Source organism: Plantactinospora sp. CNZ320, from assembly GCF_002846275.1.
This window is the reverse complement of sequence record NZ_PJMP01000001.1, coordinates 6,724,682-6,782,352: the sequence shown is the minus strand read 5'-3', so window position 1 is coordinate 6,782,352 and position 57,671 is coordinate 6,724,682. Positions and strand designations below refer to the sequence as shown.

At 70.5% G+C, this 57,671-nt stretch carries 44 protein-coding genes and 3 pseudogenes (1 of these 47 cut by a window edge); 18 read left to right on the top strand and 29 right to left on the bottom strand.

Translation table 11 applies throughout. The features are described 5' to 3' along the window. The 9 genes from CLT71_RS30350 to CLT71_RS30310 form a co-directional block, all read right to left on the bottom strand. Positions 1-459: the 5' end (the start) of a cytochrome P450 gene (locus tag CLT71_RS30350; RefSeq protein WP_199187774.1), read on the bottom strand. 897 nt of this gene lie to the left of the window's left edge; the window shows 459 of its 1,356 coding nt (coding positions 1-459); its start codon is at positions 457-459; its stop codon lies beyond the left edge, outside the window. Then, entirely contained in the window at positions 450-1,001 is a 552-nt protein-coding gene (locus CLT71_RS30345) for a flavin reductase family protein (protein ID WP_101370106.1), read from the bottom strand. The genes CLT71_RS30350 and CLT71_RS30345 overlap by 10 nt, the downstream gene beginning before the upstream one ends. Continuing rightward, positions 998-1,441 carry an acyl-CoA thioesterase gene (locus CLT71_RS30340; RefSeq protein WP_101370105.1) on the bottom strand — a complete coding sequence of 148 codons (444 nt, stop codon included), beginning with the start codon at positions 1,439-1,441 and terminating at the stop codon, positions 998-1,000. The genes CLT71_RS30345 and CLT71_RS30340 overlap by 4 nt, the downstream gene beginning before the upstream one ends. 3 nt (positions 1,442-1,444) lie before the next feature. Beyond that, a complete protein-coding gene (locus CLT71_RS30335) occupies positions 1,445-7,216 on the bottom strand; it encodes a type I polyketide synthase (RefSeq protein ID WP_101370104.1) in 5,772 nt (1,923 codons plus the stop codon). Continuing rightward, positions 7,213-8,229 carry an RnfABCDGE type electron transport complex subunit D gene (locus CLT71_RS30330; protein WP_101370103.1) on the bottom strand — a complete coding sequence of 339 codons (1,017 nt, stop codon included), beginning with the start codon at positions 8,227-8,229 and terminating at the stop codon, positions 7,213-7,215. Before CLT71_RS30330 ends, CLT71_RS30335 begins: the two co-directional genes overlap by 4 nt. A 7-nt stretch (positions 8,230-8,236) precedes the next feature. Then, positions 8,237-10,294, bottom strand: coding sequence for a CRTAC1 family protein (locus CLT71_RS30325; protein WP_101370102.1), 2,058 nt, complete (start codon positions 10,292-10,294; stop codon positions 8,237-8,239). Positions 10,295-10,297: 3 nt separating this feature from the next. Continuing rightward, complete coding sequence (locus CLT71_RS30320) at positions 10,298-11,272, bottom strand: DUF1702 family protein (protein WP_101370101.1); 975 nt, start codon at positions 11,270-11,272, stop codon at positions 10,298-10,300. 200 nt (positions 11,273-11,472) lie between these two features. Next, a complete protein-coding gene (locus CLT71_RS30315; RefSeq protein WP_101370100.1) occupies positions 11,473-12,537 on the bottom strand; it encodes a carboxymuconolactone decarboxylase family protein in 1,065 nt (354 codons plus the stop codon). Positions 12,538-12,587: 50 nt separating this feature from the next. After that, the gene (locus tag CLT71_RS30310; protein WP_199187773.1) at positions 12,588-13,580 is read right to left on the bottom strand and encodes a hypothetical protein; all 993 of its coding nucleotides are present in this window, start codon (positions 13,578-13,580) and stop codon (positions 12,588-12,590) included. A gap of 176 nt (positions 13,581-13,756) precedes the next feature. Between CLT71_RS30310 and CLT71_RS30305 the strand changes: the two genes are divergently transcribed. Together CLT71_RS30305 and CLT71_RS30300 are read left to right on the top strand one after the other, a co-directional pair. Then, positions 13,757-14,344 (top strand): hypothetical protein, encoded by a 588-nt coding sequence (locus tag CLT71_RS30305; protein ID WP_101370098.1) that lies wholly within the window; start codon positions 13,757-13,759, stop codon positions 14,342-14,344. A 6-nt stretch (positions 14,345-14,350) separates the two neighbouring features. After that, positions 14,351-14,881 carry a copper resistance protein CopC gene (locus CLT71_RS30300; RefSeq protein ID WP_101370097.1) on the top strand — a complete coding sequence of 177 codons (531 nt, stop codon included), beginning with the start codon at positions 14,351-14,353 and terminating at the stop codon, positions 14,879-14,881. A gap of 55 nt (positions 14,882-14,936) precedes the next feature. Here CLT71_RS30300 and CLT71_RS30295 read toward each other — a convergent pair whose 3' ends face one another. Beyond that, positions 14,937-15,929, bottom strand: coding sequence for a DUF1702 family protein (locus tag CLT71_RS30295; RefSeq protein ID WP_101370096.1), 993 nt, complete (start codon positions 15,927-15,929; stop codon positions 14,937-14,939). Positions 15,930-16,261: 332 nt separating this feature from the next. On the opposite strand from CLT71_RS30295, the gene CLT71_RS30290 reads away from it, so the two are divergent. The 6 genes and pseudogenes from CLT71_RS30290 (at position 16,262) to CLT71_RS30270 (ending at position 21,605) form a co-directional block, all read left to right on the top strand. Beyond that, a complete protein-coding gene (locus CLT71_RS30290; protein ID WP_101370095.1) occupies positions 16,262-16,831 on the top strand; it encodes a DUF5987 family protein in 570 nt (189 codons plus the stop codon). After that, on the top strand, positions 16,828-18,468 hold the full coding sequence (locus CLT71_RS30285) for a GMC family oxidoreductase (protein ID WP_101370094.1): 1,641 nt from the start codon (positions 16,828-16,830) through the stop codon (positions 18,466-18,468). Before CLT71_RS30290 ends, CLT71_RS30285 begins: the two co-directional genes overlap by 4 nt. 14 nt (positions 18,469-18,482) lie before the next feature. Continuing rightward, entirely contained in the window at positions 18,483-19,571 is a 1,089-nt protein-coding gene (locus tag CLT71_RS30280) for a carboxymuconolactone decarboxylase family protein (RefSeq protein ID WP_101370093.1), read from the top strand. Positions 19,572-19,930: 359 nt separating this feature from the next. Beyond that, positions 19,931-20,680: pseudogene (locus CLT71_RS30275) on the top strand (helix-turn-helix domain-containing protein); the annotation flags it as partial. Between the two features lie 199 nt (positions 20,681-20,879). Further along, positions 20,880-21,026, top strand: a pseudogene (locus CLT71_RS38320) (MerR family transcriptional regulator); the annotation flags it as partial. Positions 21,027-21,128: 102 nt separating this feature from the next. Beyond that, positions 21,129-21,605, top strand: coding sequence for a hypothetical protein (locus CLT71_RS30270; RefSeq protein ID WP_486483763.1), 477 nt, complete (start codon positions 21,129-21,131; stop codon positions 21,603-21,605). Here CLT71_RS30270 and CLT71_RS30265 read toward each other — a convergent pair. The 8 genes from CLT71_RS30265 to CLT71_RS37610 form a co-directional block, all read right to left on the bottom strand. Then, entirely contained in the window at positions 21,581-22,381 is an 801-nt protein-coding gene (locus tag CLT71_RS30265) for a TIGR03084 family metal-binding protein (RefSeq protein ID WP_101370091.1), read from the bottom strand. The two genes, CLT71_RS30270 and CLT71_RS30265, sit on opposite strands and share 25 nt — an antisense overlap. A 21-nt stretch (positions 22,382-22,402) precedes the next feature. Beyond that, positions 22,403-22,828 (bottom strand): SgcJ/EcaC family oxidoreductase, encoded by a 426-nt coding sequence (locus CLT71_RS30260; protein WP_101370090.1) that lies wholly within the window; start codon positions 22,826-22,828, stop codon positions 22,403-22,405. A 296-nt stretch (positions 22,829-23,124) separates the two neighbouring features. Further along, on the bottom strand, positions 23,125-23,574 hold the full coding sequence (locus CLT71_RS30255) for an SCP2 sterol-binding domain-containing protein (RefSeq protein WP_101370089.1): 450 nt from the start codon (positions 23,572-23,574) through the stop codon (positions 23,125-23,127). Positions 23,575-23,893: 319 nt separating this feature from the next. After that, entirely contained in the window at positions 23,894-24,859 is a 966-nt protein-coding gene (locus tag CLT71_RS30250; protein ID WP_101370088.1) for a nitroreductase family protein, read from the bottom strand. After that, complete coding sequence (locus tag CLT71_RS30245; RefSeq protein ID WP_101370087.1) at positions 24,860-25,945, bottom strand: N-acetyltransferase; 1,086 nt, start codon at positions 25,943-25,945, stop codon at positions 24,860-24,862. Next, entirely contained in the window at positions 25,942-26,382 is a 441-nt protein-coding gene (locus tag CLT71_RS30240) for a DUF4188 domain-containing protein (protein WP_101370086.1), read from the bottom strand. Before CLT71_RS30240 ends, CLT71_RS30245 begins: the two co-directional genes overlap by 4 nt. 3 nt (positions 26,383-26,385) lie before the next feature. After that, on the bottom strand, positions 26,386-28,092 hold the full coding sequence (locus tag CLT71_RS30235) for a phenylacetate--CoA ligase family protein (protein WP_486483542.1): 1,707 nt from the start codon (positions 28,090-28,092) through the stop codon (positions 26,386-26,388). 221 nt (positions 28,093-28,313) lie between these two features. Continuing rightward, complete coding sequence (locus CLT71_RS37610; protein WP_101370085.1) at positions 28,314-28,508, bottom strand: hypothetical protein; 195 nt, start codon at positions 28,506-28,508, stop codon at positions 28,314-28,316. Positions 28,509-28,671: 163 nt separating this feature from the next. On the opposite strand from CLT71_RS37610, the gene CLT71_RS36695 reads away from it, so the two are divergent. From CLT71_RS36695 to CLT71_RS30215, 4 genes are all read left to right on the top strand, one after another. Beyond that, complete coding sequence (locus CLT71_RS36695; protein ID WP_143743810.1) at positions 28,672-29,199, top strand: thioredoxin domain-containing protein; 528 nt, start codon at positions 28,672-28,674, stop codon at positions 29,197-29,199. Continuing rightward, entirely contained in the window at positions 29,196-31,001 is a 1,806-nt protein-coding gene (locus CLT71_RS30225; protein WP_199187772.1) for an ABC transporter ATP-binding protein, read from the top strand. Before CLT71_RS36695 ends, CLT71_RS30225 begins: the two co-directional genes overlap by 4 nt. Continuing rightward, positions 30,998-31,510 (top strand): S26 family signal peptidase, encoded by a 513-nt coding sequence (locus tag CLT71_RS30220; protein ID WP_101370084.1) that lies wholly within the window; start codon positions 30,998-31,000, stop codon positions 31,508-31,510. Before CLT71_RS30225 ends, CLT71_RS30220 begins: the two co-directional genes overlap by 4 nt. A gap of 143 nt (positions 31,511-31,653) precedes the next feature. Then, positions 31,654-33,783, top strand: coding sequence for a BTAD domain-containing putative transcriptional regulator (locus CLT71_RS30215; protein WP_101370083.1), 2,130 nt, complete (start codon positions 31,654-31,656; stop codon positions 33,781-33,783). A gap of 106 nt (positions 33,784-33,889) precedes the next feature. Here CLT71_RS30215 and katG read toward each other — a convergent pair whose 3' ends face one another. The 5 genes and pseudogenes from katG to CLT71_RS30190 form a co-directional block, all read right to left on the bottom strand. After that, positions 33,890-36,085, bottom strand: a complete 2,196-nt coding sequence (gene katG / locus CLT71_RS30210) for a catalase/peroxidase HPI (RefSeq protein ID WP_101370082.1) — start codon at positions 36,083-36,085, stop codon at positions 33,890-33,892. Between the two features lie 119 nt (positions 36,086-36,204). Then, entirely contained in the window at positions 36,205-36,645 is a 441-nt protein-coding gene (locus CLT71_RS30205) for a Fur family transcriptional regulator (protein WP_101370081.1), read from the bottom strand. 209 nt (positions 36,646-36,854) lie between these two features. Then, a complete protein-coding gene (locus tag CLT71_RS30200) occupies positions 36,855-37,595 on the bottom strand; it encodes a hypothetical protein (RefSeq protein ID WP_143743671.1) in 741 nt (246 codons plus the stop codon). Positions 37,596-37,615: 20 nt separating this feature from the next. Beyond that, positions 37,616-38,404: a hypothetical protein gene (locus CLT71_RS30195; RefSeq protein ID WP_143743670.1), complete on the bottom strand. Its 789-nt coding sequence runs from the start codon at positions 38,402-38,404 to the stop codon at positions 37,616-37,618. A gap of 225 nt (positions 38,405-38,629) precedes the next feature. Next, positions 38,630-39,919 (bottom strand): annotated as a pseudogene (locus CLT71_RS30190) (non-reducing end alpha-L-arabinofuranosidase family hydrolase); the annotation flags it as partial. Positions 39,920-40,509: 590 nt separating this feature from the next. Between CLT71_RS30190 and CLT71_RS30185 the strand changes: the two are divergent. Then, entirely contained in the window at positions 40,510-41,754 is a 1,245-nt protein-coding gene (locus CLT71_RS30185; RefSeq protein WP_101370077.1) for a PQQ-dependent sugar dehydrogenase, read from the top strand. Positions 41,755-41,893: 139 nt separating this feature from the next. Here CLT71_RS30185 and CLT71_RS30180 read toward each other — a convergent pair whose 3' ends face one another. After that, positions 41,894-43,255 carry a glycoside hydrolase family 10 protein gene (locus CLT71_RS30180; RefSeq protein ID WP_486483541.1) on the bottom strand — a complete coding sequence of 454 codons (1,362 nt, stop codon included), beginning with the start codon at positions 43,253-43,255 and terminating at the stop codon, positions 41,894-41,896. 62 nt (positions 43,256-43,317) lie between these two features. Further along, positions 43,318-45,348, bottom strand: a complete 2,031-nt coding sequence (locus tag CLT71_RS30175; protein WP_486483540.1) for a family 43 glycosylhydrolase — start codon at positions 45,346-45,348, stop codon at positions 43,318-43,320. Between the two features lie 749 nt (positions 45,349-46,097). On the opposite strand from CLT71_RS30175, the gene CLT71_RS30170 reads away from it, so the two are divergent. The 5 genes from CLT71_RS30170 (at position 46,098) to CLT71_RS30150 (ending at position 54,367) form a co-directional block, all read left to right on the top strand. Further along, entirely contained in the window at positions 46,098-47,489 is a 1,392-nt protein-coding gene (locus CLT71_RS30170; protein ID WP_101370075.1) for a glycoside hydrolase family 43 protein, read from the top strand. Positions 47,490-47,886: 397 nt separating this feature from the next. Further along, on the top strand, positions 47,887-49,404 hold the full coding sequence (locus CLT71_RS30165; RefSeq protein ID WP_486483734.1) for a glycoside hydrolase family 27 protein: 1,518 nt from the start codon (positions 47,887-47,889) through the stop codon (positions 49,402-49,404). A 189-nt stretch (positions 49,405-49,593) separates the two neighbouring features. Then, positions 49,594-51,921 carry a beta-L-arabinofuranosidase domain-containing protein gene (locus CLT71_RS30160; RefSeq protein WP_101370073.1) on the top strand — a complete coding sequence of 776 codons (2,328 nt, stop codon included), beginning with the start codon at positions 49,594-49,596 and terminating at the stop codon, positions 51,919-51,921. A 239-nt stretch (positions 51,922-52,160) separates the two neighbouring features. After that, complete coding sequence (locus CLT71_RS30155; RefSeq protein ID WP_101370072.1) at positions 52,161-53,558, top strand: enolase C-terminal domain-like protein; 1,398 nt, start codon at positions 52,161-52,163, stop codon at positions 53,556-53,558. A 2-nt stretch (positions 53,559-53,560) separates the two neighbouring features. Continuing rightward, complete coding sequence (locus tag CLT71_RS30150; RefSeq protein ID WP_101370071.1) at positions 53,561-54,367, top strand: FadR/GntR family transcriptional regulator; 807 nt, start codon at positions 53,561-53,563, stop codon at positions 54,365-54,367. Here CLT71_RS30150 and CLT71_RS38315 read toward each other — a convergent pair. Genes CLT71_RS38315 through CLT71_RS30135 form a run of 4 tightly spaced genes read right to left on the bottom strand, consistent with a single transcriptional unit; the run spans position 54,321 to position 57,439 of the window. Next, positions 54,321-54,446, bottom strand: coding sequence for a hypothetical protein (locus CLT71_RS38315; protein ID WP_486483539.1), 126 nt, complete (start codon positions 54,444-54,446; stop codon positions 54,321-54,323). The genes CLT71_RS30150 and CLT71_RS38315 overlap by 47 nt on opposite strands. Then, positions 54,443-55,333: a sugar ABC transporter ATP-binding protein gene (locus CLT71_RS30145; RefSeq protein WP_486483538.1), complete on the bottom strand. Its 891-nt coding sequence runs from the start codon at positions 55,331-55,333 to the stop codon at positions 54,443-54,445. The genes CLT71_RS38315 and CLT71_RS30145 overlap by 4 nt, the downstream gene beginning before the upstream one ends. After that, positions 55,333-56,391 (bottom strand): ABC transporter substrate-binding protein, encoded by a 1,059-nt coding sequence (locus tag CLT71_RS30140; RefSeq protein ID WP_101370070.1) that lies wholly within the window; start codon positions 56,389-56,391, stop codon positions 55,333-55,335. Before CLT71_RS30140 ends, CLT71_RS30145 begins: the two co-directional genes overlap by 1 nt. 43 nt (positions 56,392-56,434) lie before the next feature. Beyond that, positions 56,435-57,439 carry an ABC transporter permease gene (locus tag CLT71_RS30135; protein ID WP_101370069.1) on the bottom strand — a complete coding sequence of 335 codons (1,005 nt, stop codon included), beginning with the start codon at positions 57,437-57,439 and terminating at the stop codon, positions 56,435-56,437. Between the last annotated feature and the right edge of the window lie 232 nt (positions 57,440-57,671).

The window sequence follows — 57,671 nt, the reverse complement described above, 5'->3', positions numbered from 1 at the left end:
GCCGAGGGTCAGCCCGGTCATCTCGCGTACCACGTCGACCGGCTCGCCGTCCCGGTGCGCCCGGAACCGGACCATCAGTTCCGCCGCCTCCTCGGCGATCACCCCGGCCTGCCGAGCGATCCGGCGGTGCTGGAAGACCGGCTGGATCACGTTGCGCTGCTTGCGCCACAGCTCGCCCTCGCTGGTCAGTAGCCCGTCGCCGAGCGCCCGTCTGGCCTGGGCCAGCCCGAGTCCCTTGTGGTAGTTGCCCGGGTTGTCGGCCAGCACGTACTTGGCGTGGTCGGGGTGGTTGAAGAAGTAGAGCACCTTGGGACCCATGGCGATCCGGACGGCGTCGCCGTACTTCCCGGCGGCCAGGGACATCAGTCCCAGCCGGTCCCGGACAAGTTTCCACAGTAGACGGGGTGCGGACCGGGCCGGTGGACCCGGCGGGACCCGGACGGAGGTGGTCAGGGACACGGCGTGGTCACCCCGCTCACGTCGTTGGTGCGCTCGGCCGAACCGGTCCGCTCGAAGCGTCCGCGCAGGAAGAGCAGCGCGTCGGCGGCGTCCGGCTGTTCGGCGGAGAGCACGGTGCCGAGGAATATGGTGTGGTCTCCGCCGTCGTAGCTGCGCCAGACGTCGCACTCGAAGTGCGCGAGCGCGCCGGAGATCAGTGGTGCCCCGGTGACCGGCCCGGGACGCCAGTCGACGGAGTCGAACTGGGCCGCGCCCAGCGGCCGCCGCCGGTCGGCGAAGTACCGGGCGACGGCCTCCTGGCGGGCGGCCAGCACCGAGATCCCGAACGACCTCGTGCCGTCGAGGCAGCCGTGCATGATCGCCTTCCGGTCGATGCAGACCAGCAGCAGCGGCGGGTCCAGCGACACCGAGGCGAACGAGTTGGCGGTCATCCCGTGCGGCACCCCGCCGCCGACGGTCACCACCGTGACACCTGTGGCGAAGGTCCCACACGCCCGGCGCAACGACTGGGCGTCGACGGTTCTGCGCGCGTCCAGCGTCATGGCTGGCTCCCCGCCGGCAGGTACGCGTCGAGGGCCCGGGCCAGCGCCTCCGGCACCCGGGCCGGCACGGTGGCGCCGTTCGGCCCGCGCATGCAGGCCACCCGCTGCCGGCCCCGGGCGACCAGGGTCTGGCCGCCGCCCGGGTCCAGCCGGAGGTAGTCGAAGCCGAACTCGAGCTGGGTGTGCGCCAGGTCCACCAGCCGCATCCGGACGGCGAGTTCGTCGAAGGCGGTGATCTCGGCGAAGAACTCGCAGTCGACCCTCAGGGTGAACAGTTTCAGGTCGGCCTGGAGGTCGGCCAGCACGTCCGGGGCCCGCTCCTTGAGGAACATCTCCCGGCACCGGCCCTGCCAGCGCAGGTAGTTGACGTAGTAGACGTTCCCGACCAGGTTCGTCTCCTCGAACCCGACGGTGTGCAGGTACTCGTAGTACTTGTCCATGGTTCATGACCACCCGTCGGTGAGTACCGCGACCACGACCGGCGCGGCGACGCCGTGCAGCCGGGTCGCGAGCGTGCCGATCCGCAGCGTGCCGGAGGCGAGCACCAGCCACCCGTCCCGGCGTACCGTGCCCATCGTGAGCGGGGCGCGCGCCGGCAGGCCCGCCTTGGCCAGGGACTCCAGCGCCGTCCAGATCCGGGTCGCCGCGGTCTGCGGGTCCTCGCCCAACTCGGCGGCGACCAGTTCGGCCAGCCCGGCGTGCTGGCCGAGCAGCGCCCGCCACTGCGCCGGGTCCCGGTCGGCGACCGGTTCGACGTCGCAGCCGAGCGTTCCGGTGGCGGCGACGCAGAGCGTCACGCCCGCGCCGTGCGAGACCGAGATCATCCGGTCGCCGTCGATCTCGGGCCGGCCGTCCGGCCGGTACCGCAGCTGGGTCGGGGCACCGAGCACCCGGCCGGCGGCCAGCGCGGTGTGCTTGCGGTCCCGGGCCGTCCGCTCCGCCGGCAACGGCTCGACCGCCACCGCGATCCGGGCGCCGAGGACCTCCTCCAGGGCCCGTTCCAGGTACGGGCCGAGCAGCGGCGCCACCCACGGACCCCGGCCGTCCCTCTTCCGTACGGCGCGCAGGCGCAACCCGTCCCACCGCTCGACGACCGAGCCGTCCGGGGTACGCACCGCGATGTCGTAGACGTAGGTGTCGCCGTCCCGGCTGCGTTCGGTGGCGCAGAACCGCACCTCGTCGAGGTCGTCCAGCGCCCGCCCGGCCGGCTGCACCCGCTCGATGCCGGCCGGCAGCAGCGTGGCGTGCGGCACGCAGACCTGGTTTCCGTGCATCAGGGCGTCCCGCATCCCGGGGTCGGCGAGCAGCCGCTCGCCGGGGAGGAAGGGCGCGATCCAGTCGACCGTCGGGTCGACCGCCAGGTCGGCGTCGACGTGCCGGGCGGCGGCCCGGTGGTACTGCCGCAGCCGGTGGAACCGCTTGCCCTGGAACAGCGTGTCGCCGTAGAGGTCCCGGGACGGCTCCAGGGGCACAGGTGGCAGTCCGGCGGCCACCTGCTCCGGCGGGCCGTCGGGGACGGCGTCGTCGGTGAAGCGCAGCCGGGCCACGAAGTGGTCGACGAGGAAGTCCGTCTCCGCACTGCGGATCGCCACCGCCACGGTGTCGTCGTCGACCACCGTCGCGGCGATCCGGATCGTCGTACTGCCGTCCGGTGGCACCACGATCGGGCGTGGGAACTCGACCCCCTCCAGCACCGGCACACTGTTCCGCCCGGTGACCGCGGTCGCCGCCTGCGTCATGGCCTCCATCCCGAACACCGCCGGGAAGAGGAGGTTGCCGTCGAGCAGGTGGTCACCGAGGTAACGGTCGGTACCGGCGTTCAGCTCCACCTCGCAGACCAGCTCGACACCGTGGTACCGGACCAGGGGCCGGTCGACGAAGCGCAGCAGCGGCAGTTCCGGAGCCTCCCGGCGTACGGTGTCGATCCCGTCGGTACGGCCACTGACCACCACCACTGTCGGCGCGTCCGGGTCGGCGAGCAGCCGGCGCAGCAGGCGTACGCCGTCGTCGGGGGTGATCGGGGTGATGCCGTCCCGGTAGAGACCCTCCACGACGGAGAGCCGCTCCCCCATCCCGACTCCGGACCAGACCGACCACTCCAGGCAGAGCGCCCGGCAGCCGGGGTGCCGGGCGGCGACCTCGGCGGTGATGTCGGCGAGCCACTCGTTGGCGGTGGCGTAGTGCGCCTCGCCGCGCAGTCCGGCCCGGCCGATGATGCTGCCGAAGCTGACCAGCAGCCGCAGCCGGCCGGGGTCGACCGCGTCGAGTATCGCGCGCAGACCGTCGATCTTCGGCGCGAAGGTGCGACGGATCGCGTCGGTGTCCAGGTTGGCCAGTGCGGCCGGCTCGTTGCGCCCGGCGCCGTGCAGTACGGCGGTGACCGGTCCGAGCGCGGCGGTCACCTCGGCGACGGCCTGCCGCACCTGGGCCGGGTCGGTGACGTCGGCGCGGGCGTAGTGCAGCCGTACTCCGGCCGCCGCCATCCGGCTCAGGTTCGCCGCGAGTTCCGGGTCGTCGGCCGGGTCGGACCGGCCGAGTACCGCCATCTTCGCGCCGGTGTCGGTGGCCAGCGCCAGCGCGCACTCGGCGGTGATGCCCTTCCCGCCGCCGCTGACCAGCAGCACGTCCCCGTCGTGCAGCGGCTGGACGACCCGGGCCGGCCGCACCGGCATCGGGCGCAGGGTCGGTACCCGGCGGATCCCGGCGGCGTCGTAGTACGCCTCGGTGAACCTGCTCGTGCCGCGCACCTCGGCCACGACCTGCTCGACGACCTCCGGTGACGGCGGCGCGTGCACGATTGTGGTACGCAGCTGCGGCGCCTCCAGCCGGAGCGTCTTCGCCAGCCCCGCCGCGCCCCGGCCGTGCTGCACGAGCACGAACCGGGTGCCGGCGGTGCCGGTCGTGGCCGCCTTGGCGCCGAGCAGGGCCAGTTCGAGGTGCTGCTCGGTGCAGTTCGGCGGCAGGCAGACCAGGATCCCGGCGCCGACGTCGGCGCGTTCCAGCGCGTGCCGCAGCGGCTCGGCGAGCGGGCTGTCGGCGGGGGCGTGGACCCGCCACCGGCCGCTGGCCTCGGGCTCGCCGCGCGGGGGCGGCCCGGTCTGGTCGAGGTCGACCCGGAACGCCCGGGACCAGGCCGCGGCCCCGGCGACCACCGCGGGCGGCCCGGCGTCACCGGCCGAGGCGTTCTCGGCCAGCTCCGCCAGCGCGTCGGCCAGCTCGCGGACCGTGGCGGTGGCGAAGTTCGTCGGCCCCTGCGGGGCGCCGACGGCGACCTGCTGGGCCACCTGATTGACCAGCTGCCCGACGGTGATCGAGCTGAGGTGCAGGTCGTCGAGGAGGCGGCTCTCCTCGCGGACCAGTTCCAGCGGCAGTTCCGCGCGCTCCGCCGCCAGCCGGCGCAGGGTGTCCACTATCGACTCGCCGGGATGCTCCGACCGGTCGGGTGCGGCGGGAGCCTCGGCGGGGGCGGTCCGGCGGGCGGTGCCGCGCAGGCTGATCGGCGGCGCCGCCTCGCAGGGACTCTCGAAGAAGGTGAACTCGGCGCCGACCTGGAGCGGGCGGACGAGCCGGCCGTGGAAGAGCCCGGCGTGCACCGGGGCGGCGCCGACGACATACCCGGCACCCACCACGGCGAGCAGCCCGGCCAGCGACTCGTCGTCGGTGTCCAGCGCCACCGCCGGTACGTCGGTGGCCGCCGCCGCGAGTCCGCTGAGTACCCGGCCCGGACCCACCTCCACGAAGAGGTCGATGTCCTTCGCCACCAGCGTCACCGCCTGGGTGAAGAGCACCGGATCGGTGATCTGGCGGCGCAGCAGCGCCGGCACGTCGGTCTCCGGTGCCAGCGGCTCACCGGTGACCGTGGAGACGATCCGCCGCCCGACCGGGCCGATCCGCTCCTCGGTCAACCGTCCCGCGAAGACCTCGGCGGCGGGCGCCACCAGCGGCGAGTGGAACGCGTGCGACACCGGCAGCCGGCGCCAGCCGATCCCGGCGGCGTCGGCGCGGCGTCCCAGCTCCTCCAGCGCCGACACGGCGCCGGCCACCACCGTCTGCTGTGGACCGTTGTAGGCGGCGATCACGACCGGCAGGCCGGTCAGCAGCGACCCGACCGCCTCCGGGGACTCGCTGATCCCGACCATGCTGCCCGAGGCGCTGTGCTCGGCCATCGTGCGGCCGCGCACCGAGGCGATCCGCAGCAGGGTCTCCTCGTCGATCGCCCCGGCCCAGTGCAGTGCGGAGATCTCGCCGAGACTGTGCCCGACGGCCGCGGCGGCCTCCACGCCGAGCATCGACAGCGCGCGCAGCCCGGCCGCCGAGCCGGTGACGATCCGGGGCTGGGCGACCGCTGTCGCCACCATGTCGCCGCTGGTGGGCAGCGCCGCCGAGGCGTACACCTCGGCCACCTCGGTGAAGCGGCGGCGCAGCGCACCGCCGCTGGTGCCCCGGCCGGAACCCTGGCCGGGGAAGAGGAAGGCGATCCGGCCCGGTCCGCTGGCGTGGCCGAGGAAACCCCGCCCGTCCGCCGTGAACAGGGTGGTCTCGCCCGCGTCGAGTGCCTCGCAGAGGGCGCGGAGCCGCCGCTGCGCGTCGTCCGGCGAGGAGACCACCACGGCCGCCCGGTACGGCCCACCGCGCAGTTCCCGGTGCAGGGTGGCGGCCAGGTCGGCGAGCTGGGCGTACGCCAGGCTCGGCACGAAGTCGAGCACCAGTTCCAGCCGGGTACGCAGTTCCGCCGGGGTGACCCCGTCGACGACCAGCAGCTCCACGTCCTGCACCGAGGCGGCCAGTGCGCGGGTACGGGTGTCGAACGGCACCCGCCGGGCCGGGTCGGTCTGGTCCAGCACGATGTGCGTGTTGATCCCGCCGAATCCCATGGCGGTGACACCGGCCCGCACGGCGGTACCGGTCGGCCACGGCTCGGCCTTGCGCAGTACCCGCAGTGCCGCCGCCTCCTCGTCGAGCAGTTCGTGCGGTTCGACGCAGCCGACGGCGGGCGGGAGCACCTGGTGGTGCACGGCCATCGCCGCCTTGATCAGGCCGGCCACCCCGGCCGCCGCCTTGGTGTGCCCGATCATCCCCTTGATCGAGCTGATCACGGCCGGCGGCGCCGAGGAGTCCGCCGCGCGGCGGGCCAGCGAGAGCGCCCTGAGTTCGGTGGCGTCGCCCACCTCGGTACCGGTGCCGTGCCCCTCGAAGAGCCCGACGGTCTCGATGCCGAAGCCGGCCCGTTCGTACGCCCGGCGCAGCGCGAGCTGGTAGCCGCTCACCTCGGGCCGGGTGATGCCGCCCTTGCCGTCCGAGGAGATGCCCCAGCCGGCGATCGTGGCGTAGACCCGGTGCCCGGCCCGGCGCGCCTCCTGCTCGCGCATCAGCACGACCATCCCGCAGCCCTCGCCCGGCCAGAAGCCGTTGGACCTGCGGTCGTAGACCCGCATCTCGTGCCGGGCCAGCGCGCCGGTCTTGGCGAACCCGACGATCTCGAACGGGTCGATCGACAGGTCCACCCCACCGGCCACCGCGACGTCGACCTCGCCGTCGACAAGGGTCTTGCAGGCGGTGGCGACCGACAGCAGCGAGGAGGAGCAGGCGCCGTCGACGGTGTAGCCGCCGCCCTTGAGGTCGAAGTGGTTGCAGATCCGCCCGGCGATGGTGTTGGAGAGCCCACCGGCGAGGGTGTCCTCGTCGATCGGCGGGAACGGGCTCTTGAAGGTCTCCTCGAAGTCGTCCAGGAACGTCGAGAGCTGGTCGTCGTCCCAGTCCTGGTCCTTCAGCGCGGCGGCGACCATGCGGCGGACGTACGGCCAGCGCAGCCGCAACTGGTTGGCCCGGGAGAACTCGCCGGTCAACGTGTTGCCGACGACCACGCCGGTACGCTCGCGCGGCAGCCCCTCGGCCATCGGGAAGCCCGCGTCGGCGAGCGCCCGGGCGGCGGTGTCCAGGGCCAGCCAGTGGGTCAGGTCGGTGGAGCGGTAGGTGCTGCCGGCGATCTTGTAGGCGATCCGGTCGAACCGGTACCCCTCGATCACCGCCGCCATCCGGGCGTAGAACCGGTCCGGTGTGGTCGGATCGGCGTCCCAGTAGTCCTCCAGCCGCATCCGCTGGTCGGGCAGGCGCCGGAACGCCCGCCGGCCGGCCAGCGCGTTCTCCCACAGTTCCTTCGGTGAGGTGGCGTCCGGGTACTGGCACGCCATGCCCACCACGGCGATCCTGGTCATGCGGTCACCACCTCCTTGCCGGCGGGTTCCCGGTCGGCCGGCTCGTGGCCGTTCGGCGAGGCGACCAGGGCGGGGGCGACCGCTGCGGCCGCGGCGGCGGTGGCCGCCGCCTCACGCTGCTCGCGGGCCCGGTTGACGAAGTGCACCGACCAGAGGAAGCCGCCCCGGATCAGGCAGACGATCGCGGTGGCGAAGAAGATCCCGTACGCGATGCCGGCGCCGGTGACGATGCCGTAGACGACGGCCACCCCGGCCCCGAAGGCGACCTGGGAGGCCGGGCGGGACGGGCTGGTACCCGGGTCGGTGACCATGTAGTTGGTGAAGAGGACGAACGCGACGCCGGTCATCATCGCCAGCGCGGCCGGGATCGAGGTGTCCAGCACGATCCCCCGGAAGACCGCCTGGAGGACGAAGGCACCGAGCCAGCCCATGATCAGCCACATCCGGCCGGTGAGCATGCCGTTGATCATCGTGCCGCCGAAGATGATGATCGCCGGGATGATCCAGTCCACGACGCCGCCGACGTGCTCGGTGAAGTGGTACGGCGGCGCGACGCTCGCCCACGGGAAGAGCAGCAGGATCACCGTGATGCCGAAGTTGGACGGGTTCATGTAGTGCCGCAGCCGACCGCGTACCGGTGCCCGCAGCACCCACTTGGCGCCGATCGCGACGGCGATGCCGAACATCATCGGCAGCACCCGGTCGTTGACGTAGATCAGCATGTTCAGCGCGAGGCTGGTGATGTGCGCCGGGTAGAGGAACTCGACCATGCCGCGTACCCCGCCGCCGAGGAACCGTGGTGCCCGCCCCTCCGCCCGGGCGCCGATGACCTCAAGGACGATCTCCAGCGTGTAGCCGGTCAGCAGCGCGATGAACGGCCAGGTCCACGCCTGCTCGAAACCGAAGAGGGTGTAACCGAGGATGTTGAACACGGTGATCGAGATGGCGAAGTTGCGCAGCGCCTTGATCACCTTTGGGTCGTGCCGGGGTGGATTCTTCGTCTTCTCGGCCATCTCCGCCTCACATCTCCCGCGCTTGCGTACCGAGCTCGAGCGCGTGCCAGCCCGGGTCCAGTCGAAGGTCCTGTTGGTGCACCTGTCCGGTGCGGTCGCGCCAGCGCAGGTTGACCTGCACCGGCCCGCTGACGTCTCGGCCCAGCCCGATGTGCACCTCGTGGCTGCGCTTGCCGGAGTGCCCGCTGCCGCCGTCCACCCGGCCGAGCAGCGTCCGCCCGTCCCCGGTGGTGACGGTCACCTGCGCCCCCACCACCGGGGAGCAGAACATCTGCTGTGCCGTACCCCCGGCCGGGGCCGCCGCCGGGGCGGCCGGGGTGCCCGCCGTACCCGAGCCGGTCGGCACTGTCCCCGTGGCCGGCGCGGTGCCGGCGGCGTCGGTGCCCGGCGTGGCCGGGTGGGTGAGCCGCAGGCCCAGGAAGGCACCCGGGGACGGGCTCTGGTTGTGGTAGAAGACCGGCGCGTCCCACTGCCGGGCGACCGCGAAGTCGAGCCGGCCGTCGCCGTCGGCGTCACCGGTCGCGATGCCCCGGGTCGGCACCGGAACCGCGAGGCCGAGCTGCCCGGCCAGGTCGGTGAAGCGCCCGTCGGGGTTCTTGACGAAGAAGTGCAGCCGCTGGGCGCCACCGATGTCGTCGCCCGCCTCCAGCCTGGGCCAGGACTCCGGGTGCTCCAGCAGGCCGTCGTTTGTCATCGCCAGCTCCTGCAACTGCGGCCAGCGGTTCACCTCGCCCTTGAGGAAGCCGGTGGTCTGGGCCACCTGCAACTCGCCGCTGTTGTCGAAGTCGGCCAGCTTCACGTCCCAGCCCCAGCCGGACCAGGCGAGGCCGAGCGGCGCGCTGCGGTCCTCGAACGGCGCCTTGCCGTCGCCCAACCGCTCCCGCAGGTCGTCGACGTTCTTCGCGGTGTTCACGAACGCGAAGTGGCTCTCCTCCAACCCGAAGCTGGTGGTGATGTTGCTGACGAACATGTCGTAGAGGCCGTCGCCGTCGATGTCGCCGAAGTCCACCCCCATGCCCTTGAAGGAGTCCGCGCCGACCCGCTTGGAGTTGGGCACGAACGCCTGCCGGGGGGACTTGACCGCCGAGAACTTGAACCGCCCCGGGGTGGACTGGTTGTAGAGCAGCCGGTCCGGGCCGAAGTCGTGCGCGAGGTACAGCTCCGGCAGGCTGTCGCCGTCGAAGTCGTTGGCTCCGGAGGCCAGCGCCCAACCCTTGGAGATCTCTCTCGGCAGGGCGTTCGCGACCATCTCGTACGTCGCCGTCGGCTGGTCACCCGAGGTGGCGCCGGTCCACCGGAACAGGTAGTCCTCGCCGCCGTTGAACGCGTGCGACATCGACCGGTTCATCGCCACCCCGCCGGACTTGGTGTCGTCCAGCACCGGGCCGTGCGGGAAGTAGTTGCCGATGTAGATGTCGAGGTGACCGTCGCCGTCGAAGTCGTCGACCGTGGCCGTGTTGGTGTTCCAGAGCGGCCCGGTGTACTCCGCACCGCTCGGCCCGCGTACCAGCTCGACGGCCTGGTAGGACGCCTGACCGAGTGAGGTGGCACCCGAGCGCGCCAGGTAGAGGATCGGGGTACGTCCCCAGAGGTAGACGAGCAGGTCCATCCGGCCGTCCTCGTTGAAGTCCCCCGGTACGCAGCCCATCGGGGCCATCGCCCGCTGCGCCGGCAACGCCGTGAGGTCCACCGCGAACGGTTCGTACCGGTCGGACCGCGCCCCGGGTACCGGTGTCACCACCACCTGGTCGATGCGCGGGTCGGTGATGCACAGGTCGTTGGCCAACCCGTCACCGTCGAGGTCGTTCATGGCGATGCCGGCACCGACCGAGGAGATCCAGGCGTCGATGTGCCGGTAGTCCTTGTTCACCTTGCGGATCGTCTGCTGCGGGAAGCCGCCCGGCATCGCGACCGAGTACGGCGTGAACCCGAACCGGCCCGCCAGGCCGTCAAGTTCGGCGGATGAGGCGGTGGGTAGCCGGGCCGCCTGGAAGAACGCGGCCATCAGGATCACCGCGACGATCCCGGGCAACTGCCTGCGCAGCCAGCCAGCTTTCTGAGCCATGTGCTAGCACCTTCCGATAGAGACGAACTCGTTGGCGATGCGCCGGCGCCACACCTCGTAGCCGGGCTCGCTGCCGGTGACCGGGGCGTCCGGACGGTTCCCCTCGCTCAGCCGGGCGGCCTCGGCGGCGGACATCCCGCAGAAGACCCGGGTGGCGAGTTCGTTGTGCGGCACGACCAGGCCGGCGCGCAGCCGGGCGGCGGCACCGAACGCCGCACCCTGGGCGAGCTGGGGCCGACAGTCCCCGGCCGCGTCCCACAGAGCGCGCAACTCGGACTCGTCCGCCCCGCCCGCGTAGGTGGCCGCCAGCCCGGCACCGGAGTACAGGTCCGGCCAGCGGTGCCGGGGAAAGGTCTCGATCGTCCTGACGACAAGCGCGGGTGCGGTGCCGCAGACGAACCAGAGCGCCCGGCCGACACCCTGGTCCAGCACCCGGCTCGCGTACCACCGAGGCCCCTCCACCGGCCACGGGAACCGGTCGTGCTGGTACCGCTCGTGCACGTACCGCTTCGTGTGGAAGTACGCCTGGTGGAAGCCGTACCCGTCGAGCGCGAGCCAGCGCAGCACCGGATCGGCCGGTGTGATCCGGGACCAGCGCGCCCGGGGCAGCCGCGCCATCGCCCAGCCGATGCCGACGTACGCCATGTAGACGTGCGCCCCTCCCGCCCCGGCGAGAAAGCGCGCGACATTGTCGCCACGGCTGCACGGTAACGCGTCACGAATGGCGAACCCCATCGCGGCACCCTCGTAAGCGAATCCGCGAAAACGCACGGGGACCCGTTCGAGTTCCGTTTCCGCGTCATCTGCCGTACGCGCCTGCGCGGCGTGCCCGAAGCCGGCCAGAAAGGTGCTCCCAATCGTCTCCAGCAATTCCTTGGAGGCCGCGTCCTTCTCGTGGAAGCCGCGTACGTCCAGCCTGGTCGCGGAGGTACTCGGCGTCAGAATGCGCCGCCGCAGCCCTCGCCAAACACTAGTCAACTCTCCCCCAAGGCATTCGATGGCTGTTTGCCGGTGGTTTGCGACCAAGCTTCGCAGAGCTACCGGAACGAGTCTTCTTCCGCATTGCTGCGGCCTTCTTCCAACATGCCGTCGTCATTGCCGTCGACACGACGAATTGCCGTCGACACGACGAAATCCCGGCGACCAATACCGGGAATTGGAGAGCTGACGTATCCGAATCAGACGTGCTGCTCCACGTGGAGTGCGCCGATCCGCCGTGCCGCCGCGTAACTCGCCCAGGCGGCGGCCTCGACCAGTGCGGTGTCGCTCGGCTCGACCAGCCGGAACTCCCGTACGGTGTCCTCGTCCACCTGGTGTGAGGCGAACGCGGTGAGCAGCGCCAGCCGGCCGGCCGCCCGGTCGGCCTCGGGCAGTTCGGCGACGAGCCGTTCGCACCACCGCCGGCTCAGTCCCGCCTCCTCGCCCCGCCAGCCGCGCAGCCGCTCGGTCACGAGTTGCCGCACGGCCGGCGACAGGCTCCGCTCACCGGCCCGTTCGAACGCGGCGAAGGACCGCGCCACCGCCTCGGCGATCTCGGGTTGCCCGGCCGCCCAGGCGGCGTCCGGCGGCAGCGAAGCCCCGGGCAGCAGTGGGAGAGAGCGGCCTGCCGGCAGCACCTCCCGCAGCGAGGCGCTGAGCATCAGGCTGATCCCGTGCTTGACCCGGCGTCGGGCCCGCGGCCCGAGCCGTGGCGGGAGGAGGAAGTTCGCCAGGAAGACGTTCACCATCCGGCCGAGGTAGTGGAAGCCGACGACCACACCCACCAGCTCGGCCCGTTCGGCCGGCGAGAACGGCGGCTCGGGTGGCACCGCCCCGTCCGGCTGGTGCGCGGTCCTGCCCCACGCCGCCAGTTCCCGGATCCGGGGGTCGGCTATCTCGTCCAGCCGGTCCCCCGCGACGGCCTCGGCGTCGTCCTCGCCGGCCAGGTCGTAGATGCCGATGCTGTGCATGTCGACGCAGTACGGGCAGATGTTCGCCACCGAGACGGCCGCGGCGACCGCCTCCTTGCCGAGCCGGTCGACCGCACCGCCGGCCAGCAGCGGTTCCCGCATCAGCATCCAGTACCCGGCCAGGGCCTCCGGCGCGGGCGAGTGCAGCAGTACCGGCGGCACGACCAGGCGCAGCTCCTCGGTGACCTGCCGGTAGACCGCCCCGACCAGCCCGTCGGCCTTTCCGGGCGGGACGGTACGGACGTACCTGACCTGCCGCTGTACCACCGACGAGATGACGCGACCGGCAACCATGTCTCCTCCTGCGTCCTCGACGACCTACCGCCGGCCCACCACCGCCGCCGCTACGACCACGGCGCGGTCGGGTACCACGGGATGATCTCGCGGCGGGCCAGCAGCCGGACGTCCCAGTAGAGGAAGGTGAAGACGCCGGCCACCAGGAGCGCGACCCCGGTGATCGTCGCGACCCGGCTCGGCTTCGCGGCGAGCCAGCCGCGCAACCGGGGCCCGCTGACCAGCGCCACCGCCGCGAAGAGCACCGCCATCACCAGGATGTTGCCGATCGACTGCAAGGTGAACGCCAGGGCGCCGTAGAGCGGGTTGCCGCTCTCCGCCGCGTCCCGGAACATCTGCCGGAACAGCGCGAACGGGCGTCCGATGAGGAACCCGCCGATCAGCGCACCGAGGACCACCATCGGCGCGTTCGGGAACCTCGCCGAGACCCGGGCGAACGGGTCCGGCACGATGCCGAGGGCGGCCAGCCCGAGCCAGGTCAGCGCGAGCCCGATCACGCCGAAGACCACCAGCGACTGGACGCTGCGGGCCGAGAGCGTGCCCGCGCTGTTCGCCGCCGTCGAGAACTGCGGCATCGCGGTGCCGACCAGCCCGACGACCGCGCCGTACGTCGCGGAGACCGCGATCATCCCCACCGCGAGCCACCCCAGCGGGGCGAACGTGTGCCGCAGTCGACTCCACCGCCCGCCGGTACCGAGCATCGGCGCCATCGCACCGAACGCGGCGATGTTGCAGGCCGTGAAGGTACCCGCGAGACCGGAGACGAACGCGAACGCCACCCCGGCGCCGATCCCGGCGATCGGGGTCTCCTTTGCGTCGTGTCCGAGCAGCGTGTCCGCCACGCTGTCGCCGATCGTGCTGTCGACGAACTCCGCCGACCAGACGACGGTGAGCAGGAAGCCGCCCAGGACACTGAGCCCGAGCACCAGCCACCGCCGCCGGGGGAAGTGGCCGTTCACCAACATGGACGTGGCGCGTGGCGTGACGGTGGGAGTTACCGCCGTCTCCGGCGGTCCCACCTCGGTGCTCATCCGGCGTGCCATGGTGCCTCCCCTGCGGTACCCGACTCTCCGTAAAGCATGCGGCGACGGCGCGCGACGGTGTTCTCCAAAGGTGCGCACCATCCGACCCGAAGTGAGCACATTGGAAGAACTGACTCACGGTGGGTGACGACTACGGTCAGCCGGAACCGGTAGTTCGCCTCGGGAGGGAGACACCCATGGTCAGCGGTTCGGCGGTCGCCCCGCCAGCTGGTCCGATCGCCCGGCTGAACCGGAGCCACCACAGGACGGCGTTGAACCTCTACATGTTCGTCGTCGTCGCGCACTGGGCCGAGCACCTGGTGCAGGCGTACCAGATCTGGGTGCTCGGCATGCCCCGACCGCAGGCCCGCGGGGTACTCGGGTGGTACTACCCCTGGCTGGTCAGCTCCGAGTGGCTGCACTACGGGTACGCCCTCGTCATGCTGGTCGGCCTCTTCCTGCTCCGGCCCGGTTTCGTCGGCCGGGCCCGTACCTGGTGGACGGTGGCGCTGGCCATCCAGTTCTGGCACCACATCGAGCACCTGCTGCTGCTCGTCCAGGTGCAGGCCGGGGTCAACCTCTTCGGCGCGGCGCAGCCGACCAGCATCGCCCAGCTCGTGCTGGCCCGGGTCGAGCTGCACCTGTTCTACAACTCCGTGGTGTTCATCCCGATGGTGATCGCGATGTACCTGCACCTGCGCCCCAACCGGGCCGAGCTGGCCGGGTACACCTGCAACTGCGTGGCCCGGTCCAGGTCGGGTCAGCCGGTCGGATCGGCGGCCTGACCGGTCATGCCCTCCCGCGCCACCGCACCACTCGGACTGGCCCTGCTCACCGTCGCCGCCGGTGTCCTGCTGGGGACGCCGGCGGCCGCCGGTGCGCAGGGCACCCTCGTCGCCAGCGACCCGCCGGATCAGGCCGTGCTCTCCGCCGGGCCGCGTGGGGTACGCCTGACCTTCTCCGGCCCGCCCGTGGCAGCCGACTCCCACGTCTCGGTGCTCGACGGCGACGGCGCCACCCTGACCACCGGACCGCTTGTGGTCCGGCCCAATCGCGTCGTCTGGCAGCCGATCGCCGTGGACCGGCCCACCGACGTGGTCGTGGCGTACCACGTCCAGCTCAGCAGCGGTGGCGCCGCCTCCGGGCGCCTGCGCTTCAGCGTCGGTACCGGCGAGCCGCCCGCGCCGCTGGCCGCCGCCATACCCAGCGGGGAGCACGGACACGGCGTCGATCCGATCAGCGCGTTCCTGCTGGTGGTCGACGGGCTCGTCGTGCTCGGCGTACTCGCGCTGCTGTGGTTGCGCCGCCCGCTCCCACCGTGACCGGACCGCCCGCCCGGGACCACGGATCCCGGGCGGGCCACTCCGCCGGCCGGTCCTAACCCGCAGCGCCGCGCAGTGCGGACGCCACCCGCGCGCCGACCCGCTGCCGCCACACCTCGTAGTCCGGCTCGGGACCGGAACCGAACCCGTCCGCCGCCACGTCGTCGGCGAGCGTTGCCGCCGCCGGAACCGCCATCCCGGCAAGTACCCCGGTCGCCAGCTCGGTATGCGCGGGCACGAAGCCGGCGAAGTCCCGGGCCTTGGCCGCGAAGACCGCCCCCTGGGCCAGGTGCGGGAGCGCGTCGCCGGCCGCACCGCGCAGCACCGTGAGGCCGTGCGCGTCGCTGCCGCCGGCGAAGGTGGCCGCCAGGCCGACGCCGCTCCACAGGTCGGGCTGCCGTTCGGTGGCGAAGCGTCCCACCGCCGCCGCCACGTCCGGCGCCACCCCGCCGTGGATGAACCAGAGGGCGCGGCCGATGCCCTGGTCGACGGCGCGCGGAAAATAGTCGGCCCGCCCCTGCCACGGGTACGGCGCCGGCCGGTGCTGCCCGCTGACCCAGCGGTCGGTCTCGAAGTAGGCGCGGTCGAAGCCGTACCCGTCGACGGCCAGCCAGCTCATCGTCGGGTAGTACGGCACACCGCTCAGGTCGGGTAGCGCGTTGCGCCACAGGATGCGCGGCAGCCGGGCCATCGCGAAACCGATCCCGATGTACGTCAGGAAGGTGTGCGGGCGCCCCGGCCCGCGCAGCAGGTCCCGTGCCCGGTGGCCCCGACCGCCCGCCATCGCGTCGCGCACCGTGTAGGCCATCGCGGCGCCCTCGTAGGCGAATCCCCGCTGTTCGGCCTCCACCAGTTCCAGCCGGCGTTCCACCTCCCACGACGACCGCGCCTCGATCGCCCACTCGAAGCCGCACAGCACCGCCTGGGGAATGGCCTCCAGCCGACGGGTCGCGTCGGTGGCATGGACCGGAAAGCCGCGCGCCGCGAAGGTCACCTCGGTGAAGGACGGCGTCAGCACCAAACGGCGCAGCGAACCGAGCATCGGCATGGCGGGCTCCTGATCCGATACGGGGACAGTTCATTCCATGGTGGCGTGACCCTGAGGAGAATCCGTCTCCTGCCGTGCGCTGTCGGCCCCCGGCAAGGGTTTGCGGCAGACCCGGCGAGGCTTAGCGGCACATCCCGGCGAAGGTTTGCGGCACACCCCGATCCAGCGCAACTCAGAAGATGATTTTCAACCCCCGCATCGGGAGGATTGGCGTCTGACGAATCGAATTCGTCCCGACCATCCGTGCCTCGTTGCGAGCATTGCCGGCACGGCGGCCGGACCATTCGGAGCAGGATGCCCAGGAAAAGCGCGACAGGAGAGGAGGGAATGCCGTGCAGCCCGACGAACACGAGGCGGGACCGGCCCGTACAGCCACAATAGAGGCGTTTGCCGACACCATCATTCCCGGCCGGAAGCGGTCACCCGACGACCGGGCGGTGGCAGGTGCCGACCCGACCGGGGGCGCCGTCGAGGCGGGCGCCCTCGAACTGCTCGAACAGCCCGGCGGCGGGCTGGCCGAGGCGCTGGACTCCCTGTTCTACACGCTGAACGACCACGCCGTCGGATATGCCGCGGAGCACGGCCTGACACTCGACGACGACGTACCCGCGTTCGTCGCGCTGCCCTTCGGGCACCGTACCGCACTCGTCCGGGAACTCACCGCGCCCGAGCATCCCGAAAAGCAGATGTGGGTCGCTCTCGCGCTTTTCAGCAACATGGCATTCGACAGCGCCGCGCACATCAGCACGGCGGAGGCATTCGCCGGCCGGCATCCGGGCCTTCTGACAATCGGCTATTTCCCACCGGATGCCGACGGCCTGCACCGTTTTTCGCAGTCCTCCTACGGGCGGGCTCTGGCCCCGATCCACCCACAAACCACGGTGACAGGTGATCCAGCATGACAACAGCCACGGAGTCGACGGACGTCGTCGTGATCGGCAGCGGTTTCGGCGGCGCGATCGCGGCCTACCATTTCGCCGCGGGCGGGGCCCGGGTCGTGGTTCTGGAACGCGGTCCATGGCTGCGGGCCGAGGAGTTCGACCACGACTACAAGCTCGGGTCTTCGTACACCCGGGTCTTCGACTTCGTCGTCGGCGACGGGATGAGCGTGCTCAGCGGCAACTGCGTCGGCGGGGGCAGCGTCGTCTACTTCGCCACGATGCCGAGGGCGCCCCGGTTCGTCTTCGAGCGGCACGGCAGCATCGGCCGCCGGATGTGGCCGGCAAGCATCACCAGGGAGAAGCTCGATCCCTGGTACGACCGGGTCACCGAGGCGCTGCCGGTCACCCGGCAGTCCTGGGACAGGGTGCCGTACGCGGGCGGCCTCTTCGCGGCGGCCTGCGCACACGCCGGCCGTACCGCCAATCCGCCACCGTCGGCCGTGGACCTCGACGAGTGCGTCGACTGCAACTGGATGATGGCCGGTTGCCGGTTCGACGCCAAGCGGTCCCTGCTGCTCAACTATCTGCCCGGGGCGCTCGCGCACGGCGCCGGGATCCGGCCGCTGCACGAGGTGCAGCACCTGAGCCGGAACGACGACGGCGGCTACCGGGTGCACTACCGGATCGTCGACGCCGAGGACTACCGGATCCTGCACGACAGCGGGGCGATCGACGCCAAGCTCGTCGTCCTCGCCGCGGGTGCGGGCGCGACGCCGGTGATCCTGCAACGCTCGGCGGCCACCCTCGGCCCGATGCCACACGCGGTGGGGAGGTACTTCTCCGGCAACGGCGAGCGCCTCAACACGGCTGTCTTCGACGAGGACCGGGTACGCGAGGTGCTCGGACTGTCCCGGCCGGGCGGGCAGGCGTACGCGGCGTACCAGATCGGCCGGGGCCCGACGGTGGCGAGCTGGGACCGGCTGGACGGGCGGCTGCCGGAGTACGAGCGCTTCTCGCTGGAGCAGTTGTACTTCCCGCCCGGGCTCGGCACCATCCTGGCCCAGGTGCCCGGTGCCACCGGCCCGTCCTGGTTCGGTGTGCCGAAGAAGGAGATGCTGCGGCGCTGGCAGTCCTGGCTGACCATCTTCACCATGTCCGAGGACGACAACGAGGGCGTCTTCGGGCCGCCGCCGGAGACCGGGAACGCGCACCGGCTCTCGATGCAGATGCTCGGCGACGGGCCGCTGCGGTACCGGCCGACGCCGAACACCTGGCGCGGCTGGTCGCTGGCGGACGCCGAGGTCAAGGACATCCTGGAGCGCGACGGCCTGGCCCGGGTGGCGCCGTGGACGAACGACCTCGTCGGCGCCTACACGGTGCATCCGCTGGCGTCCTGCCGGATCGGGGACGACCCGGCGACCTCGGCGCTGGACGACAGGCACGAGTTGCGCGGGCATCCCGGCATCTTCGTCACCGACGGCTCGGCGGTGCCCGGTGCGTTGACCGTCAACCCGGCGCTCACCATCGCGGCGCTGGCGGAGCGGGCCATGCCCGGCATGATCCGGGCCGCCCAGGAGCGCGGCGTGGCGGTGCGGTACGGCGCACCGGGGCCGGGTGCCGACACGGCCTCCCCGGTCGCGCTGGCTCCGACGGCCTGAGACGGAGGTGCGCCGTGGGATCGCTGTTCGCACGCGTCGCGCGCCGGGCGTCCGCGGCGCACATCCGGCACGTCGCCCCGGTGGCACCGGGTGACGAGACCGGTCTGGTGGCCGAGGTGTACCAGCAGATGGAGGCCGACTTCGGCATGGTCGCACCGCCGATCGGGCTGCACGCGCCCGCACCGGCGGCACTCGCGGCGAGTTGGCTGATGCTGCGGGAGTCGCTGCTGGCCGGTGGTGTGGTCGACCGGTCGGTCAAGGAGGCGGTGGCGGCGGCGGTTTCGGTCGCCAACCGGTGCCCGTACTGCGTGGAGGTGCACGGCGCGGCGATGGCGGGGCTGTCGTCCGGCCCGGACGCCGACGCGATCGTCGCCGGCCGGTTCGACGCCGTCGCCGATCCCCCGGTACGCGAGTTGGCCCGGTGGGCCTGGGCGAGCGGTCGACCGGAGGCCACCGGTCGACCGGTCCCGTTCCCCGCCGGGCAGGCACCGGAGATCATCGGGGTGGTGGTGACCTTCCACTACCTCAACCGGATGGTCAGTCTCTTCCTCACCGACTCGCCACTGCCCCCGGTGCCGGCTCCGGCGCTGGGGGCGGTGCGCCGGGGCGCCAGGCTCGTGCTGGGGAGCCTGGCGCGGCGGCGTCCGGCACCGGGTACCTCCCTCGACCTGCTGCCTGACGCACCGCTGCCGCCGGACCTGTGCTGGGCCGCCGGCCGGCCGACGGTGGCGGCGGCGTTCGCCCGGGCCGCCGCGGCCGTACGCGACGGCGCGCACCGGGCCGTGCCGGCCGAGGTACGCGCCCTGGTGCCGGGTGCCCTGGCCCGCCGGATCGGGATCGAACCGGGGCTCGGGGCACCGGCCTGGCTGGCGGAGGCGGTGGCGACCGTGCCGGCTGACGACCGCCCGGCCGCACGACTCGGCCTGCTCACCGCGTTCGCCCCCTACCGGGTGACAGCTGAGCTGGTCGACCAGGTCAGGAGCGGTCTCGGCGAGGACGGCCTGATCCAGCTGACCTCCTGGGCCAGCTTCGAGGCGGCTCGGGCGATCGGTGCGCGGTTGTGGCGGGCCGAGTCGACGCCGCCGGCCGGACGGCACATTTGACGCCGGTGTTTCCGGACGACGTCAACACCGCTACATCGGTGAAGTAGTGCGCACCACTATCCGATTTTAACTTCTTGATTGCGCAGAAGATAGAGGATGACGAATCTCAGTGTTGCTGGGAGGCCCTGCTTAAGTTAACCTCGACGTTGGCGGATCGCATCGACAAGGACGAGTTGACCGAAGCGCCGGGGGCATGGAGCTTCGAAATCACTTCCGTTATTCACCGACAACTCATACTGCCGGGCAGCCGACGCCGGTGAGCCCCGCGCTTATACCTCTCCGCTGGTTCGACCACTGCGCCGACACGTTTTGGTAACCGATCAAAAGGCTGACCATTCGAGTCCTCGGGAGGAGCAGGAGTGGACGACCCTATCGAGCAGGCCGTGGGTCGCGCTATCGCCGCAATGCGCGAAAACCTCGGAGAACAGCTCACGGTAGATGACATCGCCCGCGCGGCGATGTTCAGTAAGTTTCACTTCACCCGGATATTCCAACGCGCCACCGGCGTCTCTCCGGGTCGCTTTCTGTCGGCGCTGCGACTGCAACGGGCGAAACATCTTCTGGTGTCTACCTCGTTAAATGTGGCGGACATCAGCGTGCGCGTCGGATACAACAGCGTGGGCACCTTCAGCACACGTTTCAGCAGAAGCGTGGGAATGTCGCCGACCGCCTATCGAAAGCGCTCCGGATTCGCGCCGCACATACCCGTCGACCCGCACCTCGGTGTGGACGGGCGGGCGTGCGGCCGAGTCTCGGGACGGGTGTGGCCGGCTCAGGCGGAGCAGAACAGCCTCATCTTCGTCGGCCTCTTTCCCGATCGCATTCCGCAGGGCCGGCCGGTACGGTGCGCGATCCTTTCCGGCTGGGGCCAGTACCGGTTCGACAGCGTGCCGTCCGGCACGTGGTACCTGCTGGCGCAGGAGGTCACCGGTGACCCGCGCGCGGCGATCGGCGAACCGGACGGCGCCGACGGCTCGGTCTCGGTCGCCACGAACGGGCCGCTGACCATCGGCCGCGACACCTTCATCCAGGCTGACCTGCTGCTGAAACCGGCGGGCACGCTCGACCCGCCCGTACTGCTCGCCCTGCTCGACGCCCGGAACACGGCGTTGGCCTCCGCGCCGGAGTCCGGTACCGCCCTGCCCTCGGCGGCCCACGGCGACGTCATCCCGGCGAACCTCGCCGCACCAGGCAACAACACAAATATCGACACAAAGGTACGTATTGACGATACTGATAATCTTGGCGAGCTAAACCAGGTGCGGTGCGGCACCTCTGGAACCATCGGCAACGCCTCCGGGGGGCTAGATGCGCATATCCGATCTCAGCCGACGGACCGGGGTCTCCGTTGCCACGATCAAATTCTACCTGCGCAGGGGCCTGCTTCCCAAAGGCGTACCGACCCAGCGGAACCAGGCCGAGTACAACGAGACGCACCTGCACCGGATCCGTCTCATCAGGGCGTTCACGAACATCGGGCAGCTCGACCTCTCCACCGTCGGCGAGCTGCTCGCAGCCATCGATGACGAAAAGCTGTCCCTGCCGAACCTCTACGAGGTGGTCAACCGCGCCCGTTTCCCGGAGCAACCGCCCCTGGACGACGTCAAGGGGATGCGCGGCGCGCGCTCCGACGTGGACGGATTCGTCCAGGAACTGGGCTGGGAGGTCGACCCCGAGGTGGCCGGCCGGCTCGCGCACGTGGTGGTGACCCTGCGACATCTCGGCTGCGAGTGCGACATGGACTTCTTCAGCCCGTACGCGGCGGCGGCCGAGCGGCTCGTCGTCCAGGAACTCGACCTGCTCCCGTCGGACTCGGCCGGCACCGACCGGGCCGCCGCGGTGGTACGGATGGTGCTCCTCGACGCCGCGCTGGCCACGGTACGCCGGATGGCGCAGGAGCACTTCGTGGCCCAGCGGTTCGACCGGGCCGAGCGCGGCGACCAGCTCCGGCCGGCGGCGTCACCGGCAACCGGTGACGCCGGTGAGACCGGTGCGGGTGCGGCGGTGGGTCAGCGCACCGGGGTCGCGAACTGACCGGGGCGGCGCCCCGGACCGGCCGGCCCACGGTATGCCTGCGCGATGTCGAGCCACCGCTCGGCCTCCGCGCCCGTCGCCGTGAGGTCGAGATCGTTCCGGTGCCGGCGCCTGGTCACCAGCAGGCAGAAGTCGACAGCCGGACCGGTGATCCGGTTCTCGCCGTCGGCCGGGCCGAACGTCCAGAGCCGGCCAGACGGCGCGGTCAACTCGAAGCGGTACTCCACCTCGGGGGTTGGCAGCCCACGCGCCTGGTAGCCGAAGTCCCAGGTGCGTACCGCGAAGGCGACCAGGTGACCGATCCGATCGGTCTGCTCACGCCGTACGCCGAGCGCGTCGGCGATGTCCTGGCCGTGCCCGAACAACTCCATCAGACCGGCCGAGGCGAGTACGGCCGCGGGAAGCGGACGGACCAGCCAGGGTACGACCCGGTCCGGCGGTACGGCCGCGAGCGCCTGCTCCGCACGGGCGCGTTCGGCACGCCAGCGGGTCAGCAGCACCTCCGGCGGTTCGGCCAGGAACTCGGCGAGTGCGTGTGCCACGTTCGCGTTGAAGTCGGGGCTGAGCCGCGAGGTCATCGCGGTGAACCGATCCGGATCCGCCACCGCCAGCGCCGCCATCCGGAAGGTGGCGGCCAGGTGGGCGACCTGGTGTGCGATCGTCCATCCGGGTGCCGGGGTGGGCAGCGCCCACTCGGCGGCGTCGAGCCCACTCACCATGCGGTCGACCTCGTCGCCCTCCGCGACGAGGTCCCGGACCACTGCTGTCTCGGTCATGCGTCTGCCGCCTCTCGTGGACTATCGGGCCGGGTCGCGCGGGCAGTTGTGGTAGACCGCCAGCAGCCACTCGTCGTCGCGTTTCACCAGGATCCAGGAGGCCCGGATGGCCGCCTCGGCGTGCAGTTCCGACTCACCGGGGGCCAGTACGCCGCCGACAGTCGTCAGCGCGACCGCGCCGGGTGCGAGCGGGACGAGGTCGACCGGCTGCCCCGTGACCCGGGTGCCCCGGTAGGCGTCGGCGAACTGCGCCGCCATGAACGAGCGAATCTCGTCCCGGCCCTTGCGGTAGACACCGGGAAGAATGAGCGTTCCATCCTGGGTGAAAAGCTCGGCGAATCCGTCGGCATCGTGCTTCGCCCAGATTTCCACCATGCGGGCCGGGACCGCGGCTATCGCGGCACGATCGGCGTCGGCGGCTGCTGTCGTTGCTCCGGTGATCGTCATGCCCTCGCCTCACTTCCTGTCGAATACTGCAGGGGGTCGCCGGCCTGGCCGGCAGGGCTTTCCTCGTCGGGATCACCCTGGCACGCGCGCCAACCCCGTGGCATCTCTGGTGTTGCGGCATAACCCTGTCCGGTCTTGCGGAGAACGCGACCAGATCCATGGACAGCCGCCGCCGCAAACCAGAGAGATTGAAGTCTGACAATTGCGAACAGCACGCGGCGGTGCGGCGGCGGCCGGGCCACCCCGGGTGACCACCTTGGCGGCCCCGATCCATGCCGGACCCATCGAACGTGTGCCTAGACCCGGGGAATGTCGAACAGATGCGGAAATCTCGCGGTCAGCCCGAGATCGCCCTTCGTCTTCAGCTTTCCCTTCATGGCGAGCGTCACCGGGTGGGCGTTCCCGGTCACCATCCGGAGGAAGTCGACCGCGCCGACGGTCAGCGTCAGCCTCGGCTCCCGCTGCGGCGCGGGCGACAGCACACAGGCGCCACCGTCGATGACGATCTCGTAGACGTCAACGGTGCCGTCGGGTCCGTCGCCGATCCGCCAGTGCACCACCGCCGACGTACCCCCGGCCCGGTCGCCCCGGAAGACGCCCGGCATCCGTCCGAGCACCGTGTCCAGCACCGCCCGGCGCCGGCTGCCGCGCATCAGCTCGCGCAGCTCGTCGGTCGAGGTCGTCTTGACCAGCAGGGCCAACTCGCGAGCGTCCAGCTTCGCCGGATCGTGGTCCTCGACGGGCATCTCATCCTCCCGGTGGCACGGCCGCACCGATGGTCACCGGGGCGGATCGCCCGGCCGGGGCCCCGGGTACCGCCCTGGTGCGCTGGTGCCTGTCCATCCTGGTCACCGGCACGGCCGCCGCTCATCTCCTGACTTGCTCTCCCAACCACGACGTCACGTCACAGCATCGCGTCACAGCGCCGCGCCACAGCGCCGCGCCACCGCGTCACGTCACAGCCCGAGGCGTCGGCACCGGCGACAGGGCGTCTTCTCGCCGACCCGGCAGGCCGTTACTCGCCGACCCCCGGCGGAGCGCTACTCGCCGACCCTGGCAGGGCGGCTACTCGCCGACGCGGCGGGCCGAGCGGGCCGGCGTATCGGCCGGTCGACCGACCCGGGCGACGTGCAGCAGCCGGTCCGGTGGCACACCCAGCACCGAGCCGAGCACGTCGCGGGTCGGGGGCGCGTCGAGGAGCTGGCTCAGCGGGTGCGTCGCCAGGCCGGCCGCCTCCAGGGTCAGCCAGATCCGCATCAGCACCCGCCCGAACCCGACCATGCCCTCGTCATCCAGCTTGGACGGTCCGATGAGGACCAGCACGGCGCCGCCCTGCGCCAGCGGGTTTCCGGCAGCCGTGGCGAGCAGCCGGGGCAGCCCGAGCCGGCGCAGCACCGGGTACCCGGCCAGCGCCGCCCGCAGTCCGGTCGCCTCGACCCGGGACAGCCCCAGGCAGCGATCGGTGAGTCCGTCGGAGCGGTACCCCGGGTGCGCCGGCGTGAGGCGCAGCCAGGACCGCAGTTCGGCGACGATCGCCGGGTCGGCGTAAAGGTACCGGTCGGCGACCCGGAGCAGCCGGGCAAGCAGGTCGGCGTCCGGCACCACCCGGACCGCTCCGCCGGCCGCCCGGGCCGCGGCGTCGACGGCTGCGAGCACCTCGACTGGCGGGCCCGCCGAGAAGAGTCCCCGGTGGGTACGCCGCCCGCGCACCTGGGCTGCGCCGAACGGGCTGTCGCAACGGTTCCCGGACCCGCGCAGCCAGCCCACCCGACGGTCCTCGGCACAGTGGTCCGGCACGAACCCGACCCGCAGTCCGGCGTCGGCGGCGACCACCAGACAGGTCTCGACGAACGCGCCGAGCGAGAGCCACAGGTCCCGCCCGGACGGATCCGACGCCGGCAGCGCGTCCGCCGGATCCCAACCCACCCGGATCTCCGCCGCCCGATGGTCGAGCCGCCACGGTTGGGTGTTGTGCGCGCTCGGCGCCCGCCAGCAGAGCGGCTCCAGCTCCCGGAACGCCGCGACGTCCATCTACAGCGCCTTCTCGTAGAAGGTGTACCCGTGCAGCGGCCGCCCGCCCATCCCCCGGAACTGCGCGACCGAGGCCGGGTTGTCCCGCCCGACGTACGTGCTGCGCAGCGTGCCGTACCCTCCCGCGTGCAGGTTCCGGCGCAGTTGCGCGGAGAGCAGCCGCTGGTAGCCGCGCCCCTGGTACTCCGGCAGCACTCCCTTGACGATCAACACCGCCTCCCGTCGGTAGCGCCGCCGGGTCGCCAGCAGCCGGAGCTGGTTGAACAGGTTCAGGTTGCCGCGTACCCGGATCACGAACTCGCTGATGTCCGGGATGCAGAGTACGAAGGCCACCGGCCGCTCCGCCCGGGTCAGGTAGAGCAGCAGCGACTCGTCCAGCAGGTACGCCAGCCCGTCCGTCTGCCGGCGCAGCTGCTCCGTCGAGATCTCGGTGTAGTAGCCGAGCTGGGCGAAGGAGGCGTTCAGCATCTCCCGCAGCAGGTCGAGTTGCTCGTCCAGCCGACGCGGGTCGCCCCGGTGCACCCGCAGCTCCGGATCGGCGAGCAGCGGATCGGCGTCGATCGGATCGGGTGTCACCGGGCAGATCCAGGTGTCCGACTCGAACCGCCTGGTGAAGCCGTACGACTCGTAGGCGGTCACGTACCTCGGCGGGTTGTACGCGCTGTCGACGAAGCCACGGTCGGCGTAGCCGGAGGTGATGACCCCGCCCGCCTGGTTGGGCAGCAACGCCACCGGCCCGAAGAGCGCCTCCCGGTCGCCTGCTGCCCGGCCGGCCGCGGTGATCGCCTCGAAGAGCGGCTCGGCGGCCGGCTCGGTGAACTCGGTCAGCCCGAAGAGCTGACACCGCCGGCCGAGCTTGGCGTCGAAGGCGGCGTCGGTGTGCAGCGTGGTCCGGCCCAGCACGAGACCGGTACCGGGCTCCCGGAGCAGGTACATCGGGACGCCGTCGCGCCACCAGTGCCGTACCTGCTGGTATGTCGGCGGTACGAAGCGCGGCTCGTCCGCGTACACCCGGTCGGTGAGGGTCAGGAAGTCCCGCAGGCCGCGCCGGTCGACGACGCGTTCCAGCCGGGCGGCGGCGGTCATCGCCGCACCGCCGGCCCGGTCGACTCGGTGCCCAGCGGGGTGAAGGTCGGGATGTGTGCCATCTCGGTCGCCTCGGCCCGCCACACCCCGTTGGAGTAGCCGTCCGGCTCGGCGGTGTAGAGCCGGATGAAGCCAGCTGTAGCGTTCCGGGTGCCGTCGGTGACCCACACCATCAGTTTCCGGTGGTGCCGGGACCGGGCGAACCGCAGCATCGCGTCCTTGTCGGTGAAGAACGCGACCGTGCCGAGGGTCAACGGGAACTGCCAGTAGACGGTGTGCCAGCAGTAGCCGGACATCCGCCGCATGTCACGGAGCATCCGCCGCCAGGCCGGCCAGAGCCGCAGCAGCGCCAGCGGGCTCCGGTAACGGGTCGCACCGACGAACATCGCGCCGGCGCGGGCCTGCGCCGGGGCTCGGGAGAAGTCCCGGGTACGCATGCCTCAACCTCCCAGCAGGTAGGCGTTCTTGATTTTCTGCTCGCCGGCGAACGGGCCGGTACCGGCCGCGTGCAGCTCCACCCGCAGGTCACCGGCGGTCGGGTCCTCGGCCAACGACTGCGCGAAGTCCCGGGAGACGGCGGCAAGGTGCCGGAGCACCCCGTCCCGGCAGGCGGTGGCGAGGGCGTCCCGGGCCGGTCCGGCCAGCGGGCGGCGCAACTCCAGGTGCACCACCGGCCGGCTTTCCAGCCCGGCGTCCTCGACCAGTGCCAGCCGGAAGCGGCTGATCTCGGCGGCGTACGGGTTGCCGGCGTAGAGGCCGTACTCGACGTCCTGGGGGTAGAGGTTGGCACCGAGGTAGGAGACCGTCGAGTCGCGCCGGCCGAAGAGCAGCAGCAGCGGCAGGGTCATCCGCTCGCTGGCCTGCGCCGCCTCACATTCGGCCCGACCCGCCGGGTCGTCGCGGAGCAGGTCGAGAATCCTCCGGTACGGCAGCAGCACCGCCTCGTCGCCGACGTTGTAGCGCAGCCGGGGCTGGAGCACGTCCAGGCTGTTGACCGTGCAGAGCAGTTCCCGCCGCTCGTTGGTCTCCAGATAGGTGGCCAGCGGGTTGTACTGGAACACCATCGGCAGCCGCTGCTCGTCCGCACCGAGCACCGCGGCCCGGAATCCCGGATCCGTCCACAGTCGACGCCGGAGCCAGACCGTGAACGCGGTCTCCGCCCCGATTCCGATGGTGAGGTCCGACGCGCCGTACGCGGACCGTACCCGGAGGAACCGCTCCTCCAGATAGCTCCGCAGCGCCTCGGTCATCCCCTCCCCGCCACAGCTCGCGGAGATGCGATAGCGCGACCAGTCGAAACCGTCGGCGTCGAGCCGGTCCCGCAGGTGCTTCAGGAACGGCGGGTACGCGGTCACCAGGTAGTCGAAGTCCGGCCCGAACTCGCGGAGCGTGTCGACGATCTTGCCGAGGTCGGGGCCGGTGTTCTTCACCACCGCGATCCGGGCCATCGCGGCGCCGGTGGTGGTCCCGGTCGCCCAGGCGCCCATCGAGTAGGCGTTGATGACGAACGGCCGGCGCATCGGGAAGACCAGTTTGGTGTAGCCGACGATGTCGTGGTGCACCGCCCGCAGTTCCCGCTCGCCACGGGGCCAGTTGAACGGCCGGCCCGACGAGCCGGCCGACTCGTCGACCACCACACCCCGGGCCGGCAGCCGGCCACCCCAGCAGCGCCGGGCGGCGGTGTGCGGTACGACGTAGTTCTCCTTGTCGGTCTCCGGAAGTTCGGTGAGCCGGCGGCGTCCCGGCCGCTGCTCGACACCCGCGTCCCGCGCGGCGAGAAAGGTGCGGTACGCCGGAACGTCGAGTTCGGCGAGCGCACAGATCCTGCGGGCCTCGGCCCGGGCGAACCGGTCGAAGATCGGGTGGTAGTGGCCGGCGCACCAGGCCCAGCTGGCCGGATGGCGGCAGGCCAGTCGATACACCGCCCCGAGCACCCGGGCGGTGAGCCGCAGCCGGTTCCGCCGCCACCGTTGCCGAGCCGTCAGCGGCGGCGCGTCGACCGGGACCGGCGCTCCGGCGAGGACCGGGGGAACGCCGAGGGCCGGCGGCCCAGCGAGGACCGGCGCTCCGGCGAGGGCCGGTGAAACGCCGAGGGACCGGGTGGCGACTGTGGAGAACGCGGGAGGTCGGGACAGCGTCTCGGTCATGTCAGCATCCTCGACCGGCCCGGACGAGCGGGCCTGAGCCGGCACACCGACGTGCGGCTGAGTATCCGAACCTACCCTGTCCCGCAGTGGTGCCGAGAACAGCGGTGCCGGGCCAGATCCGACGCGCACCGAGCGGAACGGCCACCCTTGGCGGATGGTCACGCTCCCGGCGCGCCGGCAGGCCCGGCACCGGAAATCAGCCGGTCAGCGGCGACCGTCGATCAGCAGCCGCAGCCGTCGTTCGTCCACGGCGTGCAGTAGCCGCTGCCGTCGTGGCACTGGCGCCTCTGCGCCTGGCCACGGCCGGCGCAGCCGGTGGGCAGGCAGCGGTACTGCGGGATCCACAGGGCCGATGCCTCGACCTCGGGGACGACCAAGCCGACCAGCCGGTCGGTCAGCGCACGAAACTTCGACACGCTTCACCTTCTTTCACTCGCCGACCGCAGGGCGCGGTCGTGCGGCGCCGACGCTAACCCGCCGACGTACGTGATCAATACATGGCGCGATGTAGACGCCATGTATCCGAACGTGCGTACAGTCACCCGGCCGCATGTCATCCCGCAGCTCAGAGGAGTACCCATGCCGTTCCTGACCGCCGCTGTCGTTCTGGTCGGTGCGCTCGGCCTGCTGAACCTGGCCCTGACGCTGGGGCTGGTCCGACGGATGCGCCAGTACGGGCACCTGCTCCAGGGACTCGAGCCGGCGGAGATGGGCGCCTCGACCAAGCCGATCGGCACCGCCGTCCCGCCGTTCAGCGGGACCGCGCTCGACGGCACCACTGTCGACCTCGACTGGTTCACCGAGCCGGTGGTGGTCGGGTTCTTCTCGCCCGGCTGCCCCGCCTGCAAGGACCTGATCCCCGGCTTCGTCGCCCTGGCGGGGTCGCAGCGGGCGCTCGCGGTCGTGGAGAAGGGGCCGGAGCCGGCCGACGAGTACACCGAGCCGCTGGCCGGGGCCGCCACCGTACTCGCCGAGGAGCAGGCGCGCGGTGCGATCGCGGCGTTCGGGGTACGGGCCTTCCCGGCCGTCTGCCAGGTCGACGCGAAGGGCGTGATCACCGGTACCGGCGTACATCTGGTCCCGTCACCCGCCCCGGTCCCGGCGTGAGCCTGGTACGGACTCTCGGCAGGGCGGTCGGTCTCGCGGCCCGGGCCGCACCGGGCGCCCTCGCCGTGCTTGTCACGCTCACGGTGGTCGCCGCCGCCGTGCCGGTCGTGGCGGCCTGGTTCACCAAGGAGATGCTCGACGAGTTGGCGAGCCCCCGACCGGCCTGGTCCGCGCTGGCCGGCGTCGTGGCCGGGCTCCTGGTCAGCGGGCTGGTCGCCGCCGTGCAGCCGCACCTGTCGGACTACGTCCAGGAAGACCTCGGACGCCGGGCGAGCCTCGTCGCGCAGGACCGGTTGTACCAGGCGGTCAACCGCTTCCAGGGGCTCGGCCGGTTCGAGGACCCCGACTTCCTCGACCGGCTCCGGATGGCCCAGCAGACCGGTCAGGAGACGCCCGGCCAGATCATCCTGACCTCGCTCGGACTGGTCCGGACCAGCATCACCATGATCGGCTTCTTCGGCATGCTGCTGGTGGTCGCCCCGCAGATGGCCTGGATCGTCGTCCTGGGCGCCGTACCCACCTTCGTCGGAGAGGTGCGGCTGGCCCGGCGGCGGGTCCGGACGACCATCGAAATCACCGCGCTGGAACGCCGGGAGACGTTCTATGCCCGGCTCCTCGGTGACGTGGCCGCCGCAAAGGAGATCCGGCTGTTCCACCTCGGCGACCACCTGCGGCGGCGGATGAAGCGGGACCGTACGTCGATCAACCTGCTACACCGCCGGATGGACCGCTGGACCCTGCTCACCCAGGGCGGGTTGGCCGTGACGGCGGCCGGTATCGCGGCCGCCGGACTCTTCTGGGCGGTACGGTCCGCGGTGGCCGGCACGCTCACCGTCGGGGACATCTCCGTCTTCGTGGCGGCGGTGGCGTCGGTGCAGACCAGCCTCGGCGCGATGGCCGGCGGCCTGGCCGTCGGGCACCAGCATCTGCTGATCTTCGAGCGGTACCTGGACGTCGTCCGCGCCGCTCCCGACCTGCCACCGGCCGAGTCGCCCCGGCCGCTGCCCGCGTTGCGCCGTGGCATCGTGCTGCGCGACGTCTGGTTCCGGTATTCCGACGATCATCCGTGGATCCTGCGCGGTGTCGACCTGACCATCCCCTGTGGTCAGGCGGTCGCGCTGGTCGGGGTGAACGGCGCGGGAAAGAGCACGCTGGTGAAACTGCTCTGCCGCTTCTACGACCCGACCCGCGGCGACATACTCTGGGACGGCGTCGACATCCGGGAGGTGCCGGTGGAATCGCTGCGCGACCGGCTCAGCGGCATCTTCCAGGACTTCATGCACTACGACCTCACCGTCCGGGACAACATCGCCTTCGGCGACCTGCGCAAGGTCGAGGACGAGCGGGCGGTGATCCGGGCCGCCGAACGCGCCGGCATCCACACCGTCCTCGCCGGACTGCCGAACGGTTACGACACCATGCTTACCCGCCTCTTCGCCGACGACACCGCGCAGGCGGGCGTGGTGCTTTCCGGCGGCCAGTGGCAGCGGGTGGCGCTCGCCCGCGCACTCGTCCGGGACGGGCGTGACCTGCTCATCCTCGACGAGCCCAGCGCAGGGCTGGACGCCGAGGCCGAGTACCAGATCCATCACCGGCTGCGCGAGCACCGTGCCGGGCAGACGAGCCTGCTCATCTCCCACCGGCTCGGCGCGGTGCGCGACGCCGACACGATCGTGGTGCTCGACGGTGGCGTGGTGGTCGAGCAGGGCGACCACGACACGCTCGTCGCGGCGGACGGACACTACGCCCGGCTGTTCGCGATGCAGGCCGAGGGATACGCCACCACGGGTGCGCAACGATGACGACGGCGCTGGTGGTCGGTGGCGTGCTGGTCGCGGCGGCCGGCTGGGTCGCCTGGTTGCGCGCCCGGCTGGTCGTGGTCACCGTCGAGGGCGGCAGCATGGAGCCGACGCTGCACGGCCGGGACCGGGTCGTGGTCCGCCGGGTGCCGGCCCGGCGGTTGCGGGTCGGTCAGATCGTGGTGGTCGAACAGCCGCGGGCCGACGCGCGGCGGGGCGGCTCGATCGCCGGTGGCGCCGTCCGGGACCGCCGTTGGATGATCAAGCGCCTCGCCGCGCTGCCCGGTGACCCGATGCCGCCGGCTGTCATGGCGGCGAGCGGCGGCGCCGATGCGGTACCGGCCGGTCGGGTGGTGGTGCTCGGCGACAACCGCGACGCCAGCACGGACTCGCGGGTCTTCGGCCCGGTACCGCTCGACCAGGTGCTCGGCGTCGCGCTGCGCCGGTACGCGAGCGGCGGGCCGATCATCGCGGAGCCCGGTCACCAGGCGGCCGGGCCGGACCCGGGCTGAGCCGGCCCCACCGTCCACCTTGTTCGGTGATTTAGGTCGCCCATCCGGTCCACGCAGAACCTCGGTCCGCTGTGGATATTGAAGCTGTCGATCTTCCGTGGTACGCATACCTCACTCGGGTCGACTGTCGGGGGGAGGCGGCCATGCGGTTGACGGTGCGCGTGCTCGGTCCGATCGAGGTACATCTGCCGAGCGGAATCCGCCCGGTGCGGGGGCGAAAGCCGGTGGGTCTTCTCACCATCCTGCTGTCCCAGGCCAACCGCCCGGTCAGCGTGGATCGCCTGGTGGCGGCGCTGTGGGACGCGGAACCGCCCCGCTCGGCGGTGGCCAACATCCGCACGTACGTGCAGATCCTGCGGGACCTGCTGCGCGGCAGCCCGGTACGGCTGGAGCGGGAACCGGGCGGTTACCTGCTGCGGGTGACCGAGGCCGACTGTGACCACCTCAGTTTCGCCCAGCTCGTCGCGGAGGCGTACGCCGAGACCGCCGGCCCGGGGCGGACCATCGAGCGGCTGGAGCGGGCCCTCCAGCTCTGGCGCGGCGCCGAAGCCGCGGCCGGGGTGCCGCGACACGGTGCGGTCGGCACCTGGTTGAACGCCCTCGACGAGCAGCGGCTGCGCGCGGTGGAACGCCTCGCGGAGGCCCGGATCGAGGTCGGCGAACCGGACCGGGCGGTACGCGACCTGGACGACCTGTTGGCGGTCGCGCCGCTGCGCAGCCGGGCCTGGTGGCTCAAGATCGTCGCCCACCACCGGCTCGGCGAGCACGACCTGGCACTGGCCGGGTACCGCTCGGCGGCGAGCGTCTTCCGCGACGAACTCGGGATCGAGCCGGACCCGGAGCTGACCGAGCTGTACCGGTCGCTGCTCAAGTGGGAGCCCGTCCCGATCGGGGACGGTCCGGCCCGCCCGGCCCCGGTGACCCCGCTCCGGCCCGCGTCCGGGCCCGCCGCCACCCGCGCAACCGACTCCACCCGCGCAATCGACTCCACCCGCGCGATCGACGCCACCCGCGCGATCGACGCCACCCGCGCAACTGGCGAGACCCGTGCGATCGACGAGGCCCGAGCGACCGACGAGGCCCGACCGACCGACGAGCCTCGACCGACCGACGAGACCCGATCGGTTGACGAGACCCGAACGGTCGACGACACCCGGCCGAGCGACGACGCGCCGCCGGGCGGTGCGAACTCCCCCGCCGGCGGTACTCAGCCGGTCAGGCCGGGTGGGCAGTACCGCCTGGTGGCCACGGCGGCCCGGCCGGCGTGGTACCCGATCGTCCACCGGGTGCCCGAGCCACCGCCACTCGTCGGTCGGAGCGAGGTCCTCGCCGAGTTGCGGGCCGCTCTGCTGCGCCCGGATCAGGGGTCGGGTGCACTGGTCCAGGTGGTGCACGGTCCGCCGGGGGTGGGCACCTCGGCGCTGGCCCAGCGTGTCGCGCACGACCTGGCCGACGCGTACCCCGACGGCCAGCTCTATCTCGACCTGCGCGCGTGGCCGAGCGGCGGGCACGCCGGTACCAGCCCGATCCAGGCGGTGCTGCGCAGGCTCAGCGTCGTCCCCCCGTCCGACGACGTGGTGGAGGCCGCCGACCTGCTCCGTACCGCCAGCGCCGGTCGGCGCCTGCTGCTGCTGGCGGACAACGTCACCACACCCGCGCAGGTCCGGCCACTGCTGTCGCTCGCGACCGGCTGTTGTCTGCTGATCACCTGTGGGTACCCGCTGGGAGTCATTCCGGCCGCCCGGCGGCTCCCGCTCCGGCCGCTCGGGGTGGCCGACTCGGCGGAGCTGCTGCGCGGCATGCTCGGACGGGAGCGGGACGGCGAGGAACTCGACCACCTCGCGGTGCTGTGTGGCGGGTTGCCGCTGGCGCTGCGCATCGCGGCGGCTCGGCTCATCGACCAGCCGACGCTACCGGCCGCCGCGCTCATCGGCCGGCTCCGCGACGACCGTCGGGCGCTGGCCGAGTTGGAGGCCGACGACCTGAGCCTGCGTTCCCGGCTGGTCGGGGTACTCTCCACGCTCGGCGCCGAGGCGCGCCAGTCGTTCCCCATGCTCGCCGAACGCGGGGAGTTCGGGCTGGCCGACGCCGCCCGCCGGCTCGGCGCTTCGGAGGCGTGCACCGAGGCGGTACTCGACGAGCTGGTCCGTACCCACCTGATGGTCTACACCCACCGCGGCCGCTACCGGATGCCCAGGTTCGCCCGGCTACTGGCGGAGGACCTGCGCGCCCAACCCCGGTACCCGGTGCTGGCCGGCCCCTCCTCGGCCTAGCGGTCGGGTCGGCGGCTCCCGGTGCCGCCGCTGCGCCTGCGGATGGCCACTCGAAAGACGTCCGGGCCGGCCGCAAGGACGGCCGGCCCGGACATCGGGAACTCGATCAGACCAGGTCGAACCGGTCCAGGTTCATCACCTTGTTCCACGCGGCCACGAAGTCACGCACGAACTTCTCGCTCGCGTCCGACGCGGCGTAGACCTCCGCGTTGGCCCGGAGCTGGGAGTGCGATCCGAGCACGAGGTCGACGGCGGTGGCGGTCCACCGCAGTTCGCCCGTGGAGCGGTCCCGGCCCTCGTACACGTTCTCGGCCGACTCGGCGACCTGCCACTCGGTGCGTACGTCGAGCAGGTTCACGAAGAAGTCGTTCGTCAACGCGCCCGGCCGGTCGGTGAAGACCCCGTGCGGAGCCTGCCCGGAGTTGGCGTTCAGCGCCCGCATGCCGCCGATCAGCACCGTCAGCTCGGGGGCGCTCAGGTTCAGCATGTACGCCCGGTCCAGCAGCAGGGTCTCCGGCGAGAGCTTCTCCCCGGCACGCAGGTAGTTGCGGAACCCGTCGGCCCTCGGTTCGAGGACGGCGAAGGTCTCCACGTCGGTCTGCTCCTGCGACGCGTCGGTACGACCCGGCGCGAACGGGACGGTGATGTCGTGCCCGGCGTTCCGGGCCGCCTGCTCGACGGCCGCGCAACCCGCCAGGACGATCAGGTCGGCGAGCGACACCTTCTTGCCGCCGCTCTGCGCCGCGTTGAAGTCCTGCTGGATCCGCTCCAGCGTCGCCAGCACGGTGGCCAGCTCGGCCGGGTTGTTGACCTCCCAGTCCTTCTGCGGGGCGAGCCGCACCCGCGCGCCGTTGGCGCCGCCCCGCATGTCGGTGCCGCGGAAGCTGGCCGCCGAGGCCCAGGCCGCGCCGACCAGCTGGGAGACGGAGAGCCCCGACTCGAGGACCCGGTCCTTGAGGGTGGCGATGTCCTCCTCGCTGACCAGCTCGTGGTCCACCGCCGGAACCGGGTCCTGCCACAGCTGGGGCTCCGGGACCCACGGGCCGAGGTAGCGGGAGACCGGTCCCATGTCCCGGTGCAGCAGCTTGAACCACGCCTTGGCGAACGCCTCTTCGAGCTGGTCCGGGTTCTGCCAGAAGCGCCGCGCGATCGGCTCGTAGATCGGGTCGATCTTCAGCGCCAGGTCCGAGGTGAGCATCATCGGGGCGTGCCGCTTCGTCGGGTCGTGCGCGTCCGGCACGGTGTCGTCGGCCGAGCGGTCCTTCGGCCGCCACTGCTTGGCGCCGGCGGGGCTGGCCGTCAGCTCCCAGTCGTACTTGAAGAGGTTGTCCAGGAAGCCGTTGTCCCACCTGGTCGGCTCGTTGGTCCAGGCGCCCTCCAGCCCACTGGTGAGCGTGTCGGCGCCCTTGCCGGTGCCGTACGAGTTCTTCCAGCCAAGACCCTGCTGCTCGATCGGGGCACCCTCCGGCTCCGGGCCGAGGTACTGCGGGTCGACGGCGCCGTGCGCCTTGCCGACGGTGTGGCCGCCGACGATCAGCGCCACCGTCTCCTCGTCGTTCATCGCCATCCGGGCGAAGGTGGAACGGATGTCCCGGGCCGAGGCCAGCGCGTCCGGGTGGCCAGCAGGTCCCTCCGGGTTCACGTAGATCAGGCCCATCTGCACGGCGCCGAGCGGCTCCGCCAACTCCCGGTCGCCGCTGTAGCGCTCGTCACCGAGCCAGGTGTCCTCCGGCCCCCAGAAGATCTCCTCGGGCTCCCAGATGTCCTCGCGCCCGAACCCGAATCCGAAGGTCTTGAAGCCCATCGACTCGTACGCGCAGTTGCCGGCGAAGACCAGCAGGTCCGCCCAGGAGATCTTGCGGCCGTACTTCTGCTTGATCGGCCAGAGCAGCCGGCGCGCCTTGTCCAGGCTCGCGTTGTCCGGCCAGCTGTTCAGCGGCGCGAAGCGCTGCGAACCGCTGCCGCCGCCGCCCCGACCGTCGGTGATCCGGTACGTCCCCGCGGCGTGCCAGCTCATCCGGATGAAGAGCGGCCCGTAGTGGCCGTAGTCGGCCGGCCACCAGTCCTGCGACGTGGTCATCAGCTCGAAGAGGTCCCGCCGGAGCGCCTCGACGTCGAGCTTCTTGAACTCTTCGGCGTAGTCGAAGTCCTCGCCCATCGGGTTGGACCGGGTCGAGTGCTGGTGCAGAACCGAGAGGTCCAGCTGGTTCGGCCACCAGTCCCGGTTGTTCCGGGGGCGGGTGGGCTTGACGGTGGGCGCCGGGATCGCGGGATTTTCGCTTTCGCTGACGCTCTCGGTCATGTCCTTCTTATCAGACACGTCTGTCCTTCCTGTCTCGGTCTGCTAACTGTTCGCTCGTGCTGTTGGTTGCTTGGGTCCAAGTTTGTCCCGTTATGTGCGAGCCGATGACCTGTCCGCGATCAGTCGTCCGGCGCGGCGGAGCTCGCCGCTACACATCTGGGGCACCTGCCCCAGTAAACGACCTCGGCCCGGTCGATCCGGTAACCCGAACCGGTGGGCGTCAGGCAGGCGGTGTCGCCGGCGGCGCCGTCGACATCGACGATGGCTCCGCAGGATTGACAGACGAGATGGTGGTGGTTGTCCCCGGTACGCGCCTCGTAGCGTGCCACCGAGCCCGTCGGCTCGAACCGCCGCAGCAGACCGGCGGCGGTGAGCGCGTGCAGGATGTCGTAGACGGCCTGGCGGGAGACGTCACCAAGATCTTCGCGGACCGCACCGATGATCGAGTCGGTGTCGGCGTGCGGACGCGCGTGTACCGCCGAGAGCACGGCGACCCTGGGCCGCGTCACGCGCAGAGCGTTCCCCCGCAGCATGCTCTCGTAGTCGGACGTCGTCGGCACGCCGTGAAGTCTCGCCGTTTTTCTGGAATCAATCAAGTCTCCGCTCCGGCCCTCTCGACCTCGGGTCGGCTCGGAGAGTCGCGCGTCACACGACGCCGGTCCCGCCCCGCACGCCGGCACCGCTCAGTCCGCGGGTGGGAACTCGGACTTGCGGGCGGAAACGTGCGAGGGTGCCCCGCCAGGCGGCGGGGCACCCGGGGCGACGACTGTCAGGTGCGCGGCCGGAGCAGGTCGGCGAGCGCGCGTTCCGCCAGATCCTGCGCCGTCTCCGCCATCGTCTGGTCGACGACGGTGGGGCGGCTCAACTCGCCGGACTGCCAGTTGTAGTCACCGTAGTGGTGTTCGGCCCGGTCGCCGATCGTTCGCTGCTGTCCCGTCACGGTTCGGCCGTTGAAGGTGCAGGTGTAGGTGTAGGTGCCGGTCGGGTTGTAGATGGATTCGCTACAGGTCGGCTTGACGTTGCGGATGATGTGCTCGAGCGCCTCCTGGTACTCGGCGTACATGACTCTCATGCTGGGGACTCTCGCCTGGGCGATGAGCAGCACCTCCCACTGGGCGATCAGAGCCTTGCCGACGATGTCCCGCTCCGGGTCGCCGCTGAACGTGGTGAGTTTCTCGCGCGCGTTGTTGGTCCCCTGATAGACCGTGTTCACGTACAGCGGGAGCAGCGGCGGCAGGTCCATCATCTGGGTGCCGTTCACCGCGTACCGCACCTGGCTTCTGATGTCGGCGATCTGCAGGTTGTTGAGCTGGGTCAGCAGATCGGTTTCGACACCTGCCAGGGCACCCTTGATGTCCTGGGTGAACCGGATGAGTTCGTCGGGGGTGAGCCCGTCGGCGGCCGAGTCCAGGAAGACCGCCGTCACCCGGATCATGTCGAGGTACCGGTTGAAGTCGGCGGCGGCGGCCGGTCGTGCCGTACCGGTCAGCAACAGGACCGTTCCCAACACGGCCGCGACGATCCGGCGCCTCATGCGCCGGCCCGGATCTGCTTCAACCGCGGCAGTTCCCGCAGAATCGAGGGCCGTACGGTGTTGCGCGTCACGTTCGTCTCCACGAATGCGTAGTCGATGGGGTTGATGAGCTGCGAGCCGGCCTGGAGTTCCGTCCACGACTCGACGTCGCCGGTGTGCGCACTGCAGGCGTAGGTGTGTTCGGTGACCCAGGCGAACTCGGGGTCCCAGATGGTGCCGTAGGAGTGCGAGCAGGACGCCTTGATCTTGTTCAGTACGGCCTCGTAGCTGGCGATCAGGTCATCCAGCAGAGCCGTACTGTCGAAGCCGAACTTCGCGAACGTGACCATCGCGATCGAGTAGATCTCGCCCATCACCCGGGCGATGTGGTCCGCCGCGCCGAGGTCCTGCACCGCGTCGAAGTACGCAGACGACAGGGTCGCGCAGTTCAGCGAGCTGTCCAGGAACACCGACAGCGTGAAGATGTCCATCTGGTCGATGTTCGGCATCAGGAGGGTGTTGGATCGCGCGCACGCCCGTACGTCGGCGGCGGCGATCCCGTCGATGTGGGCGAGGATCTCCTGCTGCGACCGGTTGATCGCGCCCAGGATCTCCTGCTTCGCCCGTTCCAGCTGGGCCGGGGTCACTCCGCCGCCACCGCCACCGAACAGGCTGCCCGCCACCGCGACGGCGACGTTGATCCAGAACGACGCGTCCACCGCCCTGGCCGGTTTGGCCGACCCGCCCACCACCATCGAGATGGCGAGGCATCCGGCCAGCAGGCCATTCACAAGCCGTCTTCGCATCAGGGCCTCCCTCGTTCGGCCTACATCGACATAGATCAAACTGCCGGCGTAGTCTGGCCCAGACCACTGGAGGGCGACTGAACGCCAACTGAAGCGGTCTTCTCGCAGAACGGGCGGGGCGGTCTTCTCGCAGAACGGGCAGGCTGGGTCGACGCGGAACGGGCGGGCCCGGCATACGCCGAGCCCGCCCGTTCGGGTCCATCCGAACCGGACCCCGTCACACCATCAGCGCTGGAGTGTCAGCAGCCCCGGTCGGTACGGCAGTAGGCCGTAGTCGCCGCCGGAGTTGGGGGAACGCCCCTGGTAGAGCAGTTGCAGGTTGCAGGCGTTCACGGTCATGGTCTGGTCGGCGTTGCTGCGGATCAGTTCGCCGTGGCTGATGTCGTTGGTCCAGGTGGCGCCGCTGTTCGCCTTGCCGGCGAACGGGTTGCTCTCGGTCGCCGCCTGTGGCGTCCAGGTGCCGCCCAGGCTGGTGGCGGTGAACGAGCGGAAGTAGCGTCCGTTCGCGCCGATCGCCTCGACGAGCATGAGGTACCGGTTCTCGCCCTGGAGTTTGTAGACCTGGACGCCCTCGAACAGGTTGTTGGTCGAGTCGGTCATGATCGTCGTGTAGTTCGAGCCGAAGCTGCCGGGGAAGTTCCCGATCGGCATGCTCTGCCGGTAGATCCGGCCGTTGTCTCCGGCGAAGAACAGGTACATGTTCTGGTCGTCGCCGATCAGCGCCTGGTCGATCGGACCGGTGCCGGAGTCGGAGATACTCGCAGTGGAGAGGGTCTGCTGCGCCGACCATCCGTTCGCGTTCGTGGGGTTGCTCGACGTCCGGTAGGAGAATGCGGTCCCACCCCACTGGTAGGCGAGCACCCAGATGTTGCGCGGCGCGAAGTAGAACAGCGACGGTGCGACGGTACTCGACGACATCGCGTTCTGGCTGGCCGAGCCCATCTGGGACCAGTCCGAGAAGAGGCCGAAGTTCATCGAGCCCCACGTCGTTCCGGTGTCGTGCGTCGTGGCGTAGACCAGGTGCTGACCGTTGTACGGGGCGTAGGTGAAATCCTTCAGCGACACCCACCCCGACCTCGGCTGCGCCAGCGCGCCGGTCGACGACCAACGGTACGTCGACGGAAGCTGGCAGTTGGTGCCCGGTGTCGGCGTCGTACTGGCCGTCGGGGTCGGCCCCGGCGGGGTGGTGGTGGGTGGCGCACCGACCCGGACCAGCTGCCACTGCTGGTTCGTCCCGCCGTGGTCGGTGTACTGAACGACGCGACCGCCGTCAGCGGTGGACGCGTTCTGGACCTCCACCGCCTTACCACTGGCCCGCCCGATCAGCCGGACGTAGCCGCTGGCGTCGACCAGCCGGAACTGCTGGTTCGTCCCGCCGTGGTCGCCGTACTGCACGATCGCGGCACCGTCCGCGGTCGAGTTGTTGGACACGTCGAGCACCTTGCCCGAGTGCCGCGCCCGTACCCGGTAGTAGCCGCCACCGGAGTCGACAAACTGCCACTGCTGGACTGGGCCGCAGCCGCACCGAGCGTCGACTCGGCGGCGTGGGCGAGATGGGGCAGCAAGGATACGGTCAGGATTGCAACTATCGCGGCGACTCCGGAAACTGCAAGTGTTCGGAATCGACGCCCGGAGGGACGGATCCGGGAGATCATCTAATTCTCCAGTTTTGTGAGATCGGGACGTCTTCGGCGCTGTCCGGGTCGTTTCGGGAGATGTTGGTCCGGGCGCTGCTCGGGAGGGCTGTCCGGGTGTATCGGCCCGGGTTCGCGGGGTCCGGGGTGGCTGGGGTGGCTGGGTCCGGACAAACTCCAGAGAGCCCTCAAAATCGTGTTAGCGCGCACATCGATCGACAACTATAGGCTTGCAGACTGTCCATGGTTTCTCAAACCGAAAGTTTCGGTTATCTACCGGCACCCGCAAAGGTCCACATCGAAGTTCCGGGCCGACCGGGAGCGAGCCGACGGAGGTGGCCCCCACCCGGACGCGGTCATCCGGACGATGACCATCAGCTCCGCCGCCGAGTTGGATATTGACATGAGTAGATGTACGGTGAGGCAATCCCAGCTCGCCTTCACCACTCCACCTGCTCAAGGAGCTGAAACATGTCGCGACGGCGTTGTCGCCCCGCCTCCCTGCTGGCCGGGCTGCTCGTCCTGACCCTCGCTGCCCTGCTGTTGCCACCAGCGTCGGTGGCCGGCACCGCCGAGGCCGGCACATCTCACACCCGCGCGGTGCCACTCACCGAGTTGACTGTGGTGTCCGAACAGGTGGCCTCCGGCCTACAGCGTCCCATCGCGCTCACCGGGCTGCCGGACGGCCGGATGCTGATCGCGGAGAAGAACGGCACCGTCCGCGCCTACCACCCCGACACCGGCCTGGCGGCCGACCCGGTGCTCGACCTGACCGCCCGGATCGACACCTCGGACAACGAGCGCGGCCTCCTCGGGATCACGCCGGCACCCAACTTCGCGCGGACCGGAATCCTCTACGTGGCCTACACGAGCCTGCCGGCCGGCGCACTGACCCTGGCGCGAGTGCCTCTCAACGCTCCTGACCGGGTGCAGGTACTGCTCACCCAGGAGCACGCCGAGTACGGCAACCACAACGGCGGACAGGTGGCGTTCGGCCGGGACGGCTACCTCTACTGGTCCCTCGGCGACGGCGGCCACGCGAATGACCCGTTCAAGTCCGGTCAGGACCTCGGCACCCTGCTCGGCAAGATCGTGCGGATCGACGTCAACCGCAGCTGCGGGGCGAAGCCCTACTGCGTACCCTCCGACAACCCGTTCGTCCGCACCCGTGGCGCGCGGCCGGAGATCTGGGTCTACGGGTTGCGCAACCCGTGGCGGTTCTCCGTCGACCCGGTCGACGGCTCGCTCTGGATCGGTGACGTCGGCCAGGGCCTGGTCGAGGAGATCAACCACATCCGCCCGTGGCAGCGTGGAGCGAACCTCGGCTGGTCCTGCCGGGAAGGCACCCCGATCTTCGACCCGGAGCAGTGCCGGCCCGGTGTGCGCTACACCGACCCGGTCTTCGAGTACGAACACTTCATGACGGAGAGCTGCTCGGTGACCGGCGGCGTGGTGTACCGAGGGTCCGCCACCCCGGAGGCGTGGGGCACCTACATCGCGAGTGACTACTGCTCGACCCTCGCGTTCGCCGTACGTCCCAAGTCCACGGGCGGCTACGAGTCCGCCATCATCGGCAACTTCCCGATCCAGCCGACGGCGATCGACGTCGACGTGCACGGCGAGCTGTACTCGCTCAGTGACTTTCCGGGATGGTTGAACCGGATACGGATCGAGCGGGTCCAGCCAGCCTCCGGCGGCGGGACGACGATCCGCTGAAACCTGCGAGTGATCCCTCGGTTCGACTGCGGAGATACTAAGCCGGCGTCCGCCCCGGCCGGTGGGTGCCACCGGGCCGGGGCGGACGTGGGCCGGCCCGACCCGGATCGGCGAAGCCCGGGTCGGGCCGGTGCATGGATCAGCTGGCGGTGCAGGTGGGGGTCATCCCGGATCCGCTTCCATTGGCCTGGAAGCCGAACTCGGTCGTCTGACCGGCCGCGAGCTGACCGTTGTAACTGACGTTGCTGAACCGCACCGTGCCGGTACTGCCGCTGGCGGTGGCGCTCCAGGAGTTGGTGACACCGGCCCCGCCCGGCAGGGTCACCGAAACGGTCCAGCCCCGGGTACCGCCCGATCCGGCGGTGACCCGCACGTTGGCGACGAACCCGCCGGTCCACTGGTTCAGCGAGAGCGACGCGGTGCAGCCCGCACCACCGGCCGGCGGTGTGGTCGGGTTACCCGGCGGAGTCGTCGGGGTGCCGGTCGGCGGGGTGCCGGTGCCGGCGTTCAGCTCGGCGAGCACCGCGTCGTACGCCGGCTTCTTGTTGCCGTTGCAGTCGAAGAGCAGCGGGTTCGCGCCGGTACGCCACGATTCGCAGTCCCGGACGCCCCAGACCGTGATGCCGGTGCAGCGCGAGATCGCCATGCAGGCACGGGTCACCGTACGGAAGATGTTTGCCTGGTTGGAGCCCTGCTGGACGTCCAGCTCGGTGATCTGCACGTCCACGCCGAGATCGGCGAAGCGTTGCAGGTTGGCCTGGTAGTCGCTGGGGATCGTGGTACCCAGGTGCGACTGGAACCCGACGCAGTCGATCGGTACGCCCCGGGACCTGAAGTCGCGCACCATGTTGTAGATGCCCGTCGACTTCGCGTTGATCCCGTCGGTGTTGTAGTCGTTGTAGCAGAGCTTGGCGTTCGGGTCGGCGGCGTCGGCGGCCCGGAACGCGGCCTCGATCCAGTCGTTGCCGGTGCGTTGCAGGTTCGAGTCGCGCCGGCCGCCGCTGCCGCCGTCGGCGAACGCCTCGTTCACCACGTCCCAGGCGTAGATCTTGCCGCGCCAGTGCGAGGCGACCTGGGTGACGTGGTTGATCGCGGCGCTGCGCAGGTCACTGCCGGAGAGGCTCTGCGCCCAGCCGGGTTGCTGCTGGTGCCAGAGCAGCGCGTGCCCGCGCACCAGCATGCCCCGGGACTGTGCGTGCGCGACGAGCTGGTCGCCGCGGGTCCAGTTGAACTGGTTGCGCTGCGGCTCGGTGGCGTCCCACTTCATGCCGTTCTCGTTGGTGAGCTGGTTGAACTCTCGGTTGAGCACCGTCATGTAGCTGGAGTTGCTGAACATGTGCGGGTCGGTGGCGGTGCCGAAGTAGCGGCCCTTCTCCGCCGCCGAGGCGCCCAGTGTGGTGCCGGCGCTGGCGGTCGAGGCGAGTGCCACGGTCATGCCGGCCACGAACGCCCCGGCGACGGCAACGGCTGCCGTCAGTTTCAGTCTTCTTGTCCTGGCCATTTCTGCCTTCTCGGTGGGTTCCTACGGTGGCGGTGTCGCTGCCCGGATTCCCGCGCGGACCGTCAGGGGGTGGTGATGTCGAATCGGCGTACGGTGACGGCACCGCCGAGCGCCTGGGTGGCGTGGTTGAAGATGCCGAAGCGGTAGCCCATGAAGAACTGCCAGGCGTTGTTGAGGGTGAACGCCGGCCCGAGGCTGGTGAACGTGCTGCCGTCGGTGCTGTACGAGAAGCGGGCCTGCCGGCCGCTGCCCGGTCGGATGTCGGCGTTGACCCGCAGCCAGATCCGGTCGCCGGAAACCGCGGCCGAGGCGCGTTCGGTGCCGGTGCCGGTGGTGGCCCAACTGCTGTTCATGGTGAGCCCGTCGGTCATCACGACCCGGGTGGCACCGTTGTCCCGCTTGATGCCGATCCAGGCCGACTGATCCCGGAGCATGGCCAGGCCGGCCCGGTCCCCGTCCCGCATCGTCGAGTAGTCCAGTTCGATGGTGCCGGTCGAGGACGGTCCCTGGATGCGGTGCGTCAGGGTGTTGCGGGCGCTGTAGAGGTCGTTGGTGACCGTGGCGGTCTGCAGCCGCAGCCCGTCGTTCACCGACCAACGGCTGTTGTCGGGGACGTGGTTCCACTCGTACTGCGGGCCGAGTGTGCTGCCGGCGAACGTGTCGGACCCGGTGAGCGGCTTCACCGGCCGGGTGGGCAGCGGGTTGGGATAGTTGACACCCCAGCCGCCGTTGACGGTCTGGATGCTCGGCCAGCCGTCGCCGCTCCAGGTGATCGGGGCGAGCGCGGGGACCCGGCCGCCGGGGTAGGCGTCGACGAAGCTCATGTAGTACCAGGCGCCGTTCTGGGTCTGCACCAGACCGCCCTGGTGCGGTACGCCGCCGCCGGAGATCGGGCCGGGCATGTTGAGCAGCACCTGGCGCATCTCGTACGGGCCCCACGGGTTGTTCGCCTTGAGCACGTACTGGCCGTTGGCCGGGCGGGTGAGCCAGATGTAGTAGCTGCCGTTGCGCTTGTAGAAGCGGGCGCCTTCCAGGGTGCCGACGCTGGACGGGGTCTGGAACACCTGCTGCGCGCGCACCTGGGACATGCCGTCGGCGGAGAGCTGCGCGACGCTGATGGTGCCGTTGCCGTACGCGACGTACATGGTGTCGTTGTCGTCGACGAGCAGGCCGGCGTCGTAGTAGCAGTTGTTGATCCGGGACCGCTTGGTCCAGGGCCCCTCCGCGGCGGCGGCGGTGTAGACGTAGGTGCGGTTGAACTCGGTGCAGCCGATCCAGTAGAAGGTGTTGTTGCTGCGCCGGTGCCCGAGGGTGGACGCCCAGATCCCCTTCACGTACGCCCGTCCGCCGCTCATGCTGTAGGCGCCGTTCTCGAAGTCGGCCAGGCTCGGCACCGAGTGCCCGATGAACTCCCAGTTCACCAGGTCGTAGGAGCGCAGCACGGGGGCGCCCGGGGAGTAGTGCATGGTCGAGGCGGTCATGTAGTAGGCGTCGTTCACCCGGATGACCTCGACATCGGCGAAGTCCTGCCACACCACCGGGTTGGTGAAGTTGCCGCTGGCCGGCGGAGGTGTGGTGGGGTTGCCGCCGCCGTCGACGCGGACGAGTTGCCACTGCTGGTTGGCGCCGTTCCAGTCGTCGTACTGGACGATGTTGCCGCCGTCGGCGGTCGAGGCGTTCTGGACCTCCACCACCTTGTTGCTGTTCCGGTTGACGAGTCGGACGTAGCCGCTGTCGGAGTCGGCGAGCCGGAACTGCTGGTTGGTGCCGTTGCCGTCGGTCCACTGCACGATGTTGGCGCCGTTGGCGGTGGAGAAGTTGTAGACGTCGAGGACCTTGCCGGAGAGTCGTGACTTGATCCGGTAGTAGCCGCCGCCGGAGTCGACGAACTGCCATTGCTGTTGGTTGCCGTTGTTCCGGGTCCATTGGGTGATCCGGGCGCCGTCGTTGGTGGCGAGGTTGTATACGTCCAGGGCCTTGCCGCTGTTGCGGTTGACCAGCACGTACCAGGCGTTGGTGTCGACCGTCGCCGCCGACGCGGGCCCCGCGTGCACCGCGGCGAGCCCGGCGGCCACCAGGACGGCTGCCGCCATCGCAGCCAGCATCCGAGACAACCGTCTACGCCGTACCGGCGACGACGACCCACCAGAGGTTCCCATTGTCTGCTCCTCACAACTAGTGCTGGTCCGGGGAAACCGCTCAATATCCGGACATGCCGGGACGCCAGAGCTGAGTCGCCCGCACTACCTGAGATGACCGTCCGCCCGGGGTACGCATGCCCTGGCGCACGCTCCGAGCCGAGGGGCGGCGGGGGGCTCGCCCGGTGAGCCGCCTTCGTGTCCGCCCTCGCCCATCGACTGTGAGCGATAACATGGCGGGCGTCAAGTTGTAACCGACCTGCAAAATCGATACGGCCGACCGACCGGTCGGTCAGCAGGCCCCGAAATCACCACGTCCGATCGCAGAATTTCGTCGCGGCCACCCGGCGCGACCTCGCCGATCCTTGGTGCTTCGATCGTTTCGTCCGGATTTCGTACGTGTGCCATCCCGGTCAGGACTGGCTTGCGAGGGTGTTGATAGCGGAGTATGTTACCGCTCACATCGATATCCAGGGATGGCATCGCTGAACTCTGCCCGTCCTGACCAGTGGTGACGGCTCCGGTCCGAGCGGTCGACGCGGCGGCCCGGCCGTGGCACGTGGAGTGCTCCGGCCGCCCCGCGAATTTCCTGACCCGCTCCGGACGCAGCGCCGTCGCCGCCGACACGACAACGCACGAGGAAGGCTTCCCACCGCTGTCGCCCACGTAGACCGCACAGTCCGGCGGTCAGAAAGGTCACCATCGTGGCGATAACCCGACGACAGTTCGCCCTGGGCGCCCTCGCCTCCACCGCACTCACCGCAACCGGGCTGGCCGCCAGCCCACGAGCCGCCCTCGCCGCGCCGAACACCGCCTACCTGATGACCTACTTCACCGAGACACCGAACCAGTCGGCCTCCAGCTACGGCCTGCACCTCGCGGTCAGCCGGGACGGTCTGAACTGGAGCCCGCTCAACCAGAACAACCCGGTCGTCACCCCGACCGCGGGTGACCTGGGTCTGCGCGACCCGTACATCCACCGCAAGCAGGACGGCACGTTCGTCGTGGTCGCCACCGACCTGCGCGGCACCAACTTCGGCCGCAACAGCCAGTACCTGCACGCGTGGGACTCGACGGACCTGTCGAGCTTCACCGGCTACCGGCGGATCCAGATGCACACCTACAGCAACGTGCACACCTGGGCGCCGACGGTCTTCTGGGACGCCGGACGCGGCCAGTACGCCATCGTGTACTCGGCAAACACCACCACGGATCTGTTCCTGGTGAACTACACCTCCGACTTCCGCACCATCAGTGCCCCGCAGACCTTCTTCAGCCCGGGCTTCCCGGTGCTCGACGCCGACATCCGGGTCAGCGGCGGCGTCACCTACCTGTTCTACAAGAACCTCTCCGACGGCAACCTGTACGGAGCGCGGTCCAGCACCGGTGCGCCGAACAGCTTCACCACCTACACCAGCGGGTTGCGTCAGGGCAACGCCATCGAGGGCGCGCACCTCGTCCCCCGCAACGACGGCGGCGCCTGGTGGTTGTGGGGTGACTCGTTCTCCCCGATCAACAACGACATGTACCTCTGGTCCACCGGCAACGTCGGTGGCAACTCGTGGTCGGTGCTGAACCAGCGCGACTACACCCCGCCGATCAACTCCAAGCACGGCTCGGTCATCGGGATCACCGACGCCGAGTACACCGCCGCGGTCAACAGGTGGCGGCTGCCGAACTGGGTCCGGCTGAAGTCCTCCAACTTCCCCGACTACTACGTCCGGCACGTCAACAACACCATCCGGATCGACCCGTACCCGTTCGATCCGCACCAGGACCAGATGTGGCGGATGGTTCCCGGCCTGGCCGACGCGGCCGGGGTCTCCTTCGAGTCGGTGAACCGCCCCGGCAGCTACCTGCGGCACAGCGGGTACGTCGCACAGCTCGCCGCCAACGACGGCAGCTCAGGCTTCCGGGCCGACGCCACCTTCCACCGCACCGCCGGCCTCGCCGACAGCGCATGGAGCTCGTTCCGCTCCCGCAACTTCCCCGATCGCTATCTCCGACACGCCGGATACGTCCTGCGTATCGATCCGCTCAGTGCCAGCTCCAGCGCGTCGGACCGGCAGGACGCCACCTTCCGGGTCACCTCGTAACCACCCGCACCAGGCCCGACGGCACGTCTCGCAGGCGCCAGCCGTGCCGTCGGGCAACGGCAGCCGGGATCGCTGCCGGTACCACCGCGACAGCCGACCGTCCCCACAAGCCGAGGACCCGCACGTTGCCGACCGGCCCGGCCGGGTCCACCGGCGGAAGAAGGAGTAGCCGACGATGAGACTGTTCAAATCGGACACCCCTGGTGTCCACCGCCCGACCACCGATGGCTCGGAAACTGTGCGGCGGGCGCCGGAGAGGGGTGCGACGCGTACCCGTACCCGATGGTTGGCCGCGCTGAGCGTGGCCCTGCTCGCGGCCGGCGTGACCGTGCTGGACGCGGCCTCGTCGCCGCGCCCGGCGCAGGCGTTGAACAACGGCGTCGGCCGCACTCCGCCGATGGGCTGGAACAGCTGGAACACCTTCGGCTGCAACATCAACGAGACGCTGATCCGGCAGATGGCCGACGCAATCGTCAACTCCGGCATGCGCGACCTGGGCTACAAGTACGTCGTCGTCGACGACTGCTGGATGAACTCGACCCGGGACGCGCAGGGCAACCTGCAGGCGAGCCCGAGCCGGTTCCCCAGCGGCATGAAGGCCCTCGGCGACTACCTGCACTCCCGTGGCCTGCTCTTCGGCATCTACCAGGCGCCCCTGGACCGCACCTGCGCGCAGTACTTCGGCTCCTACCCCGGCGCCACCGGGGCGCTGGGTCACGAGGCGCAGGACGCCCGGCAGTTCGCCGCCTGGGGCGTCGACTACCTCAAGTACGACTGGTGCTCCCCCACCGGCACCATAAACGAGCAGGTGTCGCGGTTCGCCCTGATGCGTGACGCGCTGGCTGCCACCGGCCGGCCCATCCTCTACAGCATCAACTCGAACAGCATCCACGAGAAGACCGGCCCGATGCGCAACTGGGGCGACGTGGCCAACATCTGGCGGACCACCGAGGACATCACCAACGCCTGGAACACCGGCCAGACCAACGGGTACCCGATGGGCATCCAGAACATCGTCAACGTCAACGTGCCGCTGGCCCACTACGCGAGCCCCGGCTCGTTCAACGACCCGGACATGATGGAGGTCGGCCGGGGTGGCATGACCGACACCGAGATGCGCAGCCACTTCGCCCTCTGGGCGATCATGGCGTCGCCGCTGATCGCCGGCAACGACATCCGGAACATGGACGCGGCCACCCAGACCATCCTGAAGAACCAGAACCTGATCGCCATCAACCAGGACTCGCTGGGCCTGCAGGCGACCCAGGTCTCCAACGACGGAACCCGGCGGGTACTCGCCAAGCGGCTCGCCGACGGGGACGTGGCGGTCGCCCTGTTCAACCAGGGCTCCTCGACCACCACTGTCAGCACCACGGCCGCGGCGATCGGCAAGTCCGGCAGCTCCTTCACCCTGCGCGACGCCTGGACCAACGCCACCTCCACCAGCACCGGCTCGATCAGCGCCTCGGTACCCGCACACGGCACCGTCGTCTACCGGGTCAGCGGCGGCGGCACCAGTACGCCGCCGCCCACCACCACCTTCCGGCTGCGCAGCGAGTCCAGCGGTCGTTGCCTCGACCTGGACAACGGCAACACCGCCAACGGCACCGGGATGCTGATCTGGGACTGCCACAGCAACGCCAACCAGCAGTTCACCCAGTCCGGCCGGGCCCTCCAGGTGCTCGGCAAGTGCCTGCAGATCCCGACGAACGCCGCCAACGGCACCCGGGCCCAGATCGGCGACTGCACCGGCGGCAACAACCAGCAGTGGACCTTCAACGGCAACGGCACCATCAGCAACGTGCAGTTCCCCTCGCTCTGCCTGGACGTGAACAACAACGGCACCGCCAACGGCACCGCCGTGATCGTCTGGACCTGCCACACCGCCGCCAACCAGCGGTGGTCACGCGCCTGACGACCACCGCCCGGTGGCGATGCCGGCTCGGCGGTCGCCAGCACGGTCCAACCCCGGACCACCTGCGGGTCCTCCCGCAGGTGGTCCGGGCCGGCCCGACCGCACCGGCCCGTCGGTTCGCCACCGGTGCGACAGCCGCCCCGGCGCCCACGCCGTCGTCTCCCGAACCCCGCTACGGAGGAAATCACCATGTCGTTCCCTGCCATGAGCCGGCGCCGGCTGTTGCAGGCTGCCGGTGCCGCCACCGTCGCCACCGCCGTCGGCCCGGCGGTCGCCGGCGCTACGAGCGCGGCGGCGGCCGTCCCGCCTGCCCGGCCGGACATCGGCGTCTCCGCCTACCCGTTCGAGCTGGGCCAGGTACGGCTGACCAGCAGTCGATGGCTGGACAACCAGAACCGGACCATGAACTATCTGCGGTTCGTTGACGTCAACCGGATGCTCTACAACTTCCGGGCCAACCACCGGCTCTCCACGAACGGCGCCGCCTCGAACGGTGGTTGGGACGCACCGTCGTTCCCGTTCCGCACCCACATGCAGGGGCACTTCCTGACCGCCTGGGCGCAGGGGTGGGCGGTGCTCGGCGACACCACCTGCCGGGACAAGGCGAACCAGATGGTGGCCGAACTCGCCAGGTGCCAGGCCAACAACGGCGCGGCCGGGTTCAACCCCGGCTACCTCTCCGGCTTTCCGGAATCCGACTTCACCGCCCTGGAGGCACGCACCCTGAACAACGGCAACGTGCCGTACTACGTCATCCACAAGACCATGGCCGGACTGCTGGACGTGTGGCGTCAGCTCGGCAACAACCAGGCCCGGGACGTCCTGCTGGCGCTGGCCGGCTGGGTGGACTGGCGTACCGGCCGGCTGAGCAGCAGTCAGATGCAGAACATGCTCGGCACCGAGTTCGGCGGCATGAACGCCGTACTCACCGACATCTACCAGCAGACCGGTGACGGCCGCTGGCTGACCGTGGCGCAGCGCTTCGACCACGCCGCCGTGTTCAACCCGCTGGCGGCCAACTCAGACCAGCTCAACGGATTGCACGCCAACACCCAGGTGCCGAAGTGGATCGGTGCCGCCCGGGAGTACAAGGCGACCGGCACCACCCGCTACCGGGACATCGCCAGCAACGCCTGGAACATGACGGTGAACGCGCACACCTACGCGATCGGCGGCAACAGTCAGGCCGAGCACTTCCGCCCGCCGAACGCCATCGCCGGCTACCTCCGGCAGGACACCTGCGAGCACTGCAACACCTACAACATGCTCAAGTTGACCCGGGAGCTGTGGCTGCTGGACCCGAACCGGGCGGCGTACTTCGACTACTACGAGCGGGCCCTGTTCAACCACATCATCGGCGCGCAGAACCCGGCCGACAACCACGGGCACATCACCTACTTCACCCCGCTGAACCCGGGTGGCCGGCGCGGCGTCGGCCCGGCCTGGGGCGGCGGCACCTGGAGTACGGACTACAACTCCTTCTGGTGCTGCCAGGGCACCGGCATCGAGGTCAACACCGCGCTGATGGACTCGGTCTACTTCCACAACGGCAACACCCTGACGGTGAACCTCTACCTGCCCTCGGTGCTCAACTGGACCCAGCGCGGGATCACCGTCACCCAGGCCACCAGCTATCCGGTCAGCGACACCAGCACGATCACCCTCACCGGCACGATGAGCGGTTCGTGGGGCATCCGGTTCCGCATCCCGGCCTGGACCAGCGGCGCGACGATCAGCGTCAACGGTACGGTGCAGAACGTCACCGCCACCCCCGGCAGCTACGCCACGATCACCCGCGCCTGGTCGACCGGTGACACCATAAGCGTCCGGCTGCCCATGCGGGTCGTCCTGCAGGCCGCCAACGACAACCCGAACGTCGCCGCGGTGACCTACGGCCCGGTCGTGCTCTCCGGGAACTACGGCAACACCGCGCTGTCCGCGCTGCCGTCCCTCACCGTCTCGTCGGTCAACCGGACCAGCGGCAACTCGCTCGCGTTCACCGCCACCGCGAACGGTGCCACGGTCAACCTGGGCCCCTTCTACGACGCCCACGGGCACAACTACACGGTCTACTGGAGCACGACCGGCGGGCCCGCCCCGGGCAGCCAGCGACTGGCCAACGTCGGCACCGGTCTGGTGCTCGGCATCCAGAACATGTCCACAGCCGACGGTGGGCTCGCCGTGCAGTGGGGCGACTCCGGCACCGCCGACCACAACTGGGTCGTGGTGCCCGACGGCAACGCCGTCAAGTTCCGCAACGTCAACAGCGGCAAGGTGCTCGGCGTGGAGAACATGTCCACCGCCGACAACGCCCGGGTCCTGCAGTGGTCCGACAACGGCACCGCCGACCACCTCTGGACGCTGCTGAACCAGGGCGACGGAACATACAAGATCCGCAACGTACACAGCGGCAAGCTGCTCGGCATCCTGAACGGCTCCACCGCCTGGGGGGCCCAGGCGGTGCAGGATTCCGACAACGGCAGCGCCGACAACCGCTGGCGGCTACTCCCCAACTGAACGAGCCCGGCGGCCCCGGGGCGGCTCCAGCAGGACTCCGCCCCGGGGCCGCCGTTGCGTTCCGTGGCGTTCCCGGAACCTGGCTGTCAGCCTCGGATCAGCTGTGGGTCGCCCGGAATCCCGAATACATTAGATGTCTCAACGGTCCCCGCCAGCCACCGACGTTGACGCTAGGAGATTTGTCTTCGTATACTTCGGTAGATCATCGGATCTTTTGCCTGAAGTACGCGAGGACCCGTATGCCGCAGATCGTCGCCGTAACCGTCGAGGACGTCCGCTTCCCCACCTCGCTCACCGCCGACGGATCCGACGCGATGAACAAGGACGGCGACTACTCGGCGGCGTATGTCGTGCTGCACACCGACGGCTTCGACACCCAGGGTGCGCCGCTCGCCGGTCACGGACTGACCTTCACCATCGGTCGGGGCAACGACATCGTGGTCGCGGCGGCACTGCACCAGGCCAGGCGACTGATCGGGCACGACGTCCGGACGATGGCGGCGGACATGGGCGGGCTCTACCGCTTCCTCACCGCCGACTCCCAACTGCGCTGGCTCGGCCCGGAGAAGGGCGTCGTGCACCTGTCCCTGGCCGCCGTGCTGAACGCGGCCTGGGACCTCGTCGCCCGCGACGCAGGCAAGCCGCTGTGGCAACTGCTCACCGACATGTCGCCCGAGCAACTCGTCGACGTCGCCGACCTGCGCTACCTGTCCGACGCGTTGACCCGGGCCGAGGCACTGCAGATCCTGCGGGACCGGATGGACACCAGGGCCGCCCGGGTCGCCGAACTCAGCCGTACCGGCTATCCCGCGTACACCACCTCGGCCGGCTGGCTCGGCTACGACGACGACAAGCTGCGCCGGCTGTGCCAGGAGGCGGTCGACGCCGGGTACGGCCACGTGAAGCTCAAGGTGGGCGCCGACCTCGACGAGGACATCAGGCGTTGCGGCATCGCCCGCGAGGTGATCGGCCCGCACCGTCGACTCATGATCGACGCCAACCAGGTGTGGGATGTCGGTCAGGCCGTCGAGTGGGTCCGGGCGCTCGCCCGGTTCGAGCCGCTCTGGATCGAGGAACCGACCAGCCCCGACGACATCCTCGGGCACGCGGCGATCCGCGAGGCCGTCGCGCCGATCGGCGTCGCCACCGGCGAGCACTGCCACAACCGGGTCATGTTCAAGCAGTTGTTCCAGGCCGGGGCGATCGACTTCTGCCAGCTGGACACCGGCCGGCTGGCCAGCATCAACGAGATCCTCGCGGTGCTGCTGCTCGCGGCGAAGTTCGGCGTTCCCGTGTGCCCGCACGCCGGGGGTGTCGGGCTGTGCGAGATGGTCCAGCACGTCTCCGTACTCGACTACGTCGCCGTCTCCGCAGACCTGACCGACCGGGTGACCGAGTTCGTCGACCACCTGCACGAGCACTTCACCGACCCGTGCGTCGTCCGCGACACCGGATCGGGAAGCGCCTATGTGCTGCCCACCTCGGCGGGATACTCTACCCGGATGCGTCCCGAGTCCGTGGAACGGTACAGGTTCCCCGACGGCAGCTACTGGGCGACCGCGCCCCGCCCGCGCCAGCTCGCCCCGGCCGGGCAGTACGCCGTGCTGGACGGGTCGACCGCCACGTCCGGGCACTGACCATGTCCCGCACCGACGACGTGGTGAACGGCATCAAGCGGATGATCCTCGACGGGGTGTTCCGACCCGGCGACCGCCTGCCGGTCGAGAAGGAACTGGCCGAGTCGCTCGGCGTCTCGCGCGGCTCACTGCGCGAGGGCGTGTCGGCGCTGTCGATCCTCGGCATCGTCAACACCCGGCAGGGTGACGGGACGTACGTGACGGACCTCGACGCGACCCAGCTGCTGGCGCCGATGGGTTTCGTCGTCGACCTCCAGGGTCAGGGGGACGCTCGGCACATCCACACCGTCCGGCGGCTGCTCGAATGTGAGGCGGCCCGGCTGGCGGCCACCAGGATGACCGAGGAAGCGCTGCGCCAGGCCAGGGAGCTGCTGGACGAGGCGGCCCGGATCGTCGGCCAGACACCGCAGGACCACGAGCGGATCATCGAGATCGACATCGCCTTCCACCGCATCATCGCCGCACACAGCGACAATCCGGTCCTGGTCGGCCTGATCGAGGCGTTCGCCGGGCGTACCGTCCGGGGGCGGCTGTGGCGGAGCCTGCACGAGGAGGGTGCGGACCGGCGTACCCACGAGGAGCACGTGGCGATCTGGCAGGCGCTCGCGGCGCGCGACCCGGAACGGGCCAGGATCCGGATGGCCAACCACCTGGTCGGGGTCGAGGAGTCGCTGCACGGGCTGCCCGACGACGGCGACCCGGTGTCCGAGCCGGCGGCCGGTGACCCGGGCAGATCTGTCGACGCGTCGTCGACCGGCCCGGTCAGCGTCCCCACCAGCCGCCGTCGACCGGCAGTACGATCCCGCTGACGCCGGAGACCCCGAACGCGAGGTCGGCACCGGCGCCGACCGTACGCTTCCGGACCAGCCCGGAGGTTTCTGCCGTCATCGGTCCTCCGCCGTGGTCGTCCGGGCCCCGGTCATCGCCGCCACCAGGTCGTCGGTGCCGACCTCGGCCGCCCGGAACCGGGCCGTACGCCGCCCGAGCCGGAGCACCTCGACCCGGTCGGCGATCTCCAACACCTGTGGCATGTTGTGGCTGACCAGCACCACCGACATGCCGGCGTCCCGGGCCCGACGTACGACGTCGAGCACCCGCCCGGTCTGCACGACGCCGAGCGCCGCGGTGGGCTCGTCGAGGATGACCACGTTCGTCGCCCAGATGATCGCCCTGGCCACCGCGACGCACTGCCGCTGCCCGCCGGAGAGCATCGCGATCGGGGTGGTGACCCGGGGGATCCGGACGCCCAGCTCGTCCAGGGCCGCCGTGGCACCCCGACGCATGGCCCGCTTGTCGAGCAGCCCGAGCCGCCCCAGCAGGCCGGAGCGGACGAGTTCCCGGCCCAGATAGAGGTTGGCGGCGACGCTGAGGTCGTCGGCCACCGCGAGATCCTGGTAGACCGTCTCCACCCCGGCCCGCCGGGCGTCCAGTGGCGTACCGAAGTGGACGGCCCGGCCACCGATCCGGATCTCGCCCTCGTCCGGCGGATGTACCCCGGACAGCGTCTTGACCAGCGTGCTCTTGCCCGCGCCGTTGTCACCGATCAGCGCCACGACCTCTGCCCGGTGCACGGTGAAGTCGGCGCCGCGCAACGCTTCGACGTGCCCGAACCGCTTCACGATGCCACGGGCCTCCAGCACCGGCGGCTCCGCGCTGCCGTCCTGGCCGCCGGTGGCGTCCCGAGCGGCGGTGGCGTCGCGAGGGGTGGTGGCGTCCCGGGAGCCGGTGGCGTCGCGAGGGGCGGTGCCCGGGTCGGTGGTCGGCGCCGCGTCCATCACTGCACCGGCGGGTTGGCGCAACTGGGCTTGAGTACCGCCGCCGACTCCGGCGCGTCGAGATTCTCCTTGGTCAGGAACGTGACGCCGGTGTCCGCGGACGCCAGCGGCGCCTTCTCCCGGAGGTGCTTCACCATGCTGTCCACCCCGAGGTAGCCCATCTTGAACGGGTTCTGCACCACCAGCGCGGAGATCTGGCCGCTGCGCAGCCCGGCGATCTCGTCCGGGGCGGCGTCCCAGCCGATGATGACCACCTTGCCGGACTTGCCGGCCGCCTCGACGGCCTGCGCGGCGCCGAGCACACTCGGCTCGTTGGCCGCGAAGATGCCGGCCAGGTTCGGGTTGGCGGTGAGGATGTTCTCGGTGACCCGGCGGGCCTCGTTGACGTCACTGTGGCTGGGCTGCTGTCCCACCAGCTTCAGGTTGGCGTGCTTGGTCAGGCCCTCCTTGAAGCCCTCGACCCGCTCGGTGTTGGTCTGCGAGCCGGGCTGGAACTCGACGAGCGCCACGTCGTGGTTGCCGCTGCCGAGTTCCTCCGCCAGCATCCGGGCCGCCTCGACGGCCGCGGCCCGGTTGTCCGTGGCGTACAGCGGCACGTTGTCGGGCTGCGGGCTGGTACCCGAGTCGATCATGGCGACCGGGATGCCGGCGGAGATGGCCCGCTCGGTGGCCGGCGCGAGCGCGGCCGAGTCGGTGGCCGCGTAGACGATGCCGTCCACCTTCCGGGTGACGAAGTTCTGGATCAGGTTCACCTGCCCCTCGACATCGGTCTCGGCGGTGACGCCGTCCCACTGCACCGTGACCCCACCCGCGCGCTGGGCGGCACATTCGGCGCCGGCCTTGACCGTGCTCCAGAATTCGTGCCCGACCGCCTTGGGGACCACGGCGAGTTGCAGTGGTCCGCTCGGGTCCTTCGTCGAGCCGCCGTCGCCGTCCCGGACCTCGACGCCGCTGCACGCGGTGAGTACCGATGTCGCCATGACGGCGACCAGGAGAGCGCGGCCCGGCACGCGGCGCAGACCTGCGCGCCGGCCGGTGGTGGTGCTGTCTGCTGCCATCGGTCTGTCCTTCCCCCTGTCGGATGCGCCGGAGCCGGGCACGTCAGGCACGTGCTTCCAGCCGGCGGCGGCGGTACTGGTCGAAGTAGACGGCGGCCCAGATGATCAGGCCGACGATCACCTGCTGGTAGTGGATGCTGATGTCGAGCAGGACGGCGCCGTTGCGCACCAGGGCGATGAGGAACGCGCCGATCATCGTCCCGACGACGCGGCCTTGGCCGCCGAAGAGACTGGCCCCGCCGATCACCGCCGCGGCGATCACGTCGAGTTCGAGCGCGATCCCGTAGTTGGGCTGCCCCGAGTTGACCCGGGACGCCGCGATCATGCCGCCGAGCCCGACAAGCACTCCGGCCAGTACGTAGACCGCGGTCAGGTGCCGGCCGACCGGGATGCCGGAGCGCCGGGCCGCCTCCAGGTTGGAACCCATCGCGTAGGTGTACTGGCCGAACCGGGTCTGGGAGAGCAGGAACGCCACCCCGATCGCGACGACTGCGGTGAGCAGCACGGCGAACGGTATGCCGAGCAGCTCGCCGTTGCCGAGTAGTTGGAAGGACCTGGGCAGCCCGTAGACACCGACCGCCCCGGTGACGATGAAGACCAGGCCGCGCCCGACCGACATCGTGCCGAGCGTCGCGATGAACGGCGGGATCCGGGCCACCGTCACCAGCAGCCCGTTCAGCAGCCCGGCCGCCCCACCGACGGCGATGGCGACCAGGGTGGCCGTCCAGACAGAGAAGCCGAGGTCGCGCACGACGATCGCGCCCACCACCCCGGCGAGGGCCGCGACCGATCCCACGGACAGGTCGATGCCCCTGGTGATGATCACCATGGTCTGCGCGGTGGCGATGATGGCGATCACGGCGGTCTGCGACCCGATGTTGAACAGGTTGTCCGCCGTCAGGAAGTGCGGGCTGGCGACGCTGAGCGCGACGAAGAGTACGACAAGCGCGACGGCGGCGGTGAACTCCGAGACGGCGTGCGAGATCCGCTGCCGGAGCCAGTCAGCCAGCCTGCCCCGCGTCCCGACGGTGCTCTCGACGGTAGTCATCGCCGAACCGGACCTCCCGCAACCTCGCCGTACCGGGGTGGTTGGTCATCTGCGCCCGAGGCACCCGACTGCGCCCGGAGCGCCCGCAGTCGGGTCCGGACATGCCCACCGCTCACCGATAGATCAGATGTTTGTCCCGGACTGGCGTTACCATGCCACGCCCAGCCGCCGGTTGCCAAGGTCCTTCGTGGAGGTTTCAACATCGTTATGCCGGCGACAGCAAGGAAGTCGC

Excerpts from the sequence above, each read along its gene's own strand:
- CLT71_RS30215 (WP_101370083.1), top strand. The coding sequence starts at position 31,654 with ATGCGGTTGACGGTGCGCGTGCTCGGTCCGATCGAGGTACATCTGCCG.
- CLT71_RS30315 (WP_101370100.1), bottom strand. The coding sequence starts at position 12,537 with ATGGTTGCCGGTCGCGTCATCTCGTCGGTGGTACAGCGGCAGGTCAGG.
- CLT71_RS30295 (WP_101370096.1), bottom strand. The coding sequence starts at position 15,929 with ATGCCGATGCTCGGTTCGCTGCGCCGTTTGGTGCTGACGCCGTCCTTC.
- CLT71_RS30325 (WP_101370102.1), bottom strand. The coding sequence starts at position 10,294 with ATGGCTCAGAAAGCTGGCTGGCTGCGCAGGCAGTTGCCCGGGATCGTC.
- CLT71_RS30335 (WP_101370104.1), bottom strand. The coding sequence starts at position 7,216 with ATGACCAGGATCGCCGTGGTGGGCATGGCGTGCCAGTACCCGGACGCC.
- CLT71_RS30150 (WP_101370071.1), top strand. The coding sequence starts at position 53,561 with ATGTCCCGCACCGACGACGTGGTGAACGGCATCAAGCGGATGATCCTC.
- CLT71_RS30135 (WP_101370069.1), bottom strand. The coding sequence starts at position 57,439 with ATGACTACCGTCGAGAGCACCGTCGGGACGCGGGGCAGGCTGGCTGAC.
- CLT71_RS30300 (WP_101370097.1), top strand. The coding sequence starts at position 14,351 with ATGCCCTCCCGCGCCACCGCACCACTCGGACTGGCCCTGCTCACCGTC.
- CLT71_RS30235 (WP_486483542.1), bottom strand. The coding sequence starts at position 28,092 with ATGACCGAGACGCTGTCCCGACCTCCCGCGTTCTCCACAGTCGCCACC.
- CLT71_RS30185 (WP_101370077.1), top strand. The coding sequence starts at position 40,510 with ATGTCGCGACGGCGTTGTCGCCCCGCCTCCCTGCTGGCCGGGCTGCTC.
- CLT71_RS30285 (WP_101370094.1), top strand. The coding sequence starts at position 16,828 with ATGACAACAGCCACGGAGTCGACGGACGTCGTCGTGATCGGCAGCGGT.
- katG (WP_101370082.1), bottom strand. The coding sequence starts at position 36,085 with ATGACCGAGAGCGTCAGCGAAAGCGAAAATCCCGCGATCCCGGCGCCC.
- CLT71_RS30310 (WP_199187773.1), bottom strand. The coding sequence starts at position 13,580 with ATGGCACGCCGGATGAGCACCGAGGTGGGACCGCCGGAGACGGCGGTA.
- CLT71_RS30340 (WP_101370105.1), bottom strand. The coding sequence starts at position 1,441 with ATGGACAAGTACTACGAGTACCTGCACACCGTCGGGTTCGAGGAGACG.
- CLT71_RS30345 (WP_101370106.1), bottom strand. The coding sequence starts at position 1,001 with ATGACGCTGGACGCGCGCAGAACCGTCGACGCCCAGTCGTTGCGCCGG.
- CLT71_RS38315 (WP_486483539.1), bottom strand. The coding sequence starts at position 54,446 with ATGACGGCAGAAACCTCCGGGCTGGTCCGGAAGCGTACGGTCGGCGCC.
- CLT71_RS30180 (WP_486483541.1), bottom strand. The coding sequence starts at position 43,255 with ATGGCCAGGACAAGAAGACTGAAACTGACGGCAGCCGTTGCCGTCGCC.
- CLT71_RS30220 (WP_101370084.1), top strand. The coding sequence starts at position 30,998 with ATGACGACGGCGCTGGTGGTCGGTGGCGTGCTGGTCGCGGCGGCCGGC.
- CLT71_RS30305 (WP_101370098.1), top strand. The coding sequence starts at position 13,757 with ATGGTCAGCGGTTCGGCGGTCGCCCCGCCAGCTGGTCCGATCGCCCGG.
- CLT71_RS30145 (WP_486483538.1), bottom strand. The coding sequence starts at position 55,333 with ATGGACGCGGCGCCGACCACCGACCCGGGCACCGCCCCTCGCGACGCC.
- CLT71_RS30175 (WP_486483540.1), bottom strand. The coding sequence starts at position 45,348 with ATGGCGGCAGCCGTCCTGGTGGCCGCCGGGCTCGCCGCGGTGCACGCG.
- CLT71_RS30195 (WP_143743670.1), bottom strand. The coding sequence starts at position 38,404 with ATGCGAAGACGGCTTGTGAATGGCCTGCTGGCCGGATGCCTCGCCATC.
- CLT71_RS30265 (WP_101370091.1), bottom strand. The coding sequence starts at position 22,381 with ATGACCGAGACAGCAGTGGTCCGGGACCTCGTCGCGGAGGGCGACGAG.
- CLT71_RS30155 (WP_101370072.1), top strand. The coding sequence starts at position 52,161 with ATGCCGCAGATCGTCGCCGTAACCGTCGAGGACGTCCGCTTCCCCACC.
- CLT71_RS30240 (WP_101370086.1), bottom strand. The coding sequence starts at position 26,382 with ATGCGTACCCGGGACTTCTCCCGAGCCCCGGCGCAGGCCCGCGCCGGC.
- CLT71_RS30260 (WP_101370090.1), bottom strand. The coding sequence starts at position 22,828 with ATGACGATCACCGGAGCAACGACAGCAGCCGCCGACGCCGATCGTGCC.
- CLT71_RS30330 (WP_101370103.1), bottom strand. The coding sequence starts at position 8,229 with ATGGCCGAGAAGACGAAGAATCCACCCCGGCACGACCCAAAGGTGATC.
- CLT71_RS30140 (WP_101370070.1), bottom strand. The coding sequence starts at position 56,391 with ATGGCAGCAGACAGCACCACCACCGGCCGGCGCGCAGGTCTGCGCCGC.
- CLT71_RS30250 (WP_101370088.1), bottom strand. The coding sequence starts at position 24,859 with ATGGACGTCGCGGCGTTCCGGGAGCTGGAGCCGCTCTGCTGGCGGGCG.
- CLT71_RS30245 (WP_101370087.1), bottom strand. The coding sequence starts at position 25,945 with ATGACCGCCGCCGCCCGGCTGGAACGCGTCGTCGACCGGCGCGGCCTG.
- CLT71_RS36695 (WP_143743810.1), top strand. The coding sequence starts at position 28,672 with ATGCCGTTCCTGACCGCCGCTGTCGTTCTGGTCGGTGCGCTCGGCCTG.
- CLT71_RS30255 (WP_101370089.1), bottom strand. The coding sequence starts at position 23,574 with ATGCCCGTCGAGGACCACGATCCGGCGAAGCTGGACGCTCGCGAGTTG.
- CLT71_RS30165 (WP_486483734.1), top strand. The coding sequence starts at position 47,887 with ATGGGCTGGAACAGCTGGAACACCTTCGGCTGCAACATCAACGAGACG.
- CLT71_RS30160 (WP_101370073.1), top strand. The coding sequence starts at position 49,594 with ATGTCGTTCCCTGCCATGAGCCGGCGCCGGCTGTTGCAGGCTGCCGGT.